The organism is Thioalkalivibrio sp. (genome assembly GCF_041690275.1).
In the GTDB taxonomy this organism is placed as follows: domain Bacteria; phylum Pseudomonadota; class Gammaproteobacteria; order Ectothiorhodospirales; family Ectothiorhodospiraceae; genus Thioalkalivibrio.
Genome location: NZ_JAWLHP010000010.1, coordinates 19,146 through 62,132, shown reverse-complemented (window position 1 = coordinate 62,132; position 42,987 = coordinate 19,146). Strand labels below are relative to the sequence as shown.

General features: G+C 68.8%; 48 protein-coding genes and 1 other RNA gene. 7 read left to right on the top strand and 42 right to left on the bottom strand.

What is annotated here, in order from left to right; translation table 11 throughout:
• Positions 1-100 precede the first annotated feature (100 nt).
• The 12 genes from ACESMN_RS03305 to ACESMN_RS03250 all read right to left on the bottom strand — a co-directional run bounded on the left by ACESMN_RS03305 (position 101) and on the right by ACESMN_RS03250 (position 12,468).
• Positions 101-1,273: an aminotransferase class I/II-fold pyridoxal phosphate-dependent enzyme gene (locus tag ACESMN_RS03305; protein ID WP_373052158.1), complete on the bottom strand. Its 1,173-nt coding sequence runs from the start codon at positions 1,271-1,273 to the stop codon at positions 101-103.
• A 2-nt stretch (positions 1,274-1,275) separates the two neighbouring features.
• Complete coding sequence (gene der / locus ACESMN_RS03300; RefSeq protein ID WP_373052157.1) at positions 1,276-2,703, bottom strand: ribosome biogenesis GTPase Der; 1,428 nt, start codon at positions 2,701-2,703, stop codon at positions 1,276-1,278.
• A 60-nt stretch (positions 2,704-2,763) separates the two neighbouring features.
• A complete protein-coding gene (gene bamB / locus ACESMN_RS03295) occupies positions 2,764-3,921 on the bottom strand; it encodes an outer membrane protein assembly factor BamB (protein ID WP_373052161.1) in 1,158 nt (385 codons plus the stop codon).
• Between the two features lie 112 nt (positions 3,922-4,033).
• On the bottom strand, positions 4,034-4,648 hold the full coding sequence (locus ACESMN_RS03290) for a YfgM family protein (protein WP_373052156.1): 615 nt from the start codon (positions 4,646-4,648) through the stop codon (positions 4,034-4,036).
• Positions 4,645-5,943: a histidine--tRNA ligase gene (hisS, locus tag ACESMN_RS03285; protein WP_373052155.1), complete on the bottom strand. Its 1,299-nt coding sequence runs from the start codon at positions 5,941-5,943 to the stop codon at positions 4,645-4,647. The genes ACESMN_RS03290 and hisS overlap by 4 nt, the downstream gene beginning before the upstream one ends.
• A 43-nt stretch (positions 5,944-5,986) precedes the next feature.
• Complete coding sequence (locus ACESMN_RS03280) at positions 5,987-7,369, bottom strand: helix-turn-helix domain-containing protein (protein ID WP_373052154.1); 1,383 nt, start codon at positions 7,367-7,369, stop codon at positions 5,987-5,989.
• Positions 7,362-8,084 (bottom strand): type IV pilus biogenesis/stability protein PilW, encoded by a 723-nt coding sequence (gene pilW, locus ACESMN_RS03275; protein ID WP_373052160.1) that lies wholly within the window; start codon positions 8,082-8,084, stop codon positions 7,362-7,364. Before pilW ends, ACESMN_RS03280 begins: the two co-directional genes overlap by 8 nt.
• A 185-nt stretch (positions 8,085-8,269) precedes the next feature.
• Positions 8,270-9,403: a 23S rRNA (adenine(2503)-C(2))-methyltransferase RlmN gene (rlmN, locus tag ACESMN_RS03270; protein ID WP_373052153.1), complete on the bottom strand. Its 1,134-nt coding sequence runs from the start codon at positions 9,401-9,403 to the stop codon at positions 8,270-8,272.
• A gap of 303 nt (positions 9,404-9,706) precedes the next feature.
• The gene (gene ndk, locus ACESMN_RS03265; RefSeq protein WP_373052152.1) at positions 9,707-10,138 is read right to left on the bottom strand and encodes a nucleoside-diphosphate kinase; all 432 of its coding nucleotides are present in this window, start codon (positions 10,136-10,138) and stop codon (positions 9,707-9,709) included.
• Positions 10,139-10,300: 162 nt separating this feature from the next.
• Positions 10,301-10,831, bottom strand: a complete 531-nt coding sequence (locus ACESMN_RS03260) for an Rrf2 family transcriptional regulator (RefSeq protein ID WP_373052151.1) — start codon at positions 10,829-10,831, stop codon at positions 10,301-10,303.
• Between the two features lie 54 nt (positions 10,832-10,885).
• Positions 10,886-11,683 (bottom strand): serine O-acetyltransferase, encoded by a 798-nt coding sequence (gene cysE, locus ACESMN_RS03255; RefSeq protein WP_373052150.1) that lies wholly within the window; start codon positions 11,681-11,683, stop codon positions 10,886-10,888.
• 35 nt (positions 11,684-11,718) lie between these two features.
• Positions 11,719-12,468, bottom strand: coding sequence for an RNA methyltransferase (locus tag ACESMN_RS03250; protein ID WP_373052149.1), 750 nt, complete (start codon positions 12,466-12,468; stop codon positions 11,719-11,721).
• 175 nt (positions 12,469-12,643) lie between these two features.
• Here ACESMN_RS03250 and ACESMN_RS03245 point away from each other — a divergent pair, with 175 nt between their 5' ends.
• Positions 12,644-13,393, top strand: a complete 750-nt coding sequence (locus tag ACESMN_RS03245; protein ID WP_373052148.1) for an HAD family hydrolase — start codon at positions 12,644-12,646, stop codon at positions 13,391-13,393.
• On the opposite strand, the gene kdsB is transcribed toward ACESMN_RS03245, so the two are convergent.
• The 23 genes from kdsB to rpoE form a co-directional block, all read right to left on the bottom strand.
• Positions 13,368-14,141, bottom strand: a complete 774-nt coding sequence (gene kdsB, locus ACESMN_RS03240; protein WP_373052147.1) for a 3-deoxy-manno-octulosonate cytidylyltransferase — start codon at positions 14,139-14,141, stop codon at positions 13,368-13,370. The two genes, ACESMN_RS03245 and kdsB, sit on opposite strands and share 26 nt — an antisense overlap.
• A 199-nt stretch (positions 14,142-14,340) precedes the next feature.
• The gene (locus ACESMN_RS03235) at positions 14,341-14,535 is read right to left on the bottom strand and encodes a Trm112 family protein (RefSeq protein WP_373052146.1); all 195 of its coding nucleotides are present in this window, start codon (positions 14,533-14,535) and stop codon (positions 14,341-14,343) included.
• A gap of 6 nt (positions 14,536-14,541) precedes the next feature.
• Positions 14,542-15,555, bottom strand: coding sequence for a tetraacyldisaccharide 4'-kinase (gene lpxK / locus ACESMN_RS03230; RefSeq protein ID WP_373052145.1), 1,014 nt, complete (start codon positions 15,553-15,555; stop codon positions 14,542-14,544).
• Positions 15,543-16,661 (bottom strand): glycosyltransferase N-terminal domain-containing protein, encoded by a 1,119-nt coding sequence (locus ACESMN_RS03225; RefSeq protein ID WP_373052144.1) that lies wholly within the window; start codon positions 16,659-16,661, stop codon positions 15,543-15,545. The genes lpxK and ACESMN_RS03225 overlap by 13 nt, the downstream gene beginning before the upstream one ends.
• 99 nt (positions 16,662-16,760) lie before the next feature.
• Positions 16,761-17,186 carry an ExbD/TolR family protein gene (locus ACESMN_RS03220; RefSeq protein ID WP_373052143.1) on the bottom strand — a complete coding sequence of 142 codons (426 nt, stop codon included), beginning with the start codon at positions 17,184-17,186 and terminating at the stop codon, positions 16,761-16,763.
• A complete protein-coding gene (locus tag ACESMN_RS03215; RefSeq protein WP_373052142.1) occupies positions 17,183-17,818 on the bottom strand; it encodes a MotA/TolQ/ExbB proton channel family protein in 636 nt (211 codons plus the stop codon). Before ACESMN_RS03215 ends, ACESMN_RS03220 begins: the two co-directional genes overlap by 4 nt.
• Positions 17,819-17,920: 102 nt before the next feature.
• On the bottom strand, positions 17,921-19,237 hold the full coding sequence (gene rlmD / locus ACESMN_RS03210) for a 23S rRNA (uracil(1939)-C(5))-methyltransferase RlmD (protein WP_373052141.1): 1,317 nt from the start codon (positions 19,235-19,237) through the stop codon (positions 17,921-17,923).
• On the bottom strand, positions 19,234-20,037 hold the full coding sequence (locus ACESMN_RS03205; RefSeq protein WP_373052140.1) for a 3'-5' exonuclease: 804 nt from the start codon (positions 20,035-20,037) through the stop codon (positions 19,234-19,236). The genes rlmD and ACESMN_RS03205 overlap by 4 nt, the downstream gene beginning before the upstream one ends.
• On the bottom strand, positions 20,034-20,942 hold the full coding sequence (cysM, locus tag ACESMN_RS03200; protein ID WP_373052139.1) for a cysteine synthase CysM: 909 nt from the start codon (positions 20,940-20,942) through the stop codon (positions 20,034-20,036). Before cysM ends, ACESMN_RS03205 begins: the two co-directional genes overlap by 4 nt.
• 35 nt (positions 20,943-20,977) lie before the next feature.
• Positions 20,978-21,376 carry a holo-ACP synthase gene (acpS, locus tag ACESMN_RS03195; protein WP_373052138.1) on the bottom strand — a complete coding sequence of 133 codons (399 nt, stop codon included), beginning with the start codon at positions 21,374-21,376 and terminating at the stop codon, positions 20,978-20,980.
• Between the two features lie 14 nt (positions 21,377-21,390).
• Positions 21,391-22,149 carry a pyridoxine 5'-phosphate synthase gene (locus tag ACESMN_RS03190; RefSeq protein WP_373052137.1) on the bottom strand — a complete coding sequence of 253 codons (759 nt, stop codon included), beginning with the start codon at positions 22,147-22,149 and terminating at the stop codon, positions 21,391-21,393.
• 16 nt (positions 22,150-22,165) lie between these two features.
• Complete coding sequence (gene recO, locus ACESMN_RS03185; RefSeq protein WP_373052136.1) at positions 22,166-22,831, bottom strand: DNA repair protein RecO; 666 nt, start codon at positions 22,829-22,831, stop codon at positions 22,166-22,168.
• Positions 22,828-23,724 carry a GTPase Era gene (gene era, locus ACESMN_RS03180; protein ID WP_373052135.1) on the bottom strand — a complete coding sequence of 299 codons (897 nt, stop codon included), beginning with the start codon at positions 23,722-23,724 and terminating at the stop codon, positions 22,828-22,830. The genes recO and era overlap by 4 nt, the downstream gene beginning before the upstream one ends.
• Positions 23,725-23,732: 8 nt before the next feature.
• Complete coding sequence (gene rnc, locus ACESMN_RS03175; protein ID WP_373052134.1) at positions 23,733-24,431, bottom strand: ribonuclease III; 699 nt, start codon at positions 24,429-24,431, stop codon at positions 23,733-23,735.
• Between the two features lie 43 nt (positions 24,432-24,474).
• Complete coding sequence (locus ACESMN_RS03170; protein ID WP_373052133.1) at positions 24,475-24,852, bottom strand: DUF4845 domain-containing protein; 378 nt, start codon at positions 24,850-24,852, stop codon at positions 24,475-24,477.
• 24 nt (positions 24,853-24,876) lie between these two features.
• Entirely contained in the window at positions 24,877-25,650 is a 774-nt protein-coding gene (gene lepB / locus ACESMN_RS03165; protein ID WP_373052132.1) for a signal peptidase I, read from the bottom strand.
• Between the two features lie 38 nt (positions 25,651-25,688).
• Positions 25,689-27,494 (bottom strand): translation elongation factor 4, encoded by a 1,806-nt coding sequence (gene lepA / locus ACESMN_RS03160; protein ID WP_373052131.1) that lies wholly within the window; start codon positions 27,492-27,494, stop codon positions 25,689-25,691.
• Positions 27,487-27,729 carry a glutaredoxin family protein gene (locus ACESMN_RS03155; protein WP_373052159.1) on the bottom strand — a complete coding sequence of 81 codons (243 nt, stop codon included), beginning with the start codon at positions 27,727-27,729 and terminating at the stop codon, positions 27,487-27,489. The genes lepA and ACESMN_RS03155 overlap by 8 nt, the downstream gene beginning before the upstream one ends.
• Positions 27,730-27,806: 77 nt before the next feature.
• The gene (locus tag ACESMN_RS03150) at positions 27,807-29,222 is read right to left on the bottom strand and encodes a DegQ family serine endoprotease (RefSeq protein WP_373052130.1); all 1,416 of its coding nucleotides are present in this window, start codon (positions 29,220-29,222) and stop codon (positions 27,807-27,809) included.
• Between the two features lie 130 nt (positions 29,223-29,352).
• Positions 29,353-29,841 (bottom strand): SoxR reducing system RseC family protein, encoded by a 489-nt coding sequence (locus tag ACESMN_RS03145; protein ID WP_373052129.1) that lies wholly within the window; start codon positions 29,839-29,841, stop codon positions 29,353-29,355.
• 19 nt (positions 29,842-29,860) lie between these two features.
• Complete coding sequence (locus tag ACESMN_RS03140; RefSeq protein ID WP_373052128.1) at positions 29,861-30,850, bottom strand: MucB/RseB C-terminal domain-containing protein; 990 nt, start codon at positions 30,848-30,850, stop codon at positions 29,861-29,863.
• A 6-nt stretch (positions 30,851-30,856) separates the two neighbouring features.
• On the bottom strand, positions 30,857-31,381 hold the full coding sequence (locus tag ACESMN_RS03135) for a sigma-E factor negative regulatory protein (protein WP_373052127.1): 525 nt from the start codon (positions 31,379-31,381) through the stop codon (positions 30,857-30,859).
• 13 nt (positions 31,382-31,394) lie between these two features.
• The gene (gene rpoE / locus ACESMN_RS03130) at positions 31,395-31,973 is read right to left on the bottom strand and encodes an RNA polymerase sigma factor RpoE (RefSeq protein ID WP_373052126.1); all 579 of its coding nucleotides are present in this window, start codon (positions 31,971-31,973) and stop codon (positions 31,395-31,397) included.
• Positions 31,974-32,117: 144 nt separating this feature from the next.
• On the opposite strand from rpoE, the gene nadB reads away from it, so the two are divergent.
• The gene (gene nadB / locus ACESMN_RS03125) at positions 32,118-33,758 is read left to right on the top strand and encodes an L-aspartate oxidase (RefSeq protein ID WP_373052125.1); all 1,641 of its coding nucleotides are present in this window, start codon (positions 32,118-32,120) and stop codon (positions 33,756-33,758) included.
• Positions 33,759-33,781: 23 nt separating this feature from the next.
• Here the strand turns inward: nadB and orn are convergent, their stop codons facing one another.
• On the bottom strand, positions 33,782-34,345 hold the full coding sequence (gene orn, locus ACESMN_RS03120; RefSeq protein ID WP_373052124.1) for an oligoribonuclease: 564 nt from the start codon (positions 34,343-34,345) through the stop codon (positions 33,782-33,784).
• 219 nt (positions 34,346-34,564) lie between these two features.
• On the opposite strand from orn, the gene ACESMN_RS03115 reads away from it, so the two are divergent.
• From ACESMN_RS03115 to rsgA, 3 genes are all read left to right on the top strand, one after another.
• Positions 34,565-34,843 carry a c-type cytochrome gene (locus ACESMN_RS03115; protein ID WP_373052123.1) on the top strand — a complete coding sequence of 93 codons (279 nt, stop codon included), beginning with the start codon at positions 34,565-34,567 and terminating at the stop codon, positions 34,841-34,843.
• 15 nt (positions 34,844-34,858) lie between these two features.
• Complete coding sequence (locus ACESMN_RS03110; RefSeq protein ID WP_373052122.1) at positions 34,859-35,194, top strand: 4a-hydroxytetrahydrobiopterin dehydratase; 336 nt, start codon at positions 34,859-34,861, stop codon at positions 35,192-35,194.
• 116 nt (positions 35,195-35,310) lie between these two features.
• On the top strand, positions 35,311-36,201 hold the full coding sequence (gene rsgA, locus ACESMN_RS03105; protein WP_373052121.1) for a ribosome small subunit-dependent GTPase A: 891 nt from the start codon (positions 35,311-35,313) through the stop codon (positions 36,199-36,201).
• 97 nt (positions 36,202-36,298) lie between these two features.
• Here the strand turns inward: rsgA and ACESMN_RS03100 are convergent, their stop codons facing one another.
• From ACESMN_RS03100 to ffs, 6 genes are all read right to left on the bottom strand, one after another.
• Positions 36,299-37,051 carry a hypothetical protein gene (locus tag ACESMN_RS03100; protein ID WP_373052120.1) on the bottom strand — a complete coding sequence of 251 codons (753 nt, stop codon included), beginning with the start codon at positions 37,049-37,051 and terminating at the stop codon, positions 36,299-36,301.
• Between the two features lie 68 nt (positions 37,052-37,119).
• The gene (locus ACESMN_RS03095; RefSeq protein WP_373052119.1) at positions 37,120-37,464 is read right to left on the bottom strand and encodes a histidine triad nucleotide-binding protein; all 345 of its coding nucleotides are present in this window, start codon (positions 37,462-37,464) and stop codon (positions 37,120-37,122) included.
• 51 nt (positions 37,465-37,515) lie between these two features.
• Positions 37,516-38,106, bottom strand: coding sequence for a recombination mediator RecR (gene recR, locus ACESMN_RS03090; RefSeq protein ID WP_373052118.1), 591 nt, complete (start codon positions 38,104-38,106; stop codon positions 37,516-37,518).
• Positions 38,107-38,137: 31 nt separating this feature from the next.
• Positions 38,138-38,464 carry a YbaB/EbfC family nucleoid-associated protein gene (locus tag ACESMN_RS03085; RefSeq protein ID WP_373052117.1) on the bottom strand — a complete coding sequence of 109 codons (327 nt, stop codon included), beginning with the start codon at positions 38,462-38,464 and terminating at the stop codon, positions 38,138-38,140.
• Positions 38,465-38,517: 53 nt separating this feature from the next.
• Positions 38,518-40,344 (bottom strand): DNA polymerase III subunit gamma/tau, encoded by a 1,827-nt coding sequence (gene dnaX / locus ACESMN_RS03080; RefSeq protein WP_373052116.1) that lies wholly within the window; start codon positions 40,342-40,344, stop codon positions 38,518-38,520.
• 53 nt (positions 40,345-40,397) lie between these two features.
• Positions 40,398-40,494, bottom strand: an RNA gene (gene ffs, locus ACESMN_RS03075) — signal recognition particle sRNA small type.
• 255 nt (positions 40,495-40,749) lie between these two features.
• Between ffs and ACESMN_RS03070 the strand changes: the two genes are divergently transcribed.
• Positions 40,750-41,496, top strand: coding sequence for a glutathione peroxidase (locus tag ACESMN_RS03070; protein ID WP_373052115.1), 747 nt, complete (start codon positions 40,750-40,752; stop codon positions 41,494-41,496).
• 159 nt (positions 41,497-41,655) lie between these two features.
• The coding region (gorA, locus tag ACESMN_RS03065) for a glutathione-disulfide reductase (protein WP_373052114.1) at positions 41,656-42,987 on the top strand (1,332 nt) is incomplete at its 3' end.

The window sequence follows — 42,987 nt, the reverse complement described above, 5'->3', positions numbered from 1 at the left end:
GGCACCCAGAGCAACGCCGCATCGCGGCTGGAAGCCGCTCCTACAGGCCCCGCCCTGGTGGGAGCGGCCTCTGGCCGCAACCGTATCGCACTGGCTGCCTTCACCCACTCCGCCCCAGCACCGGCCGCAGCCGCGCGACGGCCTCCTCGAGACGCTCGCGCGGCTGCGTGTAGGCGATGCGGATGTGATCGCGTCCGGAGCCGGGGCTGAAGTCCGTCCCGGGGGTCAGGGCGACCCCGACCTCGTCGAGAATTCGGGCGCACAGGGCCTCCGAGTCGGATCCGTGGGCGCGGCTGTCCGCATAGATGTAGAAGGCGCCCTCGGGGCGGGCGTGCAGCTCGAGGCCGAGCCCGGGGAGCGCCGCGAGCAGGAAGTCGCGCCGCGCCTGCAGCTCACGGACCCGCGCCTGCAACAGGGTCTCGGTCGCGGGCTCGAAGGCGGCCAGCGCAGCCGTCTGGGCCACGGTCGGCGGGGCGACGAAGAGATTCTGCGCCAGCCGTCTGACCGGCTCGATCCAGTCCTCCGGCACCACCATCCAGCCCAGACGCCAGCCGGTCATCGCGTAGTACTTGGAGAAGCTGTTCACGATGACCGCGTCGGGCACCGTCGAGAGCGCGGTGCCGGGCGGCCGGTCGAAGATCAGGCGCCCGTAGATCTCGTCCATGATCAGCACCCCGCCGCGCCCCCGGACCACCTCGGCGATGGCGGTCAACTCCGCCTCCGGGAGCAGCGTTCCGGTGGGGTTCGCGGGCGATGCCAGCATCACCGCGCGGGTCCCGGGACGCCATGCGGCCGCGATCCGGCTCGCGGTGGGCTGGAAGCCCGATTGCGGCGGGACGGGTACCGGGACCGGTTGCCCGCCCAGGGCGGTGACGAACTGGCGGTTGCAGGCGTAACCGGGGTCGGGCAACAGCACCGCGTCGCCTGCATCGGTCCCGGCCGCGAGCGCAAGCAGGATCGCCGCCGAGGCTCCGCTGGTGACGACCACGCGTTCCGGATCGATGCGCAGACCGTAGAGCCTCAGGTAGTCCCCGGCGATCGCGGCGCGCAGTGCACCGGTACCGTGCGCCGGCGTGTACCGGACCACGCCCGCGGCCATGGCCCGTGTTGCCGCCGCAACGACCGGCTCCGGGGTGGGGAAGTCCGGCTCCCCCACCTCCAGGTGGATCACGTCCCGGCCCACGGCCTCCAGGGCCTGGGACCGGGCCAGCACCTGCATCACCCGGAACGGCTCCATCGCGAGGCCCCGCTCCGACAGTCCCGGCGCGAACATCCTCAGCGCTTCTTCACGTGGCGCAGCATGCGCTTGCGCTTGCGCCGCTGCCGTTCCGTGAGCACGTTCCTGCGGCCGGCAAAGGGGTTCCTGCCAGTCCTGAACTCCAGGCGCAACGGGGTTCCGACCAGTCCCAGGTGCTTGCGAAAGAAGTTCTCCAGGAAGCGCTTGTAGCTCGCCGGCAGGGCCTCGGTCTGGTTGCCGTGGATCACGATCACGGGCGGGTTCTGCCCGCCCTGGTGGGCATAGCGCAGCTTGATCCGCCGGTGTCCGACCAGCGGCGGCTGATGTTCGGCCACCGCCGATTCGAGCAGCCGGGAGAGCTGCGGGGTGGAGAGCTCGGCGAAGGCGCTGGCCCAGGCCTCGCGCACGTCCTCGAGCAGGTGTCCGACGTTCGTGCCGTGCAGCGCCGAGATCAGGCGCAGCCGCGCGAAACGCAGGAAACCGAGCCGGCGCTCGAGGTCCCGGCGCACCATCTCGCGGCTATCCGGCTCGAGGCCATCCCACTTGTTCACCGCCAGCACGAGCGCCCTCCCCGCCTCCAGCGCCAGGCCGAGCAGGTGGGCGTCCTGATCCGCGATGCCGGACTGGGCATCGAGCACCATGATCACCACGTGCGCGGCCTCGATCGCCTTCAGCGTCTTGATCACGCTGAATTTCTCCACGGTGTCGTGTACCCGGGCCCGGCGCCGCACGCCGGCCGTGTCGATCAGCGTGTAATCCTGCCCGTCGCGGGTGAAGGGAATGAAGATGCTGTCCCGCGTGGTTCCGGCGATCGGGGTGGCGAGCACGCGCTCAGCGCCCAGCAGCCGGTTGATCAGCGTGGACTTGCCGACGTTCGGACGGCCGATCACCGCGACCCGGATTCCGGGCCAGCGATCCAGTGCCTCCGCCTCTTCTGCCGGGACCGGCCCCTCGCCGCCCGGTTCCGCCTGCTGCAGATCGAGTTCATCGCGCACCCGCTGCATCAGTACCGTGACCCCGCGCCCGTGCACGGCCGCGATCGGCAGGATCGGCCCGAGTCCGAGGGCGTGGAACTCCGCGGTGGCCGAATCGATGTCGAGACCGTCGGTCTTGTTCGCCACCACCAGGGCCCGCACCCCCTCGCTGCGCAGCCCGCGCGCGATCGACTCGTCCAGTGCGGTCAACCCGGCCCGGGCATCCACCATCAGCAGCACCAGGTCGGCCTCGGCGATCGCCTGGCGCGTCTGCCGGGCCATCGCGGCGTCCATGGTCTCTTCCTCGCCCGACAGCCCCCCGGTATCCACCACCATGTACGGGAAGCCACCGGCCCGGCCAATCCCGTACTGGCGATCCCTGGTGAGGCCCGGCAGGTCCGCGACCAGTGCGTCCCTGGAACGCGTGAGCTGGTTGAAGAGTGTGGATTTTCCGACATTGGGCCGCCCGACCAGGGCGATCACCGGAATCATCCCGCCCACCCTGCAGAGGGCTCATGCGCCGGGCGCTGCCGACGCGCCCGGCGTCTGGTCTCAGTCATCGTCCACACGCGCCCGGATCGCGCTGACCCGGCCATCGGCAGAGATGACATAGAGCACCCCGTCGTTCAGCACCGGCCGGGTGACGATCGCACCGGAACCCGGCCGGGTCCGGGCCATGATGCTGCCATCGTCGAGGCTCAGCCAGTGCAGGTAGCCCTGGTAATCCCCGACGACGGCCTGATCGCCGACCGCAACCGGCGCGGTGACACCGCGCAACCGCAGGTCGCGCTGCTGCCAGAGGTCTCCGCCATTGCGCGGATCGAGCCCCCAGATGTGGCTGTCTGCCGCCGTCATCACCAGCACCGCGGACTCCGGATCGATGTCACCCCCCTGGTAGGAGGAGAATTCCCGGGACCAGATCGTGTCCCCGCTGTCCAGCGTGACCGCGACCAGGCGGCCCTGGTAGGTGGCGGCGAAGGCTGCGCCCCGATGGACCGGTATGTAGCCATCGGCATCGATCAGCCGCTCCAGTTCCGAGCGCCCGGAGGGAACCCCGACGGTGGCCTCCCACAGCACGTTGCCCCGACCGGCGCCCAGCATCAGCAGGCGCCCGGTGTCGAAACTGGCCAGCACCCTGCCGGGCAGTATCTGCGGCACCTGTGCGCCTCGCAGGCTCAGCGCGGGTGTGGTGCGCAGCGCCGTCCAGCGGGTGGAGCCCGAGGCCGCGTCCAGGGCGTGCAGCCGGCCGTCGTTGGTCCGTGCAATCACCTGTCCACCCGCCACCGCGGAGACCGCCACCACCTCGCTGGACAGCTGCGTGCGCCAGATCTCGTCGCCGTCGTCGAGATTCACGGCGATCGCCAGGCCCTCGAGTGTCCCGAGCACGGCAATATCGTCCCCGACACCCATGCCCGCGGCGACCTGGACGTCATCCAGGCGCGTATCCCAGCGCGCGCTTCCGGAATCGAGCTCCAGCGCCGTCACGCGACCACGGACATCCGCCACCACGATCAGGTCCTCGGTCACGCCGGGACGCATCTGCCAGAGAAAGCGGTCGCCGCCCCGGCCGATGGACCGGGACCACAGGGTGGTCGGCGTCCCCACCGCGGTGAACTCGGGCAGCGGTGCCGGCGGTTCCGTGGTGTCACGGCTCCACAGGCCGCAGGCGGCAAGGGAGAGAACAAGCGCGGAGACCAGACCGAGACGCAGCGCAGCGGCGATCATGTTCAATGGTGACCCTTGACCTGGCGGTGAGACAGAACCAACACAGCATTGCGCGGCCGGAGTTCAATCTTCGGAATCACGTGTCGGGCCATTGCCGTCAGGCCGCGAGTTCATCGAGCTTCAGACGCAGAAACTCGGTGTCGTGTCCGGCCGCGAGGGCCTCCTCGTAGCGCCGCCGGGCCTCCTCGTTCTCGCCCCGGGCCCGGGCGATGTCGCCGCGGACCTCGGCGCGCAGCCCCGAAAAGGCATCCGAGGTCACATCCGCCAGCACCGCCTCCGCCTCGTCGACGCGTTCCGCAGCCACCAGATGACGCGCCAGGCGCAGCGACATGACCTGGCGATAGCCCGCTTCCACGGCGGCCGAGCGCGCCTGCTCGAGCGCATGAATCGCCCTCTCCGAGTCGTCCTGGCGGACCGCGGCGTCCGCGATCAGCGCCCAGCCCATGGACACATAGGGCGTGCCGCGGCCGTTCTCGGCGAGTTCCGGTGCCAGCGCGGAGGCCTGCGCGAACTGGCCGGCCTCAACATGCGACCGCACCATCATGTACAACTCGGATGCGGCCTCCGCACGGTCCGCCTGGCGATCGGTCCACCAGTTCCAGCCAAAGAGTCCGGCGATGCCCAGTATCACACCGCCGATGACAGCGGATCCGTTGTCGGACCACCACTGCTTGATTCGTTCGCCTTTTTCCTCGTCGGTGAGGTCGCTCATCTGTCCGGTCCTCCGGGTTGTCTCTGAAGCCGCGCCCGCATCAGTGCCGGCAGATCCTGCTGGGCAAGCGTCAGCTGCCCGGCCGCCGAATCGCGCAGCGGCTTCAGCACCACCGTGCCCGCGGCGATCTCGTCGACACCAAGGATAACCGCGTAGCGGGCACCGGTCCTGTCGGCCTTCTTCATCTGCGCCTTCATGCTGCCGCCGCCGCAGTTCAGCGTCAGACGCAGTGTCGGCAGTTCGTCGCGCAGGCGCTCGGCCAGCGCGAAGGCCTCCGGGCCCGCCCCGGCCCCGGCCGGGACGACCAGATAGATATCCGGCCCCACCGGCTCCGATGCCGACCCCTGCGCGAGCAGCAGGGTAACCAGCCGCTCGAGGCCCATCGCGAGCCCGATGGCCGGGGTTGCGCGTCCACCCAGCTGTTCCACCAGGCCGTCGTAGCGCCCCCCCGCACAGACCGTGCCCTGGGCGCCGAGTTCGTCGGTGACCCACTCGAACACCGTGTGGGTGTAGTAGTCGAGCCCGCGCACGAGGCGCGGATTGTGCGTGTAGGCGATGCCCAGGGTGTCGAGATGGGTCAGCAGCATGTCGAAGTGCGCGCGCGATTCCGCGTCGAGATCGTCGAACAGGGTCGGCGCCTCGCGCGCCACCGCAGCGGTGTCGGGATGCTTGCTGTCCAGAAGCCGCAGGGGATTGTCGTAGAGCCGCCGCAGTGCCTCCGGATCCAGCGCCTCCTGGCGGGCCTCAAAATAGGTGATCAGCCGATCACGGTAACGGGCGCGGCTGGCGGGGGTGCCGAGGGTATTGATCTCCAGGCGCAGGTTGCGCAGCCCCAGCGTTCGCCAGAGTCTGGCGGTGAAGGCCAGCAGCTCGGCGTCGACGTCCGGGCCCGGCACCCCGAAGACCTCGATGCCGACCTGATGGAACTGCCGGTAGCGGCCCTTCTGCGGACGCTCGTGCCGGAACATCGGCCCCAGGTACCAGAGCCGCTGCACCTGATTGTGCAGCAGACCGTGCTCGATGCCGGCGCGCACGCAGCCCGCGGTACCCTCCGGCCGCAGGCTCAGCAGATCGCCATTGCGATCCTCGAAGGTGTACATCTCCTTTTCGACGATGTCGGTGACATCGCCGATCGAGCGCGCGAAGAGTTCGGTAAACTCGACCGACGGCAGACGGATCTCCTGGTAACCGTAGGCCTCGAGCTGGCGGCGGATCTGGTGCTCGAGTTCCTGCCACACGTGCACCGTGTCGGGCAGGATGTCGTGCATTCCCCGGATCGATCGAATCGCCTTCATGCCGGTACCGGTGCGCCGGCGCGGCTGTTGTGTGACCGCCGCATCAGTCGGCGCCCAGCGTCAATCGTGCGGTCCGGTCCTCGCGCGTGTATGCCTCCAGGGCCACCGGCCCGCCGTCCCGGCTCACGCGGACCTCGGGTGCATTGCCCAGGATCAACCGCGCCGGCATCTCCACCACGATGCGGCGTTCGTCGCCCGCATGGAAGACGCCCTGCAAGACCACGTCGTCGGCCGCGGAGCGGACTTCGATCCAGGAGGTTCCGTCAAAGGACAGGGTCAGCGTGCTTGGGTCGCCGACCGCGGCAACGCCACCCTGCCCCGAGGGTGGCATCGGCTCCGGAACGGCCGGCATCCCGGGGTCGGCCGGCATGCCCGTCTGCGCTTCCGCGCGCACGCCCGGATCAGGCGCTGGGGCCGCGGTCGTTCCGGCCTCCGGGGTGCCCGGCGCCGGTTCCGTGGCCGGTGCCGGTACTGCCGCCGATGGCTCCAATGGGGGCTCCGGCGCGGGCTCCGGAGCCGGCCCCGGCTCAGGCGCGGGCGCCGCCGGCTCGGCGGGAGCGGCAGGCAGCCCGGGCTCCTGCAGCAAGGGCTCCGGCGGGGCCGGCAACGGGTCGGGTGGCAACGGCTCGCCGACCCGGCCGAGGGCCTCCGGCCCGGGAACCCGCTGCAGTTCCTCCGCCGGCTCCGGCACCATTGGGGTTCCCGACTCCGGCTCGGCCAGCGGCTCGGGCGCAGCGCCTGCGAAGCGCTGGACCTGTTCGCCGAACCAATCCGACAGAGCGGCCGTCGGGGCCTCTCCGTTGCCACCGCTCCAGGTGTAGACGCCAAGGCCGAGGGCCGAGGCGAGGATCGCCGCCACCGTCAGCCCCCAGATACCGCGGCTCAGGCCCCAGCGCCCGGAGGCATCCCGCTGCACGGTGGCCTTGAGGACGGGCTCCGCGTAACCCAGCCCCTCGTAGGACCGGATCCAGGTCTCCGCGTCGTTGTTCAGTTCCCGCGCCACCGTCCGAAGGTAGCCGCGCACATAGGCCGGCGGCATCGCCTCGAAGCGGTTGGCCTCGAGGTCCTCGATGATCCGGCGGGACAGGCGCGTGCGCGAGGCAAGATCGGCGATGGCGATCCCCGCCCGCTCGCGTGCATGCCGCATGGCCGCCCCCGGGTGCCCCGGGGAGGCCTCCTCCATCTCCACTGGCGAGGACTGGGTGCGCGCAGTCAGGCTGCCGACCACCGACACCGGCGGTCCCGGTTCGAGGATGTCATCGCGCCGCTGCCGTACACTGCCGTTCACCCGGGGCGGGGCCTCGTCAGAGGCACCCGATTCCCGCTCACCGGAACCGCCATTGCGCAGGCCCAGCGGCAGGCTGGAGATGTCATCGAGGTCATCCAGCCGGCCGAACACGGGCTCCTTGTCCTTCCGTTCAGCCACGTTCCTGCTCCAGGCGCTGGAGTTCGGCGGCCTCTTCGCTCTCGGCGAAATCCCGCATCAACCGCTGTGCGCAGCGCAGCGCGTCCTCCCGGTTGCCGAGCTGCATCTCGGCCCGATAGCAAAGCAGCAGGGATTCCGGCGTCACCACGTCGAGGGCGCGCAGACGCGACAGGAAGGCGCGGGTCTGAAACGGCCGCCCGTCCTGGTAGGTCAGTCGCGCCATCTCGTAGAGGGCATCCGGAAACCGCGGAGCGATCTCCAGGGCCTCGCGGATCCTGCGCTCGGCGCGCTCCGTCTCCCCGGCCTTCAGGTCACAGACCCCGGCGCCCACCAGTGCCACGTGACGGGCGCGGTATGACGGGTTCGTGCCCGCCTGCTCGAGGAGCGCCCGGCCCTCCGCGACTTCCCCCTGCCGGCAGAGCAGATCGCCAAGGTTCGTCTGCACGTAGGGGTCGTCCGGGTCGAGGGCCAGGGCCTTGCGATAGTGTTCCAGGGCGCGGTCGAGCAAATCCTGGCGTTCGCGCAGCGATGCCATGCCCAGGTGGGCCATCGCCAGTCTCGGATCGAACTGGATCGCTCGCTCCAGGGCCCGCTCGGCCTGCATCAGGTCGTTCTGCCGCAGGTAGCTGATTCCCAGCTCCGCGTTGATCTCCGCGGCCCGGCGCTGGTCCTCGCTCGCCTTCGGCTGCAGCCCGGCACATCCCGCGAGCAGCATGGCCGCGGCCAGCCAGAAGAGCAGCAGCGAAACCAGCCGTCCATGCGGCTTGAGATGCCGACCCGGGGTCAGCAGGATCCGCGGAAGCGAGCGCCGGCGCAGAGTGGCATGGCTGTGGGCGCCGTCGCGCCGTGCATGGATCGAGTCGGCCGATGCGTCCGTGGTGAGGGCCGTGACCGACGTCGTCATGCGCTGGCCCCGGGTTGCACCGGAAGCTCCGCGTGCAGCCTGATCATGCGCGCCGGGCGGTTGCTGCGGTCCATCACCTGGCCGATGAGCTGTCCACAGGCCGCATCGATATCGTCTCCACGGGTGCGCCGGACGATGGTCACGAATCCCGCCTCCGCGAGCAGGCGCTCGAAGGCCCGGACGGCATTCAGCGAGGGGCGCGCGAACGGCGCACCGGGAAACGGGTTGAACGGGATCAGGTTCACCTTGCAGGGGATCTCCCGCAGCAGGTCGATCAGCTGCTGCGCGTGTTCCGGCTGGTCATTGATTCCTGCCAGCAGCACGTATTCGAAGGTCACCCGATGGTGGTGTCCGCCATCGCGCGTGTATCGGCGGCAGGCCTGCAGCAGTTCACGGATGGGGTACTTGCGGTTGATCGGTACCAGCCGGTCCCGCAGCTCATCGTTGGGGGCGTGCAGGCTGACCGCCAGCGCCACATCCGTGACCCCGCCGAGACGGTCGAGCGCCGGCACCAGCCCGGAGGTGCTCACCGTGACCCGACGCTTGCTCAGCCCATAGGCATGGTCATCCAGCATCAGGTCGATCGCCTCCACCAGCGCCTCGAAATTCGCCAGCGGCTCGCCCATGCCCATGAAGACCACGTTGGTGACGGCTCGCGAGCGGCCTTCGGGCACCGGCAACCTCCGGTTCGCCATCCAGATCTGGCCGATGATCTCGTCCGCCGTGAGGTTGCGGTTGAAGCCCTGCTGAGCCGTGGAGCAGAAGGTGCAGTCCAGCGCGCAGCCCACCTGGGACGACACGCAGAGGGTGCCTCGGTCGTCCTCGGGGATGAATACCGTCTCAATGGCATTGCCATCCGCGAGGCGCATCACCCACTTCACGGTGCCGTCGTCCGAGCCCCGTTCCAGCGCGACCTCCGGCGGCCGGACGATGGCCTCCGCGGCAAGATGCTGACGCAGCGCCTTCGAGAGGTCGGTCATCGCGCTGAAATCGGTCACGCCGCGCTGATGGATCCAGCGGACCAGTTGCGTTGCGCGGAATCCGCGCTCGCCCCACCGCTCGAACTGCTCCGCCAGCCGCTGGCGGGACATGCCGAGGAGGTTCAACGGATTGGCGAGAGTTGCTGACATGGCGTCTGGTTTCTGGCCCTCGGCACGATCAGGCGGAACAACGCCCGAGGCGCGTTCCGTATCGTCCCTCCTGCCCGTGGCGGAGGGATGGGAAGAGGAAGCGATCATGCCGACGCGCGACCGGTTTTTCATCCTGCATGACGCCCTTCGGCGCCGCCCTTCCTAGTTTAATCCACCGGCGAAGGAAGCGCATTCGCGATCCGCGCCCCGGAACCCGACTTTTCCAGACCAGCGGGGGAGAGGGCGCACGGCGCCTGCCAGCACCCCGGGATTCCCGGGAGTGGACGGGAACCCCTGGCGAACTCAACGGGTTCGCGGGCAGATGCCGTCGTCGTCGAAGAAGAACGCGATCTCCGTGCGCGCAGTGTCGGGGCCATCCGATCCATGCACGGCATTTTCGTCAATACTGGTCGCGAAGTCCGCGCGGATCGTGCCGGGCGCCGCTTCCTTCGGGTTGGTCGCACCCATGATCTCGCGGTTCCGGGCAATCGCGTCCTCGCCCTCGAGTACCTGGACCATTACCGGTCCGGAGATCATGAACTCGACGAGGTCGGTAAAAAAGGGCCGCTCGCGGTGCACCGCATAGAAACCCTCGGCCTGGTCCCGGGAAAGCTGCAGCATCCGGGCGGCCACGATACGCAGCCCCCCCTTCTCGAAGCGGCTGTAGATCTCCCCGATCACGTTCTTCGCGACGGCATCGGGCTTGATGATGGACAGGGTGCGTTCCTCGGCCACGGACAGTCTCCTGGTAGACGGAATTGGGCTGGGCCGCCCGGGAGGGCGGCCGATGAAGCTGAAATCGCGGAGTAGTCTAGCGGCAGCCCCCTGCCGCGGCAATGAAGGTGACCGGCTCCCGGGGCCTGATCCCACAGGCCGGCGACGCTGCCGGGTGTCGACTCAGCCGCCCCGGGCCTCTGGAGGAGGCGCCGAAGCCTCGCCCACCGGCACGATCGGGATCGTCCGCTGCGAGGGTGGTCCCTGTCGAGCGCCCTCGGCATCGTGCTCCCCGTCCGGGCCGCGCGCCCGGCGGCGCCGCTCGAGCACATCGGCCAGGCTACGGCTGCTGAAGAACTGGTCCATCTGCCGGCTGAGCTCCACCCAGAGGTCGTGGGTAAGACACCGGGAGTCCTGGTTGCAGTTCACCAGCCCACCGCAGCGGGTCACATCGACCGGCTCGTCGACAGCGGAGATCACCTCGGCCACAGAGATCTCCGCGGCAGGCCGGCTCAGCCGGTAGCCGCCGCCCGGTCCCCGGCTGCTGCGCACCAGACCGCGCTTGCGCAGCCGGGAGAAGAGCTGCTCGAGATAGGAGAGCGACAGGCGCTGACGCTCTGCCACGTCTCCCAGCGACACCGGGCCTCCGCCCGAATACAGGGCTACATCGAGAATGGCGGTGACCGCATAGCGGCCCCGGGTCGTCAGTTTCATGGCTCTCCCTGCGGTAATCCCGCAGTGCACATTATCCGGGACCCTGGCGGGCGATCACCTATTTCCCGACGTGTTGCGCGGGGGAATCTCGCGCTCATCCGGTTCCAGGCCCTCCAGGTCGCGCTCCGAGACCGGGTGCATCTCGCCCGCGCCCCCGATGTCGATGCCGGCACCCTTGAGGGCGGCGCTGGTTCGCTCGAGACGTTCGTCGAGCTCGTGCATGTGACCAACGATGCGGTGAATCGCGTTGGCCACGGGATCGGGCATGTCCCGACTCAGGCCATAGGCGTCAAAGCCCATGCGATCGGCCATCGCCTTGAAGCGCGCATCCGGTTCCACCGGCGGCGCAAGCACCCGCGCGGGAATGCCGACCGCGGTGGCCTCGGCGGGCACATCGCGCAGCACCACCGCGTTGGAGCCCACCCGCGCGCGCGCGCCGATGCGCACCGGACCGAGGATCTTGGCCCCGGCACCGACCACCACGCCATCCTCCAGCGTCGGATGGCGCTTCCCCTTGTCCCAGCTCGTGCCGCCCAGCGTAACCTGATGGTACAGCGTGCAGTCGTCCCCGATCTCCGCGGTCTCCCCGATGACCACGCCCATTCCGTGATCGATGAAGAAGCGCCGGCCGATCCGCGCGCCGGGGTGGATCTCGATGCCGGTCAGCAGGCGGGTCACATTGGCCAGTACGCGGGCCAGCCAGCGCAGGCGCAGGCGCCAGAGGCCGTGCGCGGCGCGGTGCAACCAGACCGCCTGCAGGCCCGGATACGTGGTCAGCACCTCGAAGGTGTTGCGCGCGGCGGGATCGCGCTCGAACACGCACTGGATGTCTTCTCTGAGCCTGTGGAACATGGATACGGGGCCCGCGATTCAGGGACGTTACGATATCATGCGGAGCCGGGCGGACGTCCGCCGCCGCGCTCGGTGTGGGTCAGGATGCCGCGCAGGATCCGGACCTCGCTGGCACTCAGTCCGGCGCGCAGATAGAGATGCCGCAGGCGCCGCATCAGGTGTCGCGGCTTCTCCGGGTCCAGGAACTCGATCCGGATCAGCGCCCGCAGGTAATGGTCGAACAGGGCCTCCAGCTCGGACTGCGTCGCCGGCGGGTCCGGGTCGTAGCCGGGCGGCGACGCCGGCACCTGCTCGAGCGCAGCCACGCGGCAGCTGTAGGCCAGCACCTGCACCGCCGCGGCCAGATTCAGGGAACTGAAGGCGGGGTTGGTCGGAATCTGCACCAGGGCGTTGCAGCAGTCCAGCTCCTCGTTGGACAGCCCGCTGCTCTCGCGGCCGAAGACCAGGGCAACCGTGCCGCGCTCCGCCCGATCGACCAGGTCCCGGGCGGCGGCCGCCGGATCCACCGCCGGAACGGAGTGGCCCCGCCGGCGGGCACTGGTGCCCACCACCCAGACACAATCCGCGACCGCCTCTGCGAGGCCTGGGAGCACGCGGGCCGCGGTCAGCAGGTCATCCGCGCCGGCGGCCAGCGTGGTGGCCTCGGCCGACGGGAACCGCGCCGGATCGACCAGGACCAGGTCCGCAAGACCCATGGTCTTCATCGCGCGCGCCGCCGACCCGATATTCCCCGGATGGGTGGTGCCGACGAGGATCACGCGGATACGGGAGAGTGCTTCAGACATGCCGGGCTCCGAATGCGACAGGGCGATGAACGGTTCCGGGCATTATCGGCCTTGCGGCCGCGCACGTCCCGTCCCGCCATCGTCCCGGCACGCGATCGCCGACCGGGCCGGTGCATCCCGTGGCGTGGTGCGGATTTGGATCCCCGGGAGGCACGACGCGATAGAATTCGCAGCCATGACCGAAGGATCCTCACAAGCCGTGGCCGTGGATGCCGAGATCCGCTGCATCACCTTCGATCTCGACGACACCCTGTGGCCGGTGATGCCGGCGATCCATCGCGCCGAGGCCCGCTTCTACGAGTGGCTGCGTGTCAACGCGCCGCAGGTGTGCGAGCGCTACAGTCCCGAGGCCCTGGTCGCCGCCCGCGGCGCCTTCATCCGGTCGGCACCCACATCCGAGCGGCACGATCTCACCGGCCTGCGCAAGCGCTGGCTGCGCGGTATTGCCGAGGAGACGGGGGCCTGCCCGGAGCGCATCAGCTCCGAGGGCTTCGAGGTCTTCTGGATCGCGCGCAACGAGGTCGAACCGGATCCCGAGGCCGCCTCCGTCCTGGAGGTGCTGTCGCGCCACTTCCGGCTCGGTGCGATCAGCAATGGCAACGCCGACGTCTTCCGGACGCCGCTCGGCCGCTACTTCGATTTCGCGGTCCCGGCGGCCGAGGCGGGCGCGGCGAAGCCCGACCCGGCGATCTTCCGCGCCGCGGTCCGGCGCGCCGGCGTCGCGGTCGAGTCCATGCTCCACATCGGCGACGATCCGCTCTGCGACGTGCTGGGTGCGCGCAAGGCCGGCATGCGCGCGGGCTGGTTCAACCCGCACACCACCGCCTGGCCGCACGACGCCCCCGGACCCGAATTCGCCTTCGGGCGCCTGGGCCAGATCCCGATCCGGCTCGGCCTGGTCAGACCCGCACCGTTGCGCCCATGAGCGCCTCCAGTCGCTCGACATCCTCCGGCGTGTCCACGCCCGGGGGCACGCCCAGGTCCACCGAGCCCACCTGAATCCACGCACCGAGCGCCAGCGCCCGCAGCTGCTCGAGCTGTTCGAGGCGCTCCAGCCGCGCGGGCGGCTCGGCGGTGAGCCGGCGCAGGAAACCCGCGCGGTAGGCGTACAGGCCGAGGTGCCGGCGCGCCAGCGACAGATCCGGTGCCTGCCCGAGCCGGTGCGCCTCCCGGTCCCAGGGGATCGGCGCGCGCGAGAAGTACAGGGCCCGCCCGGAGGCATCGGTCACCAGCTTCACCTGGTTGGGATCGTGCAGATCCCCGACAGCGCGGATCGGCACGCCCAGGGTCGCCATGTCCGCCCCGGGATGGCGCTCCAGCAGCGATGCCAGTTCATCCAGCAGGCTGCCCGGCGTCAGCGGCTCGTCTCCCTGCAGGTTCACCACGCAGGTGGCGTCGGACCAGCCCTCCTCCGCCGCAACCGCCGCGATCCGGTCGGTTCCCGAAGGCAGATCGGCCGGCGTCCACCGCGCCTCGGCACCGGCCTGGCGCGCGGCCTCGAGCACCCGCTCGTCGTCGCTGGCGACGATCACCTGCCGTGCCGCGCTCTCCCGCGCCCGGGCGACCACGTGCGCGATCAGGGGCCTTCCCGCAATCGCGATCAACGGCTTCCCCGGCAACCGGCTGGACGCCATCCGCGCGGGGATCACCACCATGAATCCGTGTTCAGTCATATGCAATCCGGGTCTTTGGTGGGCACACTTCGTTTTGCCCACCCTGCAGCTGTCCCCGGCCCTCTGACCGTCGAGGCGCCGGAGGGTGGGCGCTGCGGGCGGGTGTCGGCAGCAGGGATGCTGCCGTCAAGCCTACACGGATGTATTCACGGCGTCCCGCCGGCAGGAGCGCCCCTGCGATTCCGCCCCGGAACGCAGCTCACTTCCCGCGCCAGCGTTCCTTTTCCTCCTCCGAGAGCACGCGGGCCTCGTCTTCGAGCATCACCGGGATGTCGTCCCGGATCGGATAGGCCAGGCCGGCGGAGACCGAGATCAGTTCCTGTGCCTCGCGGTCGTAGTGGAGCGGGCCCTTGGTGACCGGGCAGACGAGAATATCGAGCAGGCGCTTGTCCATCTTGTGTTACCCCAGGTATTTGAGCCGAATGGATGTCTCGAGGCGGTGCAGCAGCGCCTGTTCCAGGCCGGCCTCGGGCTGTGCCGAGACCGGCCAGTACCAGTGCCGCTCATCGGCGAAGTCCCGGCATTTTACGGCATCCTTCTCGGTCATCAGTACCGGGGCCTGATCGTCGAAGACAATGTCCCGCGCCCGAAAGCGGTGGTGATCGGGGAAGGGATGCGGCACCACGGCGATGCCTGCCGCCTCGAGGGCGTCGAAAAACCGCTCGGGATCGGCGATTCCCGCCACTGCGTGGGCGACCTGTCCGGCCAGTTCCTGCAGGGGCCGCGTGGAGGCCGGGCGATCCACCCGGCGCAGCAACGTCGATGGCGCCAGGTGCATGCGGTACTCGCCAGGCTGGGGGTCCCCGCCCGTGACCACCACGAAATCGGCCCGTTCGGCGGCCGAACGGGGCTCGCGCAACGGACCGGCGGGGAGGCACAGACCGTTGCCGAACCGGCGCCGGCCATCAACCATCAGGATGCTGATGTCCCTTGGCAGTCGGTGATGCTGCAGCCCATCGTCGGAGATCACCACGTCCACGCCCTGTTGCTCGGCCAGCGCGCGGGCCGCCCGCACACGGTCGCGGTCCACCCAGACCGGCAACGCGGTGCGCCGTGCCAGCATGATCGGCTCGTCCCCGACCGTGGCCGGGTCGGCGCCCGGACCCACCAGCACGCTGGCGGCCCCGTTGCGACGTCCGTAGCCACGGCTGACGATTCCCGGTCGATAGCCGGCATCCCGCAGCCGCCCCGCGAGCCACGCGGTCATGGGCGTCTTCCCGCTGCCGCCCACTGTGAGATTGCCGATGACGATCACCGCCTTCACTGGCAGGAAGACGGTGCGCTGGACCTCCTCCAGCCGGTTGCGCTTCCAGTTCGCGATCCCCGCGTAGATCAGCGACAGCGGAAACATGGCCGCGGCAAAGGGACCGCGCCGGCTCCACTGGCGCCACAGCCACCGCTCTACCACATCCACACCCGGTCCATCAGGGCCGTGAGGTTTGCATCGACTTGACGCCGTTCCTCCCAGAACCGCCGGCGCCCCGCGTCACCCCGCCTCCGGCGCAGGGCCTCGTCGCCCCGCAGTTCCTGCCAGTGGCCGGTGACCCCGGCCGGGGCCGGGAGAAGTGCCACCGGCAGGCCGTCGACGTCTGCCTGTGCGCCGAGACTCAGTGCCGAACCCGCGGCCAGGGCCTGCCAGAGCGCGTGGCGTCCGGGATATGCGAGATGCACGCCGTGGGCCGCGCTTGCCGCCGCGGCATACCAGCGGGGGTCATCCACGTGCAGCAGGGTCCCTCCCGGCAGGCCCGTGCGATCCCAGGCACTGGCCTTCAGCGTGGCCTCGGCGGGAGACACACCACCCTCGAGGCTCACCATCAGGATGTCGTCGCCGGACGGCGGCCATGCCTGCCACGCCTCCAGCCACGCCGGCCATTGTGCAGCCGTGCCGTGCCACCACCACAGGTGCCGTTCACCGCCCCCCGCGAGGCTGCGGAGCACTACGTCGGCCTGGGCCTCGGCAAAGCGCGCCTGAGGATCCGCGGCCGGCATCAGCTCGCCGGCCTGCCCCGTTTCCTGCCAGCCGGCGCGATCCGCCGCGGACAGAGGCCAGGCCACGGCGACGGGGGCGGTGGCGGCACCACCGACGACGGCCACCGGCGCCAGTGTCCTCCGCAGCAGGTTCTCCGGCGGCGTCGATTCCGCGACGATGATGCCGCAGGGCTGAAAGCGATCCAGCACCCGGGTCACTACGCTCGGCCGGTCGCAGGGACCGTACCCGATCCCGACCCTCGGCCAGGGCTGCAGCAGGCGGGTGAGCAGCGCCGGATCGTCCTCCTCGAAGGTCAGCACCACTCGCACGTCGCGGCGCCGGTCGCGAACCGCACCCAGCAGCTCCACGCCGAGCCGGAGCGAATCCGGGCCGGCACCGGCCTTGATCCAGACCACGCGGCCGCGTCCCTCCGGCGGTGTCAGGAAGCCGAGGCGGGCACGCGCACGGTGACCCTCGCCCTGGCGGTAGTCGCGCACCAGCGCACGCCATACCGCCCCGAACGCCGCGCTGTAACCGGGATCCGATTTCAATGGAGCGGGCTCCGGGACCGCGGTTGCGGGCCGTGCCGCCACGTGGTCGGGGTGCCGGACGCGCATCCGGCGCGAACGGTCCGGCCCGGTGTCCGCGGACTACTCTGCATCCGGTCCGGTTCCGACCGTCGCAATCGAGACCGCGGTGACGCCAAGCCGGCCCACCACGTCCAGTGCAGTGACCACCGACTGGTGGGTCGTGCCGGCATCCGCCCGGATCAGCACGGGATCCTCGGGCCGATCAGCGAGCGCCTGCTCCACCGCCCGTTCCAGGGTCTCGGGACGGCGGTTCACCAGCTCGCGGTCATCGACGTAGTACTGCCCCGTGGCATCGATCAGGATGTCGACCCACGCGCGTTCGGTGGCCACCGGCTCACGCTCGGCGGATGGAAGCTGCAGCTGGATGTCGGCGTGGCGATCGAAGGTGGTGGAGACCATGAAGAAGATCAGCAGCAGGAACACCACGTCGATCAGCGGCGTGAGATTGATCCCCGCCTCGTCGGTGCGTGGCCTGCGGAAGTTCATGTGACCGGACCCGCCCCGGAGGCGCTGCGCTCGCCGTGGATCACCTCGACCAGCTTCACGGCCTCCATCTCCATCTCCAGCACGAGTTCGTCGACCCGGCCGCGGAAATAGCGGTGGAAGATCAGTGTCGGAATCGCGACGCCAATGCCCGCGGCGGTGGTCACCAGGGCCTGCGAGATGCCCCCGGCGAGATCACGCGGGCTGCCGACACCGACGTCGGTGATCACGGTGAAGACCTCGATCATCCCCACCACGGTGCCGAGCAGCCCCAGCAGCGGCGTGATCATCGCGATCGTCCCGAGGGTATTCAGGAAGCGCTCCAGTTCGTATGCGACCCGCCGCCCGGTCTCCTCGATGGTCTCCTTCATCACCTCGCGCGAACGGTCCTGTGCCGCCAGTCCGGCCGCCAGCACCCGACCCAGCGGGGACCGTGCGCGCAGCCGCTGCAGCTGCATGTCGGCATCGGGCCCGCCGCCACGAACCTGCTCCCAGACCGTCAGCAGCAGTCCCCGGGGGACCACCCGCGAGCGGCGCAGCGACCAGAGGCGTTCCAGCACAATGGCCATTGCAATCACCGAACACAGCAGGATCGGCACCATCAGCCAACCGCCCGCCCTCACGATCTCCAGCATACCGACCTCCATCCTCTCGCGTCCGCGGTGCTGCCCCGCCCGCGATCAACCGGTGATGATAACTGCAGCCCCGAAGGCACGAAACTCGCCGCCGGCCCGATTTCAGGCGCGGGTGAACAGCGCCATGGACTCCACGTGCGCCGTGTGCGGAAACATGTCCATGATCCCGGCCGCTTCCAGGCGGTAACCGAAGTGATGCACCAGCCGCTCGGCGTCCCGGGCCAGCGTGGCCGGGTTGCAGGACACGTACAGCAGGCGCGGAATCGCGATCGGTCCCAGCGCCTCGACCACCATCGCGGCCCCGGCCCGGGGCGGGTCCAGCAGTGCGCGGTCGAAGGGGTCGCGCAGCCACGGCCGGTCGCCGAGCGTCTCGTCATCGAGGTTGGCGCAGACATGGCGGGTGTTGCGGATACCCTGCGCCTCGGCATTGGCTCGCGCGCGCTCGAGCATCCGCGCGTCGCCCTCGACACCGACCACCTCGCCGGCGCGCCGCGCCAGCGGCAGCGTGAAGTTGCCGAGACCGCAGAAGAGATCGAGCACGCGGGAACCTGCATCGGGCTCCAGCAGATCGAGCGCCCGGCGCACCATCTCGCGGTTGACCCCCGCATGCACCTGGATGAAGTCGAGCGGCGCGAAGTCCACCGCTACGTCGAAATCGGGGTGGCCATAGGACAGGCCGGTGCGTGGCCCGGCGTGGTAGTGCACGCTGTCCGGCCCCGCCGGCTGCAGATGGATCTGCAGCCCCTCCGTGTCGGCAAACTCCGCAAGCCGCCGGCCGTCCGCCTCGGAGAGCGGCTGCAGATGCCGGAAGACCAGCGCGGCCGTGCCGGAATCGTCCACTACCGCCTCGATCTGCGGGATCTTCGCGCGCGCGTCCAGCCCGTCGATCAGCCTGCGCAGCTGGCCGATCCGCTGCCCGAGCGCCGGGTGCAGCACGGGGCAGTCCCACATGTCCGCGAGGTAGCGCCCGGCGCGCTCGCGAAAGCCCACCAGTGTGCCCCCCTTTTTCGGCACGTACTTGACCCCCAGCCGGGCCGTGCGCCGGTAACCCAGGGTATCCCCGATCAGCGGCTCCAGCCGTCGCTCCGGGCTCACGCGCCCGATCCGGGACAGGGCCTCGAACAGGCCCTTCTCCTTCAGCTGCCGCTGCAGCCCCATGTCCGCGTGCATCAGCCGACACCCGCCGCAGATCCCGAACCACGTGCAAGGGGGCTCCACCCGTTCCGGCGCCGGTTCCAGTACGGACTCGAGCCGCGCGATGTCGTAGTTCCGCTTGCGCCGGGTCTGGACCGCCCGCACGCGCTCACCGGGCAACGCACCGGGTACGAAGCAGGCCTTGCCGTCGCGGCGCCCGACCCCCTGCCCGTCCAGGGTCAGGTCCTCGATCCGGACTTCGAACGGGTTGCGGTCGGTGCTCATGCGCTGGCGCGAGCGGGGGCCGCGCCGCTCCATGCCGACAGGAAGGCCTCCAGATGCGGCTGCCGTTCCTGGGCGAGGTAGCCGCGCAGGAGCCCCTTGCGCTGCTCCAGCGCCTCGGCGCTCAGCGCGCCGCGCATGCGCTCAAAGTGCAGAAAGACCAGGTAGGTGTTCAGCACGTCGTGCTCGACGTAGTCGTGGATCATGCGACGATTTCCGTCCCGCCACGCGGGCCAGACCTGGCTGCCGTCCATCCCCAGTTTTCCGGGAAGTCCGAGCAGCGAGGCGATCATGTCGAGGCCGGCCACCGCCCGCGGCTGGTAGCCGGCGAGCACGTCCATCAGGTCGATGTGGCGCCAGTGAAAGCGGCTGAGATAGTTGTTGTAGCGGAAGCTGCGGTCCTCGTCCCCCTGGTCCCAGTAGCGCGGCGCGGCGACCCCGTGCAGCAGGGCGCGGTAGTGCAGCACCGGCAGGTCGAAGCCGCCGCCGTTCCAGCTGACGAGGGTCGGGGTCCGCTTCTCGATCACCTCGAAGAACTGGCGCAGCAGTTCCGCCTCGTCCTCGGTATCGCGCCCGAATGCGGAGACCTTGATCTGCTCGCCGCCCTGGTACAGCACCCCGATCGAGACCACGCGCTGCAGGGGGTGCTGCAGGAATTCCGTGCCCGTCCGGATGCGGCGCAGCGCGAACAGTGCCTCGGCCACCTCGGCGTCGGACAGCCCCTCGAAATCGTGCAGCCGCCGCGCGCCTTCGATGTCGGGAACCGTCTCCAGGTCGAAGACCAGTACCGGCCCGCTGCTCATGCCGGGTACACGCCGGTCGAGATGTAGCGGTCACCCCGGTCGCAGACGATCGCGACCACCAGCCCGTCGCGAAGCCCGGCTGCCACCTTCAGGGCGGCGGCGACCGAGCCGCCGGAGGACACCCCGGCGAAGATCCCCTCCTCGGCGGCCAGCCGGCGCATCATCGTCTCGGCCTCCTCCTGGCTGATGTCCAGGGTCCGGTCAACCCGCGAGGCATCGAAGATCGACGGCAGGTAGGCCTCGGGCCAGCGCCGAATGCCCGGAATCGCGGAACCCTCGGTGGGCTGCACGCCGACGACGGTGACCGCGGGATCCTGCTCCTTCAGGAAGCGCGAGGTGCCCATGATGGTGCCCGTGGTCCCCATCGAACACACGAAGTGCGTGACCGCGCCCTCCGTGTCGCGCCAGATCTCCGGGCCGGTGCCGCGGTAGTGCGCGTCGGGATTGTCGGGGTTCGCAAACTGGTCGAGGACCCTGCCCCGGCCCTCGCGCTCCAGCTTCTGGGCCAGATCGCGTGCTCCCTCCATGCCCTGCTCCCGCGTGACCAGGATGATCTCCGCGCCGAAGGCCTTCATGGCGGCGCGGCGCTCGGCCGACATGTTCTCGGGCATGATCAGAAGCATGCGGTAGCCCTTTATCGCCGCGACCATCGCCAGCGCAATGCCGGTGTTGCCGCTGGTCGCCTCGATCAGCGTGGCGCCCGGACGGATCTCGCCGCGCAACTCGGCCTGCAGGATCATGTTCAGGGCCGGCCGGTCCTTGACGGAGCCCGCCGGATTGTTGCCCTCGAGCTTCACCAGCACCGGCGCCGGCAACCCGGCCGCCAGGCGCTGCAACCGGACCAGCGGGGTGTTGCCGACAAAGTCTTCCAGCGTGGGGAAGGATTCGGTCTTTGGTCGCCTCATCCCGGCAGAGTATACCGGCTCACGCAAGGGCGCACTTACCCGCCGGACGGCTCCGACGCCCACCCCTCCAGCACCACGAAGGCCTGGGCGTAGTCGTGTTCGTCACTGATGCTGAGGTGGATCCGCGAGACACCGAGCCGTGCCGCGGTGCGGGCCGCGGCGCCGCTGAGCGCGATGCCCGGACGGCCGGCCGGGTCGTGGGTCACGCAGACCTCGTGCAACGCCATGTGCCGGCCCACCCCGCAGCCGAGCGCCTTGGCCAGCGCCTCCTTTGCGGCGAAACGGCGGGCCACGAAGCCCTCGGGACGCGCGGCGGGGAGCTCGGAGCGCTCGTCCGGATGCAGCAGCCGCTCGAGCAACCGCTGACCGTGACGCTCGAGCAGCGGGCGCATGCGCGCGACGCGGACCAGGTCGACACCGACGCCCAGGATCATGCGCCGGCCCGCGTTCAGGGTCGCCGGCCGTGGCGCGCGGCGTCCATGATGCTGCGCATGTGGCTCACGGCCTCCGGCAGCCCGGTGAACAGCGCACGGGCGACGATCGAGTGGCCGATGTTCAGCTCGTGGAACAGCGGATGCGCAGCGACCGGACGCACGTTGTCGTAGTCCAGCCCGTGACCGGCGTTGATGGCCAGCCCCATCTCGTGGCCGGAGCGGGCGGCAGAGAACAGCGCCTCGGCCAGTCGCGAGCGCTCGGCACCGTCACGGGCATTGGCGTAGGCGCCGGTGTGCAGCTCGACCACCGGGGCACCGATTGCGACGGCGGCCTCGAGCTGCCGCAGGTCCGGTTCGATGAACAGCGAGACCTCGATCCCGGCGTCGTTCAGCGGTTGCACGAACTCGCGCAGGCGAACCAGCTGCCCGGCCGCGTCCAGCCCCCCCTCGGTGGTCAACTCCTCGCGGCGCTCGGGCACGATGCAGCAGGCCTCCGGCACCAGCTGCAGCGCGATCGCCTGCATCCCCTCGGTCGCCGCCATCTCGAGATTCAGCGGCCGCGTGAGGCGCGGTTTGATCCCGAAGACGTCGTCGTCCTGGATGTGCCTGCGGTCCTCGCGCAGGTGCAGGGTGATCGAGTCCGCCCCGCTGGCCTCGGCCAGGCGCACCGCCTGCATCAGGTCCGGGTAGGGGGTGTGCCGCGCCTGGCGGATGGTGGCGATGTGATCGAGATTCACGCCGAGCCGCAACGGCGGTGGGACAGCTGCTTGCATGATGGAATGGATCCTGTCAGAGAAGGCGCCGGGTCTGGAGCTCCCGGCCGTCAAGGTGTTGGTCGATGAGGCACCGCATGAAGTCCCGGGCGGCGCGCAGGTCATTATCGGGCAGGCGGGAACCGGTGGCGAGCGCCAGCAGTGCCTCGCCGCGCAAGCTACCCGGCGCGGCCTCGGTGAGGGCCTCGCCGAGCCCCTCGTCGGGACGGTAGCGGTAGTGTGCCTGCGCATCGGGCAGGACCCCGGGCAGGTGATCCAGCCCGGAATCGATCAGCGCGAGCAAGGACCATTCCGCCGCGCGCAGGCTGTGCTCCGGACGTTCCGGTGCAAGCAGCCCCTGGTAGGCCTGCTCGAGAATCCCGACCACCTCGCCCGCGGCGACGTCGCGCGGAAACAGGCGCAGCACCAGCTCGTTCAGATACAGGGCACAGATCATCGCCCGCCCCGAGAGCGGGAACACGCGCCGCTCCTCGCCCAGCGTGAGACTGGGCAGGTCGCCCCGCCCGCGCCAGGCAAGGTCCAGCAGCACGAAGGGTCGGAGGGATCCGGCCCGCCCGCGCGCCAGCACCGCGGTACGCCCGGCATCCCGGGTAACCAGCTCCAGGATCCGGCTGTGTTCCCGAAACGGGCGGGCATGTAGCACGAAGCCGGGAGCGGGCAACTCTGGACGTCCTGCCGTCACCGCGGTTCTTCGATGCCCAGCTCCCGCAGCGCGCGATTGCTCTGCGACCACCCTGCCTCCACCCGGACGGTCAGGCGCAGCATGATCCTGCGCCCGAGGAGTTCCTCGAGCTGTTGCCGGGCCGCCTGGCCGATGCGTTTCAGCATCTGTCCGCCCTTCCCGATCACGATGCCCTTCTGGCTTGGCCGCTCAACCACGATCAGCGCGTCGATATGGGTGATGTCGGGACGGTCCTCCCAGCCCTCGACCCGTACCGCCACCGAGTACGGGACCTCCTGGCCCAGGCGCTCGAGCAGCGCCTCGCGGATCATCTCCTCGGCCCGGAAGCGCTCGGGACGGTCGCTGAGCTGTTCCGGATCGTACAGAAACGGCCCCTCCGGCAGGTGCCGTCCGAGTTCCTCCACCAGACTGCGGAGATTACCGCCGGTCCTTGCGGACAGGGGCACCACCGCAAGATAGTCGTGCTCCTGCGCCCGTGCCTCGAGGAACGGCAGCAGAGCCCGCTTGTCGGCAATCCGGTCGACCTTGTTCACCACCAGGATGACTGGACGCCCTGCGGAGCGGATCGCATCCAGGATGAAGCCATCCCCGGCCTCGAAACGGCCGGCCTCCACGATGAAGCAGACGATGTCGGCATCGGCAAGCGCCTGCACCGCGGTACGGTTCAGCACCTGGTTCACCAGGCGGCCGGGCTCCGGGTCGATTCCCGGCGTGTCGATAAGCACGGTCTGCTTCCGGCCCTCGGTCACGATGCCGAGGATCCGGTTGCGGGTCGTGTGCGGCTTGCGGGTGATCGCGGCCAGCTTCTCACCGACCATCCTGTTCATCAGCGTGGTCTTGCCCACGTTGGGCCGCCCGATCAGCGCAACGAGGCCGCAATGCGTCCGGTCCATGCCTGCCGTCACTGATTGGCCTCGCGCCGGAGGCGGACCAGCGCGGCTTCGGCGGCCTGCTGCTCCGCGGCCCGCCGGCTGGAGCCGGTGCCCCGCTGCCCCCAGGATTCGCTGGGCAGCCAGGCCTCGACTGCGAAACGGCGCCTGTGATCGGGTCCCGACACATCCAGCAGCCGGTACTCGGGCAGTGCACAGCCGCGCCCCTGCAGGAACTCCTGCAGCCGGGTCTTGGGATCCTTCAGCGATTCGGCGCTGGGCAGGGAATCGAGGCGCCGTGCGTAGAGACCCAGCACGAACTCCCGGGCCGCCGCGTATCCCGCGGTGCGATAGCTCGCGCCGATCAGGGCCTCGAGCGCGTCGGCGAGGATCGACTCGCGCCGCTGCCCGCCGGTCTTGCGCTCTCCCTGACCCAGGTTCAGCGCCCCCTCCAGCCCCGCGGCGCGCGCGGTCTCGGCCAGCGCGACGCGGTTGACAAGGGCCGCGCGCAGACGGGTCAGGTCGCCCTCCGGGGCATCCGGCAGGCGTTCGAACAGCGCGTCGGCGATCACCAGACCCAGCACCGCGTCTCCGAGGAACTCGAGCCGCTCGTTGTGCCGGGCACCGGCGCTGCGGTGAGTGAGCGCCTGTGCGAGCGAGTCCGCTTCGCGCAATGCCTCCGGCAGCAGACTGCGGAAATCCGTCGCGTTCACCGGCGCCCCGGCAGCCATGACGTGCCTGCGGCCCGCGAAGGCATCGGACCCGGGCGACCGGTCAAGGAGAGAGCTTGTCGCGGCGGTTGAACTGGGCCACGAGGTCAAGATTGGCGAAGAAGGTGCGTCGGACCTCGTAGTCCAGCAGCATGTAGCGCCCCGAGCCGTCTTCCTCGAAGCTGACGTTCTCGCGCTCCACGTTTTCATAGATCGAGTTGATCGCGAGACGCCGGTTGATGTCGTTCCAGATCTGCTGCGGGCTGCGCTCCGCCACCCCGGGGGTGGCGGCCACGTCGGTGACGATGGCCCGTACCGTCCAGTACTGGATGTAGTCCTTGCCGATGGTCAGGAAGAAATTGGCGACAAGTACCGCGAAGAGGACGAAGATGATCACGGTGAACCCCCCGATCCCCCGCATCCGTTGTCTTGATCTCAGCATTGCGCGATGCCCCCTGTGATGTCTTCAGTGAATGCGGTTGCCCACCCGGGAGAAATCCCAGTGTCCGCCATTGTAGTCCCAGTTCAGCCAGATGAAGAGCGCGCGGCCCACCAGCAGGTCCTCGGACACGAAGCCCCACATGCGGCTGTCATTGCTGTTGTCCCGATTGTCGCCGACCATGAAGTAGTGCCCTTCGGGTACCCGCACCGACCCGCTCATTCCGGGTGCCCGTTCCCACATCAGGATCTGGTGGGGCGTGTCGCCGAGATGTTCCCGGAATACGGTGGCGTCGGTCATCATCCGGCCGGATCCCACGCCCTCGTAGGTACCCACCTCCTCGAGGCGCTGCGGCTCGCCGTTCACGTAGAGCGTCCGGTCCCGGAACTCGATGAGATCGCCCGGAATTCCGACCACCCGCTTGATGTAGTCCTCGGCCGGGTTGCGCGGATACTTGAACACCGCGACGTCGCCGCGCTCGGGGCTGCCGGTCTCGAGGATCACGCTGCGCGTGACCGGCAACCTCACGCCATACGAAAACTTGTTCACCAGGATGAAGTCCCCGACCAGCAGGGTGGGCATCATCGACCCCGAGGGGATGCGGAAGGGCTCGGCGACGAAGGAGCGCAACACCAGCACGATCAGCAGTACCGGGAAGAAGGACCGTGAATAGTCCACGTACCACGGCATCTGCTGCCGCCGTTCGGGACTCATCCAGCGCCGCAGGACCGCCCACACCAGCCAGATCACGCCCGTGACCAGCGTCGCCAGCACCAAGATCAGCTCCAGGCTGAACGTCATATCAGGTCCCTTCTCGGAAACCGGCCCGTGAGGCCGGATCAGCCCTTGTCAGCGCTCGAGAGCACGGCGAGAAAGGCCTCCTGGGGAACATCCACCCGGCCGATCTGCTTCATCCGTCTCTTGCCCGCCTTCTGTTTCTCCAGCAGCTTGCGCTTGCGTGTCGCATCGCCACCGTAGCACTTCGCAAGCACGTTCTTGCGCAAGGCCTTCACGGTCGACCTCGCGATGATCTTGGAGCCGATCGCGGCCTGGATCGCCACCTCGAACATCTGACGCGGAATGATGCCACACATGCGCTCGGTGAGCTCCCGGCCACGGCTCGGGGCCTGGTCGCGGTGCACGATCGCGGACAGTGCGTCGACCCGCTCGCCGTTGATCAGGATATCCACGCGCACCAGCGGCGCCGCCTGGAAGCGCAGCGGCTGGTAGTCGAAGGACGCGTAGCCACGGGTCGCCGACTTCAGGCGGTCAAAGAAATCCATCACCACCTCGGACATCGGCATCTCGTAGGCAAGGGCGACCTGGCGCCCCATGTACTGCATCTTCACCTGCACGCCGCGTTTCTCCACGCACAGGGTCATCACCGCCCCGACGTACTCCTGCGGCAGCAGGATGTTGGCCAGGATCACCGGCTCGCGGATCTCGGCGATCTCGTTGGCGGGTGGCAGCTCCGAGGGATTGTGCACCGGAACCACCTCGCCGCTCGTCTTCTCGACCTCGTAGACGACCGTCGGTGCGGTGGAGATCAGTTCCAGTCCGTACTCCCGCTCGAGGCGTTCCTGCACGATCTCCATATGCAGCATCCCGAGGAATCCGCAGCGGAAGCCAAATCCGAGCGCCTGGGAGGTCTCCGGCTCGAACTGCAGGGACGCGTCGTTCAGCCGCAGCTTGTCCAGGGCCTCGCGCAGGTCGTTGAAGTCCTCGGCGCTGATCGGGAACAGCCCGGCGAAGACGCGCGGCTGCATCTCCTTGAACCCGGGCAGCGGGCTTTCGGCGGGATTCTTCGCGTCGGTGAAGGTATCGCCGACCTTCGCCCCGGTGATGTCCTTGATGCTGGCGATCACGTAGCCCACCTCGCCGATGTCGAGAAACGGGCGATCCACGGGTTTCGGTGCGAACACGCCGACACGGTCCACCTCGTAGCTGCGTCCCACGGACATCGCCGTGATCCGGCGCTGCGCATGCAGCCGGCCGGCCTTGACCCGGACCAGCGCCACTACGCCGAGATAGTTGTCGTACCACGAGTCGATCACCAGGGCCCGCAACGGCGCGTCCGGATCGCCCTCCGGCGGCGGGATCCGGCGCACCAGCTCCTCCAGCAGCTCGGGGACACCCTCGCCGGTCTTTGCCGACACCCGCAGCGCGTTCACGGCCTCGATGCCGATCACATCCTCGATCTCGCTGGCCACGCGGTCAGGCTCCGCCGCGGGCAGATCGATCTTGTTCAGCACCGGCACCACCTCCAGTCCCTGGTCAATGGCCGTGTAGCAGTTCGCCACGCTCTGCGCCTCGACGCCCTGGGAGGCGTCCACCACCAGCAGCGCCCCCTCGCAGGCGAACAGCGAGCGCGAGACCTCGTAGGAAAAATCAACGTGACCCGGGGTGTCGATGAAGTTGAGCTGATAACGCTGACCGTCGCGGGCGTCATAGAACAGGGAGACGCTCTGCGCCTTGATCGTGATCCCGCGCTCGCGCTCGAGATCCATCGAATCGAGCACCTGTTCCGCCATCTCGCGCTCGGACAGACCGCCGCAGACCTGGATGAGACGGTCCGCGAGGGTGGACTTGCCGTGGTCGATGTGCGCGATGATGGAGAAGTTGCGGGTCAGTCGGGGGTCAGTCATTCGGAGTCAGCTCGTCGATCAGTGCCGGCGCATCGAGGAAGTGGCAGCAGAGGACCTCGCCGTCCACCGCCAGAACGGGCACCTTGGCGTTGAAGCGCATCGCCAGATCGGGATCCTCGTCGATGTCGACGCGCTCGAGCTCGAAAGTATAACGGCTTTGCAGGGACCTGAGCTCCGCGAGCATCCGCTCGCAGAGCCCACAGTCGATCCGGTGATAGAGGATCAGCGTTGGCAGGCGCCCGGCCGGACGGTCGCCGGCGGGCGGAGGGGGCGCTCCGCCACGGCCGGCAGACCGTCCGCGGCGCTCTACCGTCATTCCTGCGGCATGCGCAGCGCGATGAAGACCGGGGTGCCTTCCCGATGCAGCAGCACCGGGACAGAACGCCCGGGGGATGCGGCCTCCGCACGTTCGCGCAGGGCCTGCGGCGATGGCACGGGATCGCCGCCGAACTGCACGATCACGTCGCCGGAGCGAATTCCGGCGGCCCGGGCCGGGTTCCCGGTGACCTCGGCCACGCGCACGCCCTCGTCAGCCAGCCCGAGTATCTCCCGCTCCTCGGTGGTCAGAGGCTCGATCTCCATGCCCAGCATGCTCTGCGACTGGGCCTCCGACGGAATCGCCGGGACGCGGCTACCCGTCGCGATCTCTTCCGGCAGCGCGTCGATGGTCACCTCGACCACGATCTCGCGGTCACCGCGGAGCACGTCGACCTCCACCTCGGAGCCGACCGGCGTGCGGCCGACAATGGGCGGCAGGGCACTGGAGCGAGGCACGTCGATCCCGTTGAACCGGAGGATCACGTCGCCGGTGCGAAGACCCGCTTCCTGCGCCGGGCTGTCCGGCTGCACCTGTGCCACCAGTGCCCCGGTGGGACGCTCCATTCCGAAGGAGTCCGCGAGGTCCCGGGTGACCTCCTGGATCAGCACACCCAGCCAGCCCCGCGTGACGGTGCCCGTCTCGAGGATCTGCTCGGCCACCTCCATGGCCATCTCGATCGGGATCGCGAAGGAAAGGCCCATGAAACCGCCAGTGCGGCTGTAGATCTGGGAGTTGATGCCCACCACCTCGCCATCGAGATTGAACAGCGGGCCGCCGGAGTTGCCGGGGTTGATCGCGACGTCGGTCTGGATGAACGGTACGTAGTTGTCGGAGGGCAGGCTGCGGCCCTTCGCACTCACGATTCCGGCCGTCACCGAGTGGTCGAATCCGAATGGCGAACCGATGGCCAGTACCCACTCGCCCACCTTCAGCGATTCGGAGGAACCCAGCTGCAGCGTCGGCAGCTCCTGGGCATCGATCTTCAGCACCGCGACATCACTCTCGGGATCCGAGCCGATCACCTCCGCAGTGAAGATCCGCCGGTCGGACAGTCGCACCACGATCTCGCCACCGTTCGCGATCACGTGGTGATTGGTCAGGATGTAGCCATCATCGCTGTAGATGAACCCCGACCCCATCGAACGGCGGTCGAAGCGATCCGGGATGCGGGGACCCTCACCGCGTTCGCCGAAGAAGCGCTCGAAGAGATCCTCGAAGGGCATTCCTTCCGGAATCTCGGGGTCGGGCCCGCCTTCGGCCGCGGCGCGCTCGCGCGACGAGGAGATGTTGACCACCGCGGGACTGTACTGCTCCGCCAGCGGTACGAAATCGGGCAGATCCCGCGCCGAGACGGGAACCGACAAGGCGATCAGCATCGTTGCCAGAAAGAACCAGCGATACATATTCATGAGCCCCTTCAGGAATGGTTGCGTATGTGTCTAGAGGCGCCGGCCGCGCACAAGTTCCGCGGTCGGCCGGAATCGGCGGCACGGCACGTACCCACAGGAGCGAGCGGCGCCAACGGCCATGCGCGGAGGGCTAGTCGACGATGCGGCCGGCGGCGGGTGACGGCATCGGGGACTGGCCCGCCGGCTGCCGTCCAAGCAGCACCGGCTCGAAGCGGTCCCCCTGGCCGCGCAGCCATCGGCGCACCCCCGCGAGCCCCAGCGAGAACCCGGCGATACCGGCCAGGATCAGGACTCCATCCGCCAGCCCGGGGGCAATCCAGCCCACCGTGATCGGCAGCAGCATCATCCCGAACAGGGGCAGCAGATACATCGCAACCGCGCCGGACACCAGCGCGCGGTCGCGCACGCCCAGCCTGACGCGGTCGCCCGGTCGCAGCCCGTGGCTGTTCGCCAGCCGCAACTCGAGTTCGCGCCGCCCGAGGACCTCCGACAACACGCCATTGCCGCAACCACTGCGGGCCGAACAGGAGCCGCAGGTCGACCGGCGCTCCACGCGCACCGTCGCCCAGGCCGCGTCGGCCGCCACTACTACGCCCTGTTCTTCCAGCCAGTCGCTCATCGGAGGCCGCCGGCGGAGCTCAGTTGATCCCGCCGGCGCGGAAACGCGCGGCGTCGGCGATCCGCTCAGCCGTCTTGACCGGCACCTCGCCAACCACCGTGACCTGATGACCGGCAAGTGGCCGGGCGAGGGCATGGGTCGCCCCCGATCGGGTCACGCCCTCGAAGGTCTCTTTGTCGTCCGTGGTGGGATCGACGTAGACCGATACGGTCGCGAGCCCGTCGCTGAGCACGAAGTGCAATGACGACCCGCCGTCTTCCTCCGGTCCGATGCTGCGCTCGGTCACGATGACCGTGCTGAACCCGGGCGGCAGGTCCTGGAAGTACCATTGGCCGTGCCGGTCCTGCTGTTCAGGCGAGACCCCGGCCGCACGCACCTCGATCCGTCGGGCGTCGCAGCCGTGCGGCGCAAGGGATTCCTCGAACACCACGTCGAGAAACTCCAGCTCGGTGAAGATCAGCCGTTCGAGCAGCTGTCCGTCCCCGTCGATCAGCTCGCTGAGCAGCGGAAGACCGGTGTCTCGGTGCAGGCAGTACTCGTGACTGTAGCGATAGGCGTCGCGCGCCTCGGCATGCAGCCGGTAACAGGGGAATCCGGCGATCCGGTCAAAGCCGGATGAGCTCAGGTCATAGCGTTCGTTCGCCCGAAGCATCGCCGCCGCGAAGGCGGGTGGTCGTTGCGGGGCTCCTCCCTGCTGCCGGCCGCCGCCGTCGATGCGTGCGCCCTTGATCGCGCTGATGCGGTCCACCTCGCGAATCACCTCACGCGCCGACCCGGTCAGGGTCTGCAGACGCTCCCGGTATCCGTCCTCCTCGGCCGCATGGACCACGCGCACGGTGTCCATGCGCTCACCCCGCTGAAACACGAAGGTGCCTTCGTAGCTGTGCCGGTGCATGCTGTCGGCCATGCGCTCCAGCCACTCTTCCGGACCGTAGTCCTCCTCCGCCGGGAGGTTCAGCGGCAGGAGGAGCGCGAGTACGGCGACGACACGCAGGGTCCAGCCCCACATCCCCACTTACTCGCCATCGACCGAGTTGCGCACCCGGGCGAATGCCGAAGAACCGGGAGCCACCAGCTCCGCGTGGTTTTCGAGATAGCGCGCAAAGCGCGGGTCGGGCGCCGTGACCAGCTCGCTCTCGGCCGGCTCCTGAATGGTGCTGGTGTCCACCGTTGCGGCGGGCACTCCGTCGTCGGTACCGGTGATCGTCTGAAGCCCGAGCAGGGAGACCACCGCCACCGCAGCCGCGATGCCGACTCCGGCAACCGGCTTCATCCAGCGCCCGCTCGCGGGCGGGTCCCTGTGCACGTCCAGCGGGTTGTCATCGGCGATCCCGCTCTGCACCCCTGCCAGGAAATCCCGGGGTGCGACCCGCTTCATACCACCGCGCAGGCTGTCGCCGATCAGGTGGTAGCGGGCCCAGATTCGGCGGTCGTCTTCGGATTTCAGGAGTTCGTCGATCAGGCGGCGCGTCTCGAAGCCTTCGGTTTCGTTGTCGACGAGTGCGGAGAGACGTTCGGACTTGCTTGCTTGGTCGTTCATTGGTTCTGCTCGCTCAATCGTTTAGCAACGGACCCAGGGTCCGGTCGATGGCCTCGCGGGCCCGAAAGATGCGCGAGCGGACGGTGCCGATCGGGCATCCCATGGTCTGGGCAATCTCCTCGTAGCTCAGTCCTTCGAGTTCGCGCAGCGTGATCGCGGTTCTCAGATCGTCCGGCAACCGCTCGATCGTCCGCTGCACTGCCGCCTGTATCTCCTCTGACAACATCTCCCCTTCCGGGGTTGCACTATCCTTCAGTGCGGAATCGCCGCCCATCTGTTCGGCGTCCTGCGGGTCCACCTCAGCCTCCGGGCGCCGACGTCCCTGGGCGACCAGGTGGTTCTTCGCGGTGTTGATCGCGATGCGGTAGAGCCAGGTGTAGAAGGCGCTCTCACCCCGGAAATTCGCCAGCCCGCGGTAGGCCTTGATGAAGGCCTCCTGGGAGACATCGAGTGCCGCGGCATGATCATGCACGTAACGTCCGACCAGGTTGATGATCTTGTGCTGATATTTCAGGACCAGTATGTCGAAGGCCGCCTTCTCCCCGCGCTGGACCCGGCGCACGAGGGCCTCGTCCGAAGCCTTCTCGCTCATGCGGGCACTCCCGCCCGAAGCGCCAGTTCCGCTAATCTTGGCTGCATGGACCGTGTCGGCATGTTGAAGTTCGTCCTGATCGGCTCCGGGGTGCCGGACCGTGCGATTGTGTGCGCAAGACAACGCCGGAAAGTTACCTGAGCCATGGCTGCAACACAAATGGGCCCCGCGCAGGAACGCTTCGATGTGCTGATCATCGGCAGCGGCGCCGCCGGCCTCACCGCGGCGCTCCACCTGGCCCCCAGCCGACGGGTCGCCATCATCAGCAAGGGACCGGTCGATGAAGGCAGCACCCGTTACGCGCAGGGCGGGATATCGGCGGTCCTGGACCAGGCCGACTCGTTCGAGTCGCACGTCGCTGACACGCTCGATGCCGGCGCCGGGCTCTGCGAGCTCGACGCGGTCCGCCGAACGGTTGCGGAAGGGCCCGAGGCCATCAATTGGCTGGCGGGTCTGGGCGTCCCCTTTACCCGCGAGGCCCACGAGGGACGCAGTCGTCTGCACCTGACCCGGGAGGGCGGCCACAGCGCGCGCCGGGTCGCCCACGCGGCCGACGCCACCGGGCTGGCGATCGAGGAGGCACTCGTCGGGACCGCGCGCGGGCAGGCGCGCATCGAGGTGTTCGAGCGTCACCTCGCGGTCGACCTGATCCTCGCCAGCGTGGAGGGTCGGCGACGCGTGATCGGCGCCTACGTTCAGGATGGCGAGACCCGGGAGGTGCAGACCATCCTGGCCCCGATGGTGATCCTGGCGACCGGCGGCGCCAGCAAGGTGTACCTCTACAGCTCGAACCCGGACGGCGCCACCGGCGACGGCATCGCGATGGCCTGGCGCGCCGGCTGCCGGGTCGCCAATATGGAGTTCATGCAGTTTCACCCCACCTGCCTGTTTCATCCTCAGGCCAAGTCCTTCCTGATTTCCGAGGCGGTGCGCGGCGAGGGCGGCCGTCTGCTGCTACCGGATGGCACGCCGTTCATGGAGCGCTTTGATCCCCGTGCCGAACTCGCGCCGCGCGACATCGTCGCCCGCGCGATCGACTACGAGATGAAGCGGCTCGGGGTCGACCACGTCTACCTGGACATCAGCCATCGCAGCCCCGAGTTCGTACGCGAACACTTCCCGACCATTCACCAGCGTTGCCTGGAATTCGGGTTCGACATGACCAGCGAGCCTCTGCCGGTGGTGCCGGCCGCGCACTACACCTGCGGCGGTGTGATGGTGGACGCCCACGGGCGCACCGACGTGCCCGGGCTGTATGCCGCCGGCGAGGTGTCCTACACCGGCCTGCACGGCGCCAACCGGATGGCCAGCAATTCGCTGCTGGAGTGCCTGGTCTACGCCCGTGCGGCCGCCCGGCACATCCTCTCCGACACCGATGCGCTGACACCGGAGGCGCTGCCGCGGCCGCCGAACTGGGACGAATCCCGGGTCACCGATTCCGACGAGGAAGTGGTCGTGTCGCACAACTGGGACGAACTGCGCCGGCTGATGTGGGACTATGTCGGAATCGTGCGCGCCCGTGACCGCCTGCTGCGGGCGCAGCGGCGCATCCATGTGCTGATGGAGGAGGTCCATGAATACTATGCTCACTATCGGATCACGCCCGATCTCATCGAACTGAGGAATCTGGTGCTCGTGGCCCAGATCATCGTGAGGAGCGCCCTGGAACGCCGGGAGAGCCGCGGCCTGCACTTCATCCGCGACTTCCCGGAGCGCGATCCGAACCTGCATCCCGGTCCGACGGTGCTGTCACCTCCGGCGGCCCAGCGGGCCGAGCCGGACTGAGCGGAAACCCGCGGCGTGAGGTTTCAGGAGGTCTTCGTTTGCGGCATGCGGATGAAATGCTCGCGATAGTGGCGCAACTCCTCGATGGAGTCGCGGATGTCCTGCAGCGCCTGGTGCGTGGCATCCTTCTTCACGCCCGAGAGCGCGCCGGGGGCCCAGCGCCGCGCAAGCTCCTTCAGGGTACTGACGTCGAGGTTGCGGTAGTGAAAGTAGCCCTCGAGATCGGGCATGCAGCGGGCCAGGAAACGCCGGTCCTGGCAGATGGAATTGCCACACATCGGCGATGCGTGAGGCGGCACCCATTGGCTCAGAAAATCCAGGGTGGCCCGTTCCGCGTCGATCTCGTCGATCGGGCTCTGCCGTACCCGCTGCAGGAGCCCGGAAGCCCCATGGGTGCGCCGGTTCCAGTCGTCGAGCCCGCCGAGAACGGACTCGTCCTGGCGGATCGCGATCACCGGACCCTCCGCGAGCAGGTTCAGGTCCTTGTCGGTCACGATGGTCGCGACCTCGAGAATCAGATCCGTCTGCGGATCGAGCCCCGTCATCTCGAGATCGATCCAGATCAGGTTGTCGGCGTTCTGACCCATGCCGTCTCCAGGGTTGGCGCGTCAGTCTATCATCCCGGACCGGGCACTGACGTTCCGGTTTCCTTCGGGCGAACGACCATCACGGCACCAGCGGCTCCGGAAGATGCAACACGATCGCATGCCGCCGCGACCGGTCCGTCAACCCATCGCCTCTCCCGCAAGCGGGAGAGGACAACCACGAGCGCGCTGCGCGCGTTCCTTCATCCGCAGGAGAGAATCATGCGTCATGGCCTTACTGCATTCGGCATTCTGCTTTTCGTCGGGCTCGGCAGCCCCGTACATGCCGAGGATCCGGCGCTGGGCGAAAAACTGCACCAGGAAAACTGCGTCAGCTGCCACGGAACGGAGGTGTACACCCGCGACGACCGCATGGTCGATTCGATGAGTTCGTTGATCACCCAGGTCAACCGGTGCAACGTGAATCTCGGAACCGGCTGGTTCGATGACGAGGTTGAGGCAGTGGCCGCCTATCTTGGCGAGAACTACTACAACTTCTGAATCCGGGGTGTCACGATGACCGACCTGAGCAAGCGACACTGCGACGCACCGGAGGCCTTTGCCGGCCCCCTCTCTCCGTCGGAATGTGACGAGATGCTCGCACAGCTGCACGAAGACTGGGACCTCGACACCGCGGCGGGCCGGATCTCGCGGCGGCTGGAGTTTGCCAATTTCCACGAAACCATGTCCTTTGTGAACGCAGTCGCATGGATTGCCAACCGGGAGGACCACCATCCCGACATGGAGGTCTCGTACGGGCATTGCGTGGTACGTTTTTCGACGCACGCCATCGGCGGGCTGAGCCCGAACGATTTCATCTGCGCGGCACGCGTCGATGCCCTTTTCGAATAAGCCTGCACGCAGGCGTCCTTGAGCATGACCGTCAGGAGCCGCCGCAGGCCCGAACCCGGGCTCGCCGGCGGCTCCGTGACGCAACGCGCAAGGGAAGCGGGCGGATTCGGGCCGGCATGAGCCTGCGCTGCCGCGTCCTCGCGCGTTACGGCAGTGAGATCGACGTGTTACGGCCGGATGGCGGTGTCCAGCGCGTGAGCCTGCGGCGCCGCTTCGATGACGTGGTCTGCGGGGACGTGGTGGCGGTCGATCCCGTGGGAGCGTCCGTCCGGGGCCGGGAGCGGCGCCGCAATCATCTGAGGCGGCGAGACCGATTCAATCGCTCGAAGACGATCGCCGCCAACATCGACCGGGTGTGGATCGTGGTCGCCCCGCGGCCCGCAATCCCGCGTCTGCTGATCGACCGGTTTCTGGCCGGTATCCGCAACCTGCCGGCCGAGGCCGGCATTGTGGTGAACAAGTCCGATCTGGCGCAACCGGTGGATGGCATGACATCGGCTCCCGATCTGTCGGACTACGCACACCTGGACCTGCCGGTGTTCCGGGTCAGCGCCCGCACCGGCCTTGGACTCGAGTCATTCCGCGCGGCCGCCTCCGGCGGGAGCAACATCCTCGTGGGGCCGTCCGGCGTCGGCAAGTCCTCTCTGATCCAGGCGCTGTTGCCGGATGAGCGGCTGCGCATCGCCGGGGTCGGTCAGAGTGGAGAAGGCCGGCACACGACAACCACGGCCCGTTGGTACGAAGCCAGGGGCGGCGGCGCCTGGATCGACTCGCCGGGCGTGCGCGATTTCAGTCCGGAGATCATTTCCGTCGATCAACTGGCGCAGGGCTTCCCCGACCTGTCCGAACACGCGGCGGTTTGCCGTTTCCGCGACTGCACTCACCGTTCCGAACCCGGCTGCGCGGTGCGCGGGGCGGTGGATCGGGATCTGCTGCCTGCAGCGCGCCTGGCGGCCTGGCGGGAACTGCTGGAGACCCTGGTGGCGGACGGCCGGGATCGGAGGTGAAGGGCGGCGGAAGTGGAGCCGAGGGGCAGGCGTGGGATCGCGGCTGGAAGCCGCTCCTACACAACCGCGCCTACAGCCTCGTGGCAGGCGAACCGAGTCAGAAATTCAGGCCCATCTCGAAACCGATCACCGAATCGGTCGAGCCCCCGCCACCCTGGAAATCAAGGCGATCGCTCAGCCAGTCGCGCGAGGAGCCGAGCCCGTAGTCGTCGTAGAAGAGACTCAGTGACATCTCGGTCTGATTGCTGAAGCGCAGCTTGCTATCGAGACTGAGGTAGCCCGCGCTGCGCCAGGTGTCGCCCCGGTGACCATGGAACGCGGTGGCGGCGTCCGGCTCACCGAGCAGCGGATAGCGCACCCCGACACGCACCCGGCTTTCCAGATTGCCGGTCTGATAGGTGGGGCCGGTACTGAGATCCGTGACCACGAAGCTGCTGCTTCCGGCAAAGGCGTCATCGGCGAGCCAGGCATCCGCGCTCCCGGATGAACCCAGACCAACGCCCAGATCGACGCCATAGCCGAAACCGGTGCCCCCGAAGTGCTGGATGAACCCGCCCCGGGTCTCTACCCCGCGGTCGGCGGCCCCGGGGCTGGCCACCGAGGGCATCTGCATCGAACGGACCTCGACGTTGAGTTCCCGGCCCCGCTGGACGTCGTTCCGGAACCCGGGGCGCAGGCTGTCGGCTCCGGAGAAGACGTCGAGCGTCGACAGGGCGTCCCGGCCGGGCGTGTAGGAGAGGTCGTACGCCGAGCGGGTCTCCGCATGCAGCGGGGACACGAACATCGCGACCGCGGCGGCGACCAGCGTGATGCGGCCCGCAAGCCTTCCCGTTTCAGGCGATACGCTCATATCCGTTCTCCCGGCAGGTCCTGCCCTGCCCCGACTCACTGCTTTCTATCCAACAGCATAGACCATAGTTAACCAGGTGGCCAAGAAAAGTTGCGTCCACCCAACACGTGCAGATGAATATGATACACCGATTGCCCGGCGCCGTGGCCACAGTTCATCACTGTCCGGTAACCTTCGTTTTCCAGGTCCAGCTTTCGCGCGACCTCCGCGCCTGCCAGCATCAGGTCTCCCAACACTTCGCGGTCTTCCGGCACGGTGTCATCCAGCGTGGCGATGTGGCGGCGCGGAATCACCAGCGCGTGCTGGGGCGCGACCGGGTTCAGGTCATGGAACGCAAGTACAGACTCGGTTTCCAGAATCATCTGCGGCTCCATTTCGCCGGCCGCGATGCGGCAGAATACGCAATCCGTCATGTTGTTCGTCTCCCGGCTGTCAGGCCCGCGGGCTTCGGGGCCAGTGGTAGGTCAGTAGTCGCGGCGACCGGACAGTGCGTGCGCAAGCGTCCCGGCGTCCAGATACTCGAGCTCCCCACCCGTCGGCACTCCCTGCGCGATCCGCGTCGCCCGCACGCCATGGCGTGCGGCCATCTCGGCGATGTAGTGCGCCGTCACCTCGCCCTCGACCGAGGCGTTGGTCGCCAGAATCAACTCCCGCACGGCGTGGTCCTGCAGGCGCTTCTCGAGCTGGTCCAGGCCAAGATCCTCGGGACCGATGCCGTCCAGCGGCGACAACCGCCCGAGCAGCACGTGGAACAGCCCCCGGAAGTCCGTTGCCGATTCGATCGCCAGCACGTCGCCGGGGGTCTCGACCACGCAGATGACCCCGTCGTCCCGCCCGGTGTCGAGGCAGCGGGAGCAGGTCTCGCGGGCCGTCAGCGTCCGGCACACGGAACAGTGACCGACCGTGTCGACCGCCGCTTCCAGTGCCACGGCCAGGCGCCGGGCGCCCGCGCGATCCCGCTCGAGCAGGTGCAGCGCCATCCTGCGCGCGGATTTCGCGCCGACGCCCGGAAGGCACCGCAGGGCGGCGATCAGTTCGTCCAGGACCGCTTCCACAGGACCCCGCCCCTGCAGTGACGCAGCCGCCTCAGAACGGCAGTTTCATGCCGGCCGGAAGACCCATGCCCTCGGTCAGACTGGCCATGCGCTCCTGGGCGGCCGCCTCCGCCTTGTGTACCGCGTCGTTGATCGCGGCCGCGACCAGGTCCTCGATCATGTCGCGATCGTCGTCGAAGAGGCTCGGATCAATGCTTACGCGGCGCACCTCGTGCTTGCCCGTCATCACCACCCGGACCAGTCCGCCACCGGCCTGTCCGTCGACCTCCATGTTGGCCAGCTCCGTCTGCACCTTCTGCATGTCTTCCTGCATCTTCTGGGCCTGCTTCATCAAGCCGCCCAAGCCACCCTTCATCATCGCTTCTCGCTCCTGGTCATCTGACTGCCTGTGCCGTGCAGCGCCGTGGCCGGTCAGGGCGCTGGCTGGTCGCCTGCGCCTGCACCATCGGCGCGGTCGATCAGCTGCACCCTGGCGACCTCGGCACCAAAGGTTTCACGCAACGCGGCGATCACCGGATCGGCGCGCACCTCGGACTCGGCCCTAGCCTGACGCTCCGCCGCGTCTGCGGCAAGCCTGGCCGCGGGCGTGCTTGCCGACGCCTCGCTCCGCTCGCGCAGCTCGAGGCGGATATCATCGCCAAGCACCTGCGCAAGCGCCTCGGTCAGCCGCGCCAGGCCCCGGCCCGTGCACAACATGCGGTGCCCGGGCTGGACCGCGATCACGACCCGTTGCCGGTCATGCTCGATCAGGTCCGCGTTCAGCGCGAGTTCCCGCGTCGGGCCGGGGCTCAGGGAGTGCGCGAAGGCATGCCAGTCCAGCGGCGGTGGCTCCGCGACCCGGCTGACGGCCGGCTCTTCCTCGCGCGCACGCGGCCGCGCTCGCGCATCCGGAACGGTCGCGGCAACATCCGGCCGCCCGCCCTCACCCCCCGGGGGGCCATCTTCCCCGCCGGAGAGAGCCGTACCGGCGGACCGGCCCGGCGCGGCCGCCGCCGGCGTCCGCGGTTCTCGCCTCGAGCGGCCCGAGGCCCGGCGCGCGTGCGGTCCCGCAGTGTGCGGCTGCGCCCGCTCCGGCGGCGGGCGCTCTGCGCGGGATGCGCTGCCGGGAGCGCCGGAGTCCCTCGCGGGCGGCACCTCGGGCCGGAAGGCGAGCACACGCAGCAGCGTCATCTCCACCCCGATGCGCGGGTCCGGTGCGTGCGGCAGGTCGCGCCGCCCGTGAAGCAGGATCTGGTAGGCCAGCTGAATGTCCTCCGGGGCCTCGCGGCCTGCCGCCTCGCGCTGCCATGCCGAGAGACCGTCATCGGCTTCGGTTTCCGAGCCGGGTGCGGCCGGATCCCGCGCCATTGCCTGGCACACCGCCACCCCGTGCACGAGCGCTGCGAGCGCATCCAGCAGACGTGGCCAATCGGGAGCAAGGGCGTCCAGCTCGGCCAGGATTGCGAGCAGGCGCGGCCCGTCGCCGGTCCAGGCGGCGTCAAGAAGCTCGGTCAGCCGCCGGCGGGGCAGCAGTCCGATCATGTCGCAGACCTCGGCCTCGGTGAGGCCCGCGCCAGCGTAGGCGATCGCCTGCTCGGTGAGACTGAGCGCGTCCCGCATGCTGCCCTCACCCGCCTCGGCAAGCCGCAGCAGGGCGCCGGCCTCCGCGGGAATCCCCTCGGCCGCGAGGATGCGCTCGAGATGCTCGGCCATCATGGTCGACGGCATCGGCTTCAGGTTGAACTGAAGACAACGGGAGAGGACCGTGACCGGCAGCTTCTGCGGATCGGTGGTCGCAAGCAGGAACTTCACGTGCTCCGGCGGTTCCTCCAGGGTCTTCAGCAGGGCGTTGAAGCTCTTCTCGGAGAGCATGTGCACTTCGTCGATCAGGTAGACCTTGAAGCGGCCCGACACCGGCGCATAGGCCACGTTGTCCAGCAATTCCCGGGTGTCGTCCACGCGGGTGCGGGAGGCCGCGTCCACCTCGATGAGATCGAGATGGCGTCCCTCCGCGATCTCGACGCAGGAACGGCACTGGCCGCAGGGTGTCGCGGTGACCCCCGTCTCGCAGTTCAGGCATCGGGCCAGGATCCGGGCGACCGTGGTCTTGCCGACACCGCGGGTGCCGGAAAACAGATAGGCGTGATGCAGACGGTTGCCGTTGAGCGCGTTCACGAGCGCCCGCACCACGTGGGGCTGCCCGACCATGTCCTCGAATCGCCCGGGGCGCCACTTTCGGGCCAGCACCTGATGTGTCATCGGCTCCCGCTGTCCTCGATCCGCCCCGCAGGGCCGTGCGTAAGGGTGGTGGCCCGAACCCGCCACACCCCGGCGCCCGAATCGGCTGCTACCGTTGCTCCCTTCCGGGCCTGGCGGGGTTCACAGCCTATCGTCGCGAGGGGACCGGCACGGACCACCATAACGCTGTACCTGAGAAATCAGGCGAACCCGTAAGGTTCCCGTTTTCGAGCGTCGCCGTCAACCGTGCGCACCGGCCGCGGTCCGCGACCGGATCCATTATTTGGAAAAATCTATCAACATTATTCAATCATTCGATTAGAAATATTCCTGCCCACCCCGTAACCTTGCCCGCAGTTGCAGCACAGGCTGCACGACAGAATTCATGCAACCAGCGACTCACCACACTACAGCAAGGAGATCTTCATGAACCTGCAAGCACGAGAAGGGCAGCGCGTCCCCGACGTCACGTTCCGCTGCCGCAAGGACAACGAGTGGAACGACATCCGCTCCCAGGACATCTTCAGCGGCCGCAGCGTCGTCGTCTTCGCCCTGCCCGGTGCGTTCACCCCGACCTGCTCCTCGGCACACCTGCCGCGCTACAACGAGCTGGCGCCGGTATTCGAGGCGCACGGCATCGACGAGATCGTGTGCGTGTCCGTGAACGACGGCTTCGTGATGGAGGCCTGGCAGAGCGACCAGGGAGCAGACCGTGTCACCTTCCTCGCCGACGGCAACGGGGAGTTCACCGCGGGCATGGGCATGCTGGTGGACAAGTCGGACCTCGGGTTCGGCAAGCGTTCCTGGCGCTACTCCATGCTGGTCCGTGACGGCGTCATCGAGAAGCAGTTCATCGAACCCGACGAGCCCGGTGATCCGTTCGTCGTCTCCGACGCCGACACCATGCTCGAGCACATCGCCCCGAACGCCTCGCGGCCGAAGGACGTGGTGCTGTTCACCAAGCCCGGCTGCCCGTACTGCAAGGCGGCGAAGGAAGACCTGCAGGATGCGGGCATGGAGTTCGAGGAGATCGTGCTCGGCCGCGACACCACCCTGCGCGGGCTGCGCGCCGCAACCGGAGCGATGACCGTGCCCCAGGTCTTCATCGCGGGACACCGGATCGGTGGGTCGGAAGACCTGAAGGCCTGGCTGGTGGAGCGCCGGGCCGCCTGACCCCCGCGCCGGGGACGGGATCCCCGGCGCGCCCGACCGGGCCTTTCAGCCCCGTACCGCCCAGTACGTTAGAATTCGGGCATACACGCCACATTCATTGCTCGCGGGCGCCCCGTCTACCGGGGCGCATCCGCGTCCGTAAACTGAACGGGAGCCAACATGGAAGAGTACGACATCCTCGTGATCGGCGGAGGCAGCGGCGGTCTGGCTGTGGCCGAGCGGGCTGCAGGGCACGGTGCCCGGGTCGCGGTCTTCGATCCCCGGCCGCTCGGGGGGACCTGCGTTAACGAGGGCTGCGTCCCGAAGAAGCTCACCTGGTACGCGTCCCATCACATGGGCCACGCCCGCCATGCCCATGAATTCGGTGTGGATGTCGAGGTCCGGGACCTGCGCTATGCGGACCTGGTGCGCCAGCGCCATGACTTCCTGCGGATGCTCAACGACTACTGGTCCGGCTACCTCGAGCGGCTCGGCGTCCACTACGTGGCCGAGCGCGCGCAACTCGTCGATGCCCGCACGGTGTCCGCCGGCGGCAGGGAATACCGCGGCGAACGGGTGGTCATCGCCACCGGCGGCGAACCGATCGTCCCGCGGATGCCGGGACACGAACTCGGGGCGACCTCCGATGACTTCTTCCAGTGGGAGGACCTGCCGCAATCCATCGCGGTCATCGGCGCGGGATACATCGGTCTCGAGATGGCCGGCATGCTGCGCTCCTTTGGCGTTGACGTGACGGTCATCGCGATGGAGAACCGGGTGCTGGAGATGTTCGACCCGATGGTCAGCCACGTGCTCGAGCGCCACATGGAGGAGCAGGGAATCACCAGGCACCTCGGCGCGACGGTCACGGGCCTCGAGGGGACGCCGGGCGCGGTCACCGTGCATGCCGGCGAGGACCAGAGGCACGGTCCGTTCGAGCGCGTGCTGTGGGCCGTGGGCCGGCGCCCGAAGACCCGCGACATCGGCCTCGAGGCCGCCGGCGTCGAGATCCTGCCCAACGGCATCATTCCGGTGAACGAATGGCAGGAGACCAGCGTGGCGGGCGTATTTGCGCTCGGCGACGTGATCGGCAAGGCACCACTGACGCCCGTGGCGATTGCGGCAGGGCGCCGGCTGGCCGACCACTGGCTGGCGCCGGAGCGCAAACCCGTGCCGGTGGACTATGCGCAGATTCCGACCGTCACCTTCACCCATCCGCCCACGGGCGGTGTCGGATTGACCGAACCCGCGGCCGTGCAGGCGTTCGGTGACTCGGTCCGCGTCTACGAGACGGAGTTCGGCGGTCTCGCCCGCGCCTTTGCGAGGGACGACGTCGCGCCGATGGCGATGAAACTCATCTGCGCCGGCGAGGACGAACGCGTGCTCGGGATCCACATGGTCGGGGACGGGGTGGACGAGATGCTGCAGGGCTTCGCGGTCGCGGTACGCATGGGCGCGACCAAGCGCGACTTCGACCTCACCATTCCACTGCATCCGACCAGCGCGGAAGAG

Coding starts and splice junctions, on each gene's coding strand:
- rlmN (WP_373052153.1), bottom strand. CDS start 9,403: ATGTCAGCAACTCTCGCCAATCCGTTGAACCTCCTCGGCATGTCCCGC.
- acpS (WP_373052138.1), bottom strand. CDS start 21,376: ATGATCCTGGGCGTCGGTGTCGACCTGGTCCGCGTCGCGCGCATGCGC.
- ACESMN_RS03110 (WP_373052122.1), top strand. CDS start 34,859: ATGACCGACCTGAGCAAGCGACACTGCGACGCACCGGAGGCCTTTGCC.
- ACESMN_RS03100 (WP_373052120.1), bottom strand. CDS start 37,051: ATGAGCGTATCGCCTGAAACGGGAAGGCTTGCGGGCCGCATCACGCTG.
- dnaX (WP_373052116.1), bottom strand. CDS start 40,344: ATGACACATCAGGTGCTGGCCCGAAAGTGGCGCCCCGGGCGATTCGAG.
- ACESMN_RS03070 (WP_373052115.1), top strand. CDS start 40,750: ATGAACCTGCAAGCACGAGAAGGGCAGCGCGTCCCCGACGTCACGTTC.
- ACESMN_RS03260 (WP_373052151.1), bottom strand. CDS start 10,831: ATGAAACTGACGACCCGGGGCCGCTATGCGGTCACCGCCATTCTCGAT.
- ACESMN_RS03305 (WP_373052158.1), bottom strand. CDS start 1,273: ATGTTCGCGCCGGGACTGTCGGAGCGGGGCCTCGCGATGGAGCCGTTC.
- ACESMN_RS03215 (WP_373052142.1), bottom strand. CDS start 17,818: ATGCTGGAGATCGTGAGGGCGGGCGGTTGGCTGATGGTGCCGATCCTG.
- der (WP_373052157.1), bottom strand. CDS start 2,703: ATGATTCCGGTGATCGCCCTGGTCGGGCGGCCCAATGTCGGAAAATCC.
- rnc (WP_373052134.1), bottom strand. CDS start 24,431: ATGGCTGCCGGGGCGCCGGTGAACGCGACGGATTTCCGCAGTCTGCTG.
- rpoE (WP_373052126.1), bottom strand. CDS start 31,973: ATGAGCGAGAAGGCTTCGGACGAGGCCCTCGTGCGCCGGGTCCAGCGC.
- ACESMN_RS03085 (WP_373052117.1), bottom strand. CDS start 38,464: ATGATGAAGGGTGGCTTGGGCGGCTTGATGAAGCAGGCCCAGAAGATG.
- cysM (WP_373052139.1), bottom strand. CDS start 20,942: ATGAGGCGACCAAAGACCGAATCCTTCCCCACGCTGGAAGACTTTGTC.
- rlmD (WP_373052141.1), bottom strand. CDS start 19,237: ATGAGCACCGACCGCAACCCGTTCGAAGTCCGGATCGAGGACCTGACC.
- era (WP_373052135.1), bottom strand. CDS start 23,724: ATGGACCGGACGCATTGCGGCCTCGTTGCGCTGATCGGGCGGCCCAAC.
- ACESMN_RS03190 (WP_373052137.1), bottom strand. CDS start 22,149: ATGCAAGCAGCTGTCCCACCGCCGTTGCGGCTCGGCGTGAATCTCGAT.
- rsgA (WP_373052121.1), top strand. CDS start 35,311: ATGAGCCTGCGCTGCCGCGTCCTCGCGCGTTACGGCAGTGAGATCGAC.
- orn (WP_373052124.1), bottom strand. CDS start 34,345: ATGGGTCAGAACGCCGACAACCTGATCTGGATCGATCTCGAGATGACG.
- ACESMN_RS03250 (WP_373052149.1), bottom strand. CDS start 12,468: ATGTCTGAAGCACTCTCCCGTATCCGCGTGATCCTCGTCGGCACCACC.
- ACESMN_RS03115 (WP_373052123.1), top strand. CDS start 34,565: ATGCGTCATGGCCTTACTGCATTCGGCATTCTGCTTTTCGTCGGGCTC.
- ACESMN_RS03170 (WP_373052133.1), bottom strand. CDS start 24,852: ATGCTGAGATCAAGACAACGGATGCGGGGGATCGGGGGGTTCACCGTG.
- hisS (WP_373052155.1), bottom strand. CDS start 5,943: ATGAAGGCGATTCGATCGATCCGGGGAATGCACGACATCCTGCCCGAC.
- ACESMN_RS03145 (WP_373052129.1), bottom strand. CDS start 29,841: ATGAGCGACTGGCTGGAAGAACAGGGCGTAGTAGTGGCGGCCGACGCG.
- kdsB (WP_373052147.1), bottom strand. CDS start 14,141: ATGACTGAACACGGATTCATGGTGGTGATCCCCGCGCGGATGGCGTCC.
- ACESMN_RS03245 (WP_373052148.1), top strand. CDS start 12,644: ATGACCGAAGGATCCTCACAAGCCGTGGCCGTGGATGCCGAGATCCGC.
- lepB (WP_373052132.1), bottom strand. CDS start 25,650: ATGACGTTCAGCCTGGAGCTGATCTTGGTGCTGGCGACGCTGGTCACG.
- pilW (WP_373052160.1), bottom strand. CDS start 8,084: ATGCTGCTCGCGGGATGTGCCGGGCTGCAGCCGAAGGCGAGCGAGGAC.
- ACESMN_RS03150 (WP_373052130.1), bottom strand. CDS start 29,222: ATGAATATGTATCGCTGGTTCTTTCTGGCAACGATGCTGATCGCCTTG.
- ACESMN_RS03095 (WP_373052119.1), bottom strand. CDS start 37,464: ATGACGGATTGCGTATTCTGCCGCATCGCGGCCGGCGAAATGGAGCCG.
- ACESMN_RS03135 (WP_373052127.1), bottom strand. CDS start 31,381: ATGAACGACCAAGCAAGCAAGTCCGAACGTCTCTCCGCACTCGTCGAC.
- ACESMN_RS03235 (WP_373052146.1), bottom strand. CDS start 14,535: ATGGACAAGCGCCTGCTCGATATTCTCGTCTGCCCGGTCACCAAGGGC.
- lepA (WP_373052131.1), bottom strand. CDS start 27,494: ATGACTGACCCCCGACTGACCCGCAACTTCTCCATCATCGCGCACATC.
- ACESMN_RS03140 (WP_373052128.1), bottom strand. CDS start 30,850: ATGTGGGGCTGGACCCTGCGTGTCGTCGCCGTACTCGCGCTCCTCCTG.
- ACESMN_RS03220 (WP_373052143.1), bottom strand. CDS start 17,186: ATGAACTTCCGCAGGCCACGCACCGACGAGGCGGGGATCAATCTCACG.
- nadB (WP_373052125.1), top strand. CDS start 32,118: ATGGCTGCAACACAAATGGGCCCCGCGCAGGAACGCTTCGATGTGCTG.
- ACESMN_RS03290 (WP_373052156.1), bottom strand. CDS start 4,648: ATGAGCGACCTCACCGACGAGGAAAAAGGCGAACGAATCAAGCAGTGG.
- ACESMN_RS03205 (WP_373052140.1), bottom strand. CDS start 20,037: ATGAGCAGCGGGCCGGTACTGGTCTTCGACCTGGAGACGGTTCCCGAC.
- cysE (WP_373052150.1), bottom strand. CDS start 11,683: ATGTTCCACAGGCTCAGAGAAGACATCCAGTGCGTGTTCGAGCGCGAT.